Source organism: Microcystis sp. M_OC_Ca_00000000_C217Col, from assembly GCF_007095585.1.
GTDB classification, from domain to species: Bacteria; Cyanobacteriota; Cyanobacteriia; order Cyanobacteriales; family Microcystaceae; genus Microcystis; species Microcystis panniformis.
Genome location: NZ_SFBV01000122.1, coordinates 1 through 45,462 on the forward strand (window position 1 = coordinate 1; position 45,462 = coordinate 45,462).

At 43.6% G+C, this 45,462-nt stretch carries 42 protein-coding genes, 1 tRNA gene, 1 rRNA gene and 2 pseudogenes; 28 read left to right on the plus strand and 18 right to left on the minus strand.

The features are described 5' to 3' along the window. Positions 1-57: 57 nt before the first annotated feature. Positions 58-175 (plus strand): 5S ribosomal RNA (gene rrf / locus EWV66_RS07260). Between the two features lie 50 nt (positions 176-225). On the opposite strand, the gene EWV66_RS07265 is transcribed toward rrf, so the two are convergent. After that, complete coding sequence (locus EWV66_RS07265) at positions 226-516, minus strand: DUF2288 domain-containing protein (RefSeq protein WP_052277653.1); 291 nt, start codon at positions 514-516, stop codon at positions 226-228. Positions 517-651: 135 nt separating this feature from the next. Between EWV66_RS07265 and EWV66_RS07270 the strand changes: the two genes are divergently transcribed. From EWV66_RS07270 to EWV66_RS07295, 6 genes are all read left to right on the plus strand, one after another. Next, positions 652-1,224 carry a TetR/AcrR family transcriptional regulator gene (locus EWV66_RS07270; RefSeq protein WP_052277652.1) on the plus strand — a complete coding sequence of 191 codons (573 nt, stop codon included), beginning with the start codon at positions 652-654 and terminating at the stop codon, positions 1,222-1,224. A 30-nt stretch (positions 1,225-1,254) separates the two neighbouring features. Then, the gene (locus EWV66_RS07275; protein WP_287107107.1) at positions 1,255-2,538 is read left to right on the plus strand and encodes an HlyD family efflux transporter periplasmic adaptor subunit; all 1,284 of its coding nucleotides are present in this window, start codon (positions 1,255-1,257) and stop codon (positions 2,536-2,538) included. 124 nt (positions 2,539-2,662) lie between these two features. Continuing rightward, positions 2,663-3,835, plus strand: a complete 1,173-nt coding sequence (gene devC / locus EWV66_RS07280; protein WP_052278532.1) for an ABC transporter permease DevC — start codon at positions 2,663-2,665, stop codon at positions 3,833-3,835. 18 nt (positions 3,836-3,853) lie between these two features. Continuing rightward, complete coding sequence (locus EWV66_RS07285) at positions 3,854-4,573, plus strand: DevA family ABC transporter ATP-binding protein (RefSeq protein ID WP_052277650.1); 720 nt, start codon at positions 3,854-3,856, stop codon at positions 4,571-4,573. Between the two features lie 61 nt (positions 4,574-4,634). After that, positions 4,635-4,726: transfer RNA gene (locus tag EWV66_RS07290), tRNA-Ser, on the plus strand. Positions 4,727-4,745: 19 nt separating this feature from the next. After that, positions 4,746-5,552 carry a radical SAM protein gene (locus tag EWV66_RS07295; protein WP_287107108.1) on the plus strand — a complete coding sequence of 269 codons (807 nt, stop codon included), beginning with the start codon at positions 4,746-4,748 and terminating at the stop codon, positions 5,550-5,552. Here EWV66_RS07295 and mrdA read toward each other — a convergent pair. Then, positions 5,549-7,423 carry a penicillin-binding protein 2 gene (mrdA, locus tag EWV66_RS07300; RefSeq protein WP_052277649.1) on the minus strand — a complete coding sequence of 625 codons (1,875 nt, stop codon included), beginning with the start codon at positions 7,421-7,423 and terminating at the stop codon, positions 5,549-5,551. The two genes, EWV66_RS07295 and mrdA, sit on opposite strands and share 4 nt — an antisense overlap. 581 nt (positions 7,424-8,004) lie before the next feature. Then, positions 8,005-9,114, minus strand: a complete 1,110-nt coding sequence (locus EWV66_RS07305) for an S-(hydroxymethyl)glutathione dehydrogenase/class III alcohol dehydrogenase (RefSeq protein WP_287107109.1) — start codon at positions 9,112-9,114, stop codon at positions 8,005-8,007. Positions 9,115-9,197: 83 nt separating this feature from the next. Here EWV66_RS07305 and EWV66_RS07310 point away from each other — a divergent pair. The 5 genes and pseudogenes from EWV66_RS07310 to EWV66_RS07330 all read left to right on the plus strand — a co-directional run. Beyond that, a pseudogene (locus EWV66_RS07310) lies at positions 9,198-10,643 on the plus strand (CHAT domain-containing protein); the annotation flags it as partial. Between the two features lie 194 nt (positions 10,644-10,837). Next, positions 10,838-11,194: a hypothetical protein gene (locus EWV66_RS07315; protein ID WP_016517162.1), complete on the plus strand. Its 357-nt coding sequence runs from the start codon at positions 10,838-10,840 to the stop codon at positions 11,192-11,194. Positions 11,195-11,270: 76 nt separating this feature from the next. Next, positions 11,271-11,819 (plus strand): hypothetical protein, encoded by a 549-nt coding sequence (locus EWV66_RS07320; protein ID WP_147069308.1) that lies wholly within the window; start codon positions 11,271-11,273, stop codon positions 11,817-11,819. A gap of 7 nt (positions 11,820-11,826) precedes the next feature. Further along, positions 11,827-12,072 (plus strand): annotated as a pseudogene (locus tag EWV66_RS07325) (hypothetical protein); the annotation flags it as partial. A gap of 387 nt (positions 12,073-12,459) precedes the next feature. Next, complete coding sequence (locus EWV66_RS07330; protein ID WP_002736855.1) at positions 12,460-12,693, plus strand: DUF2283 domain-containing protein; 234 nt, start codon at positions 12,460-12,462, stop codon at positions 12,691-12,693. Positions 12,694-12,818: 125 nt separating this feature from the next. On the opposite strand, the gene EWV66_RS07335 is transcribed toward EWV66_RS07330, so the two are convergent. The 3 genes from EWV66_RS07335 to EWV66_RS07345 all read right to left on the minus strand — a co-directional run bounded on the left by EWV66_RS07335 (position 12,819) and on the right by EWV66_RS07345 (position 14,146). Further along, positions 12,819-13,259, minus strand: a complete 441-nt coding sequence (locus EWV66_RS07335) for a toll/interleukin-1 receptor domain-containing protein (RefSeq protein ID WP_287115928.1) — start codon at positions 13,257-13,259, stop codon at positions 12,819-12,821. Positions 13,260-13,288: 29 nt separating this feature from the next. Beyond that, entirely contained in the window at positions 13,289-13,732 is a 444-nt protein-coding gene (locus EWV66_RS07340) for a toll/interleukin-1 receptor domain-containing protein (protein ID WP_002735722.1), read from the minus strand. Between the two features lie 105 nt (positions 13,733-13,837). Then, a complete protein-coding gene (locus EWV66_RS07345) occupies positions 13,838-14,146 on the minus strand; it encodes a hypothetical protein (protein ID WP_287107110.1) in 309 nt (102 codons plus the stop codon). A gap of 312 nt (positions 14,147-14,458) precedes the next feature. Here EWV66_RS07345 and EWV66_RS07350 point away from each other — a divergent pair, with 312 nt between their 5' ends. The 5 genes from EWV66_RS07350 (at position 14,459) to EWV66_RS07370 (ending at position 21,298) form a co-directional block, all read left to right on the plus strand. Beyond that, a complete protein-coding gene (locus EWV66_RS07350) occupies positions 14,459-14,956 on the plus strand; it encodes a DUF29 domain-containing protein (protein ID WP_159293251.1) in 498 nt (165 codons plus the stop codon). 443 nt (positions 14,957-15,399) lie between these two features. Further along, positions 15,400-16,020, plus strand: coding sequence for a type I restriction endonuclease (locus EWV66_RS07355; protein WP_287107111.1), 621 nt, complete (start codon positions 15,400-15,402; stop codon positions 16,018-16,020). A 229-nt stretch (positions 16,021-16,249) separates the two neighbouring features. After that, positions 16,250-17,404 carry a SpoIID/LytB domain-containing protein gene (locus EWV66_RS07360; RefSeq protein ID WP_072924596.1) on the plus strand — a complete coding sequence of 385 codons (1,155 nt, stop codon included), beginning with the start codon at positions 16,250-16,252 and terminating at the stop codon, positions 17,402-17,404. Between the two features lie 129 nt (positions 17,405-17,533). Beyond that, on the plus strand, positions 17,534-21,097 hold the full coding sequence (gene metH / locus EWV66_RS07365; RefSeq protein WP_072924599.1) for a methionine synthase: 3,564 nt from the start codon (positions 17,534-17,536) through the stop codon (positions 21,095-21,097). Between the two features lie 24 nt (positions 21,098-21,121). Further along, positions 21,122-21,298, plus strand: a complete 177-nt coding sequence (locus EWV66_RS07370; protein WP_287107112.1) for a hypothetical protein — start codon at positions 21,122-21,124, stop codon at positions 21,296-21,298. Here the strand turns inward: EWV66_RS07370 and EWV66_RS07375 are convergent. Next, on the minus strand, positions 21,295-21,981 hold the full coding sequence (locus EWV66_RS07375) for a hypothetical protein (protein WP_052277640.1): 687 nt from the start codon (positions 21,979-21,981) through the stop codon (positions 21,295-21,297). The genes EWV66_RS07370 and EWV66_RS07375 overlap by 4 nt on opposite strands. Positions 21,982-22,047: 66 nt before the next feature. Between EWV66_RS07375 and hisD the strand changes: the two genes are divergently transcribed. Beyond that, positions 22,048-23,352 carry a histidinol dehydrogenase gene (gene hisD / locus EWV66_RS07380; RefSeq protein WP_052277639.1) on the plus strand — a complete coding sequence of 435 codons (1,305 nt, stop codon included), beginning with the start codon at positions 22,048-22,050 and terminating at the stop codon, positions 23,350-23,352. Positions 23,353-23,445: 93 nt separating this feature from the next. Beyond that, positions 23,446-23,781, plus strand: coding sequence for an excalibur calcium-binding domain-containing protein (locus EWV66_RS07385; protein WP_052277638.1), 336 nt, complete (start codon positions 23,446-23,448; stop codon positions 23,779-23,781). 51 nt (positions 23,782-23,832) lie between these two features. Here EWV66_RS07385 and EWV66_RS07390 read toward each other — a convergent pair whose 3' ends face one another. Continuing rightward, complete coding sequence (locus tag EWV66_RS07390) at positions 23,833-24,906, minus strand: Gfo/Idh/MocA family protein (protein ID WP_052277637.1); 1,074 nt, start codon at positions 24,904-24,906, stop codon at positions 23,833-23,835. A 217-nt stretch (positions 24,907-25,123) separates the two neighbouring features. On the opposite strand from EWV66_RS07390, the gene EWV66_RS07395 reads away from it, so the two are divergent. Together EWV66_RS07395 and EWV66_RS07400 are read left to right on the plus strand one after the other, a co-directional pair. Then, a complete protein-coding gene (locus EWV66_RS07395; RefSeq protein WP_002787567.1) occupies positions 25,124-25,696 on the plus strand; it encodes a shikimate kinase in 573 nt (190 codons plus the stop codon). Beyond that, positions 25,696-26,016, plus strand: a complete 321-nt coding sequence (locus tag EWV66_RS07400; protein ID WP_052277636.1) for a cupin domain-containing protein — start codon at positions 25,696-25,698, stop codon at positions 26,014-26,016. Before EWV66_RS07395 ends, EWV66_RS07400 begins: the two co-directional genes overlap by 1 nt. Positions 26,017-26,138: 122 nt before the next feature. On the opposite strand, the gene hemW is transcribed toward EWV66_RS07400, so the two are convergent. Continuing rightward, the gene (hemW, locus tag EWV66_RS07405) at positions 26,139-27,311 is read right to left on the minus strand and encodes a radical SAM family heme chaperone HemW (protein WP_043999491.1); all 1,173 of its coding nucleotides are present in this window, start codon (positions 27,309-27,311) and stop codon (positions 26,139-26,141) included. Positions 27,312-27,784: 473 nt separating this feature from the next. On the opposite strand from hemW, the gene EWV66_RS07410 reads away from it, so the two are divergent. Beyond that, the gene (locus EWV66_RS07410) at positions 27,785-28,864 is read left to right on the plus strand and encodes a PIN/TRAM domain-containing protein (protein ID WP_287107113.1); all 1,080 of its coding nucleotides are present in this window, start codon (positions 27,785-27,787) and stop codon (positions 28,862-28,864) included. 118 nt (positions 28,865-28,982) lie between these two features. Here the strand turns inward: EWV66_RS07410 and EWV66_RS07415 are convergent, their stop codons facing one another. Next, positions 28,983-29,261 (minus strand): hypothetical protein, encoded by a 279-nt coding sequence (locus EWV66_RS07415; RefSeq protein WP_043995783.1) that lies wholly within the window; start codon positions 29,259-29,261, stop codon positions 28,983-28,985. Between the two features lie 241 nt (positions 29,262-29,502). Here EWV66_RS07415 and trmFO point away from each other — a divergent pair, with 241 nt between their 5' ends. Next, positions 29,503-30,840 carry an FADH(2)-oxidizing methylenetetrahydrofolate--tRNA-(uracil(54)-C(5))-methyltransferase TrmFO gene (gene trmFO, locus EWV66_RS07420; RefSeq protein ID WP_287107114.1) on the plus strand — a complete coding sequence of 446 codons (1,338 nt, stop codon included), beginning with the start codon at positions 29,503-29,505 and terminating at the stop codon, positions 30,838-30,840. Positions 30,841-30,900: 60 nt separating this feature from the next. Beyond that, positions 30,901-31,398, plus strand: a complete 498-nt coding sequence (locus EWV66_RS07425) for a 2TM domain-containing protein (RefSeq protein WP_287107115.1) — start codon at positions 30,901-30,903, stop codon at positions 31,396-31,398. 214 nt (positions 31,399-31,612) lie between these two features. On the opposite strand, the gene mutS is transcribed toward EWV66_RS07425, so the two are convergent. The 7 genes from mutS to EWV66_RS07460 all read right to left on the minus strand — a co-directional run bounded on the left by mutS (position 31,613) and on the right by EWV66_RS07460 (position 41,568). After that, on the minus strand, positions 31,613-34,261 hold the full coding sequence (gene mutS / locus EWV66_RS07430; RefSeq protein ID WP_287115929.1) for a DNA mismatch repair protein MutS: 2,649 nt from the start codon (positions 34,259-34,261) through the stop codon (positions 31,613-31,615). Between the two features lie 241 nt (positions 34,262-34,502). Then, positions 34,503-35,012: an allophycocyanin subunit beta gene (gene apcB, locus EWV66_RS07435; RefSeq protein ID WP_052278528.1), complete on the minus strand. Its 510-nt coding sequence runs from the start codon at positions 35,010-35,012 to the stop codon at positions 34,503-34,505. A 182-nt stretch (positions 35,013-35,194) separates the two neighbouring features. Then, a complete protein-coding gene (proB, locus tag EWV66_RS07440; RefSeq protein ID WP_052277633.1) occupies positions 35,195-36,334 on the minus strand; it encodes a glutamate 5-kinase in 1,140 nt (379 codons plus the stop codon). Between the two features lie 27 nt (positions 36,335-36,361). Next, positions 36,362-38,326, minus strand: a complete 1,965-nt coding sequence (gene recJ, locus EWV66_RS07445) for a single-stranded-DNA-specific exonuclease RecJ (RefSeq protein ID WP_287107116.1) — start codon at positions 38,324-38,326, stop codon at positions 36,362-36,364. Positions 38,327-38,384: 58 nt separating this feature from the next. Next, a complete protein-coding gene (locus tag EWV66_RS07450; protein WP_052277632.1) occupies positions 38,385-39,026 on the minus strand; it encodes an LppP/LprE family lipoprotein in 642 nt (213 codons plus the stop codon). Next, complete coding sequence (locus EWV66_RS07455; protein WP_052277631.1) at positions 39,023-39,484, minus strand: hypothetical protein; 462 nt, start codon at positions 39,482-39,484, stop codon at positions 39,023-39,025. Before EWV66_RS07455 ends, EWV66_RS07450 begins: the two co-directional genes overlap by 4 nt. Before the next feature lie 74 nt (positions 39,485-39,558). Further along, positions 39,559-41,568, minus strand: coding sequence for a GAF domain-containing hybrid sensor histidine kinase/response regulator (locus tag EWV66_RS07460; RefSeq protein WP_052277630.1), 2,010 nt, complete (start codon positions 41,566-41,568; stop codon positions 39,559-39,561). A 178-nt stretch (positions 41,569-41,746) separates the two neighbouring features. Between EWV66_RS07460 and psb32 the strand changes: the two genes are divergently transcribed. The 4 genes from psb32 (at position 41,747) to EWV66_RS07480 (ending at position 44,845) form a co-directional block, all read left to right on the plus strand. After that, positions 41,747-42,430, plus strand: coding sequence for a photosystem II repair protein Psb32 (gene psb32 / locus EWV66_RS07465; protein ID WP_002787547.1), 684 nt, complete (start codon positions 41,747-41,749; stop codon positions 42,428-42,430). Between the two features lie 232 nt (positions 42,431-42,662). Continuing rightward, positions 42,663-43,262, plus strand: a complete 600-nt coding sequence (locus tag EWV66_RS07470; RefSeq protein ID WP_052277628.1) for a hypothetical protein — start codon at positions 42,663-42,665, stop codon at positions 43,260-43,262. Positions 43,263-43,483: 221 nt separating this feature from the next. Continuing rightward, positions 43,484-44,302, plus strand: coding sequence for a transglutaminase-like domain-containing protein (locus EWV66_RS07475; RefSeq protein ID WP_052277627.1), 819 nt, complete (start codon positions 43,484-43,486; stop codon positions 44,300-44,302). 213 nt (positions 44,303-44,515) lie between these two features. Beyond that, positions 44,516-44,845, plus strand: coding sequence for a DUF4926 domain-containing protein (locus EWV66_RS07480; RefSeq protein WP_002787544.1), 330 nt, complete (start codon positions 44,516-44,518; stop codon positions 44,843-44,845). A 318-nt stretch (positions 44,846-45,163) separates the two neighbouring features. Here EWV66_RS07480 and EWV66_RS07485 read toward each other — a convergent pair whose 3' ends face one another. Continuing rightward, entirely contained in the window at positions 45,164-45,358 is a 195-nt protein-coding gene (locus EWV66_RS07485) for a hypothetical protein (protein ID WP_052277626.1), read from the minus strand. Positions 45,359-45,462 lie beyond the last annotated feature (104 nt).

Below are 45,462 nucleotides of genomic sequence, written 5' to 3' on the forward strand. Positions count from 1 at the left end.
TGATTCTTCTTTCAACACTTTTTCCCTAGCTTTTGCAGTCTTGAGGGTTCTACCCTTCCTGGTGTCTTTAACGTGATGGCACCACTCCGATTCCATCCCGAACTCGGTTGTGAAACTTCGCCGTGGCCAAGATACTTGTCGGGTTGCCGACCGGGACAATAGCTCGATGCCAGGATTATTCTTTCCTACCCCTCAATCCGACAAGATTGGGGGGTTTGGTTTTATCTAAGCTATGGCCTGAATTAACACAAAAGGTTGCACGATTAGTGTATTAAAAAGGTTATCGGGATGGGAATTCCAATCGCTTAATTGCTCTTGTGTCGGTTTTTCTAGTAGTTTTTCCCCGATCCAATTCTGCACTTGAGCAACCCGATCACCAGCGATCGCTTCTGCCACTTCGATTAAATTGAGGGAATCCGAAACCACGATCAGCGCATCCCTTTGAGCATGGGGGATCAAGTCACTCCACTCCACTTCGGCTAATTCCTCTAATAACTGCTCGTGAATATTACCCATACTGTCAATCCTTGCGAAAAAGCTCGCTCAATAACGAATTAGCTCCTCTTTCTAGCATACAGGCAAAGGGACAGCCGATTTCCCCATTCATAGTAATGTTAAGCTAAAATATAACGAACGTTCGATATTAAACTTATGCCTAAGATAGTGGATGTAGAACAATACCGAAAAGAACTCCTCTTAAAAAGTGCCGAACTCTTTGCCGAGAAAGGCTACGCTGACATGACGACGAGAGAATTAGCGCAAGGATTGGGAGTGTCCACGGGAACGCTGTACCACTACTTTCCCAGTAAAGCGGCACTTTTCGAGCAATTAGTCGAGGAGATGTGCCGAGAGGATGTTTTATTAGCTAAAGTCGAGATCGATCGAGGAAAAACCCTGATAGAAAAGCTAAAAATTCTCGGAAAATTTATGACTAATCGCGAGGATTCCTGTATCAAACAATTATTCTTATGGATTGATTATTCTCAATACCAAGGACGAGAAGAACTGAGTCGTAGTCAACTTTTTGAGCGCGTTGATCGCCGCTATCATAAGGCAGTAATCGAGATTTTAGGTATTAGCGATCCGAGTGTAGCTTGGTTAGTTGTCAGCGTTATTAATGGACTGATATTAGAGCGCCTGTGGTGCAATGAACAGATTGTGATCGATGAACAAATGGAATTATTAGGTAAAATTCTTACTACTTATTTGCAGAAAAACTGTTAATCCCCAAAAATCACTTATTAACTAAAAAATATGAAAGGTAAAACTTTTGTGAAACCAAATCAAAAGTTAATGATCGGGTTAATATTATTAGGCACAGGATTATTAGGAATAACCACCTTTTATAGTCTTTCCCAATTCGCCAGCAAACCCGAAACCAAAACCCCTGTAATTCCGTCACCCGCACCGCAAAAAATCACCGCTTTAGGCAGAATTGAACCGAGGACAGAAATTATCAGCATATCTGCCCCGATGTTGCTTGATTCCGATCGAGTCATGCAATTATTAGTGGATGAAGGCGATAGCGTCAAAAAGGGACAAATAATCGCCATTCTCGAAAGTCAGGAAAGATTAGAGGATAACCTGCGACAGGCACAAGAACAGGTGAAAGTAGCCGCAGCCAAACTAGAACAGGTGAAAGCTGGGGCAAAAGTCGGAGAAATCGATGCTAATGCCGCTAACGTGCGGAAAATCCAGGCACAATGGGTAGGGGATCAAGCAACCCAACGGACAACTATCCAAAGATTAACAGCGCAATTAGAAGGGGATAGGGCTGCCCAAAAAGCGACAATTGCTAAATTAGAAGCAGAATATCGCAATGCCAAAGCTGAATTCGATCGCTACGAAAAACTCTATCAAGAAGGGGCAATTTCCGCCTCTAGTTTTGATAGTAAAAGACTGAATTTAGAAACCAGTAATCAACAATTAACAGAAGCAAAAGTTACCCTAGAGAGAATTGAAAGCACCGGTAAACAACAGATACAAGAAGCCAAGACTACCCTAGCCCGGATTGAATCCACCGGTCAACAGCAGATCAAAGAGGCCAGATCCACTTTAAATCAAGTCTCAGAAGTGCGGGGAGTCGATGTGCAGGCAGCCGAAGCGGAGGTAAATGCTGCCCTAGTTGCCGTTAAAAAAGCCCAAACCGAGTTAAATCAGGCTTATATTCGATCGCCAATTACCGGCAAAGTGATTAAAGTCAATACCCGTATCGGGGAACAAATCAGCGATCAAGGAATTGTTGACCTCGCTGAAACCGATCGCATGGAGGTAATTGCCGAAATCTATCAAAGCGATATCGGGAAAATTCGCAAGGGACAAACTGCCACGATTACTGGATCGGCGTTTAAGGGCGAAGTTAGCGGAAAAGTGCGCTTAATTGCTTTAAAAGTTGACCAACAAAATATCTTCAGCAATCAACCGGGAGAAAACTTTGATCGCAAAGTTATCTCTGTCCGCATTGCCTTAGATCGCAAAAACAGTCAAAAAGTGGCAGGTTTAACCAATTCCCAAGTAACTGTAACTATCAATGAGTAGGTTTTACGGGAAGTGGGGAAGTGGGGAAGTGGGGAAGTGGGGAATTTCAACTAAAACCCCAACACCCCAACACCCCAACACCCCAACACCCCAAAACCCCAAAACCCCAAAACCCCAACACCCAATGAAACTAACCCATCTATTCAAAAAAACGCCCCTATCTTGGTTACAGGTGACGCGAGAGAAAACCCGTTTGATTGTGGCTATTGCCGGGATTGCTTTTGCTGACTTCCTAATTTTCACACAGTTGGGGTTTCGGGATGCCTTATTTGATGCTTCCGTTAAACCCCATTATGTCCTCAATGCGGATTTAGTCCTGATTAATCCCCAATTCGATACCCTCTTTGCCGTGAAAAGTTTTTCACGCGATCGCTTGTACCAAGCTCAAAGAGTCGAGGGCATTCAATCTTTAGCCTCAGTTTATATTGCTTCGGCCCAGTGGCGCAATCCCGAAACTGCCCTAGAAAGAACTACTTTAGTCTTTGGTTTTGATCCCAGTCAACGGGTTTTTACCCTCCCGGAAGTTAATCAAAAATCCAGTGATCTGAAGATGTTAAATCGCGTCTTGTACGATCAGGCAGGAAGACCAGAATTCGGTCCAATTGCCGATTTACTCCAGAAAAACCCCGATTTGACAGTTCAGTTAAATAAAAAAGAGGTACAGGTAGCGGGAATTTTTACCCTTGGTGCCTCCTTTGCTGCCGATAGTAACGTCATTAGCAGTGATTCTACCTTTTTAAGGCTCTTTCCCGAACGTCAACCCCACGAAATCGATATAGGACTGGTGAAACTGCAACCAGGGGCAAATATCGAAGCAGTTAAGGGCAATTTACAGGCACTTTTCCCTAAAAATGAAGTAATAGTCCTTACTTTAGAAGAATTTGCTGAAAGGGAAAAAACCTATTGGGCTAATAGTACAGCCATTGGTTTTATCTTTGGTTTAGGTACAGTAGTGGGTTTTATCGTCGGTATCGTCATTGTCTATCAAATTCTCTATTCCGATGTCACCGATCACTTACCCGAATACGCTACCCTAAAAGCTATGGGTTACGGTGATTGGTATTTAGTCGGGGTTTTGATGCAAGAAGCCTTATTACTAGCGGTTTTGGGGTATATACCCGGGTTTATCGTCTCTCTCGGTGTTTATAATCTCGCTTCCTCCGCTACACTTTTACCCATAGTGATGACTACCGCTAGGGCGATCGAAGTTTTAATCCTGACAATTATTATGTGTATTGCCTCTGGAATTGTCGCCATGGGCAAATTAAGGACAGCAGATCCAGCCGATATTTTTTAAACTATCAAGGGTGAAATAATGCGGATTTTTCAAAAAGAGCGAGAATTAGTCTATTTTAGCCCTAATGAACCCGTAATTGCCATTAAAGGCTTAAATCACTATTTTGGCACGGGGGAATTAAGAAAACAGGTTTTATACGATATCGATCTGGAAATTAAAGCGGGGGAAGTAGTAATTATGACCGGTCCTTCGGGATCGGGGAAAACTACTTTATTAAGTTTAATGGGAGGTTTGCGATCGACACAAGCGGGCAGTTTAAAAATTCTCGGCCAAGAAATGTTAGGAATTGGTAAGGGCAAAATGCTGAAAATTCGCCGACAAATTGGCTATATTTTTCAAGCACATAATTTACTAAAATTCCTCACAGCGAAACAAAACGTTAGGATGTCTTTGGAACTGCACGAGGAGTTTTTAGAACAAGATCTCGATCAAAAAGCGGCGGCAATTCTGGAGTCAGTCGGTTTAGGCAACCGCGTTGATTACTATCCCCATGATCTATCAGGGGGACAAAAACAACGGGTTGCGATCGCTCGCGCCCTCGTCAGTCATCCCAAATTAGTCCTCGCTGATGAACCGACCGCGGCCTTAGATAAACAATCCGGGCGCGATGTGGTGGAAATCATGCAGAAATTGGCCAAAGAACAAGGTTGCACGATTTTACTTGTCACCCACGATAACCGGATTCTCGACATCGCCGATCGCATTGTCAATATGGAGGATGGTCGTTTAGGGGATTAACTGCCCAAAAATTACTTGCCAAAAATCGGCCTTTCATGTTAGACTAAAATAATGTCATCTTGGAGAGGTGGCAGAGTGGTCGAATGCGGCAGATTGCTAATCTGTTGTACGAATCGTAAGACCGTACCGAGGGTTCGAATCCCTCCCTCTCCGTATTTTTTGGGTAGGTTCGATGACTGCTCCCCAGGATTATTTCTGCTCCGTATATGGTCCGGTTGCCTCTTGGCGTTTCGGCAGTTCCTTGGGTATCGATCCGATTGGTTTAGTTTCCACCTGTTCCTTTAACTGTGCCTACTGTCAGTTAGGAGAAATTGAGCAAAAAACCGAGCATCGAAGAATTTTTATCACTAGCGAACAAATTAGCAGGGATTTAAGCACTTTTGCCCCTTGGGACGTGGATATAGTCACTCTCAGTGGTAGCGGGGAACCCACCCTCGCCCTCAATTTAGGGGAAATACTGGCCACCGTCAAGGAAATGACCAGGCGGCCGGTGGCAGTCTTAACCAATAGTACCCTCTTGGGAGATGCCCGAGTGCGTCAAGACTTGAGCAAAGCTGATATCGTCGCCGCTAAAATCGATGCTGTTTCCGAGTCCCAATGGCGACGGGTTAACCGTCCAGTCCCCGGCCTGGATTGGCAGAGTTGTTGGTCGGGATTAAGACAATTTCGCCAAGAATGGTCGGGAAAACTAGCAATTCAAACCATGGTGCTGTCCTCTTGGTCGCCCCAAGAGCAAGACCAGTATATCGATTTGATGCAACAGCTACAACCGGATGAAATTCAGCTTAACACCCCGACCCGTCCCCGGGCCAGACAAAGACAATTAGAAACCCGCGGTAATAATCCCCTCACCGCTGCCGACGGAATGCAAATTCTCAAACCCGTAAACGCTGAAATATTGGCAATTTGGGCGCAAAAAATGGCCACGGCCACGGGAATTACCGTACGCTGTGTGCCACTTACCGCCACAGGTCTCTAAGGCTTCGGCCGGGGTTTTTCTTCTTTCGGCTTCACATTAAAATAAGCCTCCATTACCTGACGTACCATAGGTGCGGCCACTTTACCACCACCACCGCCGGAATGTTCCGCAAAGGCGACCACAACAATTTCGGGCTTGTCGAAGGGGGCGAAAGCTCCAAACCAAGCGTGGGACTTGCCCGGAGGTGCTTCTGCCGTGCCGCTTTTGCCCGCTACAGGCGGTAAAGCGGGGTCCGATAGGGACCGCCCCGTTCCTTCCGCTACCACGGCTCTCAGGGACTTTCTCAGGGTGTCTAGGGTGCTAGGTTTCATGTTCAAAGACTTGCGCCATTCCTTAACATTGCGGGCATCCTGTAAAAGGTGGGGTTTCACCAAAAAACCCCCGTTAGCGGGGACGGCAAACATCACAGCTACCTGTAGGGGAGTCGCGAGGGTAAATCCTTGACCGATCGACATATTAATCGTATCGCCTACGGACCAATCCCAGTTTTTAAAATTACGCAGTTTCCAATCGCGATCGGCAATTAACCCCGGAGTTTCTTCCGCTAATTCTATCCCGGTTTTCTGACCGAAACCGTAGCGCCGGGCTATGGCAATTAAAGTCGGTCCCCCCACCCCGCGACCTATTTGACCGTGAAAAGTGTTACTACTCATGGCCATGGCCCGGACAAAACCCATCGGACCAAAACCAGCGCGATTCCATTCCCCGAAAGCTGTCCCCCCCACATAGAGGGCAGCAAAGGTATTTAAGACCGTATTGGGGGGAAATTTACCCGATTCCATGCCAGCAGTGGCAGTGACGACTTTAAAGGTAGAAGCGGGGGGGAATCCTTGGAGAGCGCGGTTAACAAACGGGTTGCCCTCCGCTTGTAGTTTTTTCCAAGTGGCGGTGGTAATTGGGGCCGAGAAAACATTAGGATCAAAACTAGGATAACTGACCATGGCCCGCACAGAACCATCCCGGGGATCGATCGCCACGATCGCACCTTTGCGTTTTCCTAAAGCGGCCTCGGCGGCTTTTTGGAGTTTTAAATCTAGTGTCAGGGTGACATCTTGCCCCGGTTTAGCAATTTTTTGGCCGAGAATTTGGATTACTTGTCCCGATCCGTTGACCTCTAACTGCATTCCCCCCCATTCTCCCCGCAATTTTGACTCGTAGGCGGCTTCTACACCCATTTTACCGACGACATCTCCCAATCGGTAGCCCTGGGGTCTTTTGGCTTGATATTCCTCTGGGGTTAGTTCCCCAGTATAACCGAGAATATGCGCCCCGATTTTACCATTGGGATAGTAGCGCACTGATTCCACGTCCACTTCAATGCCGGTTAATTCGTCTTTGTATTCCTCTAGGGCGATAATTTGGGACGGAGTTAAACCCCTAGCAATCCGGATCAGGGTGGAGGGGTTTTCGTCCGCTTCGTTAATGCGTTTTTCTAGGTCGCTTCTGGGAATGCCTAAAATACTGGCTAAACGGTCAAGATTGAGTTTTTGGGCGGGATTACGCTGGGATTTGGGCCAAATATAGGCCGCATGGGTTAAGCGGGCCGTGGCCAAAACTTTGCCATTGCGATCGAATAAGTTGCCCCGGACCGGAGGTTTAGGAAGAATGCGAATCCGGTTATTTTCTGCCCTTTCTCGGTTAATTTGTCCTTGCTGCAGTTGTAAATAGGCCAAGCGCGAGCCGACTCCTCCTAGCAGGACAAGGCTAATTAATCCCATAATTAGCCATGACTGACGCTGACGACCGACTAGACGCTCCTTATCTTTGATTTTATTCTGTAATTTATTCGGCGCTGGCCGCGTCGGCGAGGTGAGCGTTTTTTTCCGTTTCAGTTTGACTTTGGTTTTTGAGAGGAGTCCGCTATTACGCATTTGCTTAAAGTTAAAAATTTAAAAGTTATTAGTCATCAGTTAGGGACTTGCGTGGGAATAATATCCCAGCCAGAAAATCGCTCTGTAGAAGAATTAGACCAGCCAGATGGCACATTATCAAAGCGCAAGTCCCTAACATCTCGAAGGCTCTCGCCCTACTTAGGGTGATCAGCAAACCTGATCGATCGGAGGGCGCAAGCTTTGCGCCCCTACAGTAACGGATTTTGTCCACAATGTAGGGGCGAACTGCGTTCGCCCAAAAGGTACATTATCAAAGCGCAAGTCCCGTATCAGATTTGAGTTCTAAGTGAGTAGTTTTAAATAGCACTTTCCTGATGTCTTTTCACTGTTTACTGTTCACTGAAAAAGACGCAATACTAGGTGATTTAGCTCCTCTCTTGACTAAAGTTCAGGGTATCCACAATATATCTTAACAAAATAAGTGTAAATACTGGGAGTGGAAGGAACCACTCCAGACACAGAGGACACAAAGATTGATCGCTTCTATAGTAAGTTAAAGAGAGCCAGAAAACTGGCGCACACATACAGTTAAGAGTTTGTCAAGTATTTCTTAACTATGCTCAAAAGGTAATCACACTGCGGATAGAATCCCCTTGGCGCATCAGGTCAAAGGCCTCGTTAATCCTTGCCAGAGGTAGAACGTGGGTGATTAAATCATCAATGTTAATCTTGCCCTCCATGTACCAATCGACTATTTTTGGTACATCTGTACGACCTCTCGCTCCACCAAAAGCCGTACCTTTCCAGACCCGTCCGGTGACTAATTGAAAAGGACGGGTACTAATTTCTTGGCCGGCCCCAGCTACACCGATAATAGTGGCAACACCCCAACCCTTATGGCAACATTCCAAAGCTTGACGCATAATCTGGACATTGCCGATACACTCAAAACTATAATCGGCCCCACCCTTAGTTAAATCCACCAGATAGGTCACTAAATCCCCCTCAATTTCTTGGGGATTAACAAAATGAGTCATCCCGAATTTGGTCGCTAAAGCTTGTTTCTGGGGATTGATATCGACCCCGACAATCATATCGGCCCCCACCAAACGGGCCCCTTGAATAACATTTAAACCGATACCTCCCAGACCAAAAACCACCACTTTTGCCCCCGGTTCCACTTTAGCGGTATTAATCACCGCACCGATACCTGTAGTGACTCCGCAGCCGATATAACAGACTTTTTCAAAGGGAGCATCGGGGCGAATCTTGGCTAGGGAAATCTCCGGCAGTACGGTATAGTTAGCAAAAGTCGAGGTTCCCATGTAGTGATAAAGAGGCTGACCATCGAGGGAAAAACGACTGGTTCCATCCGGCATTACTCCCCGACCTTGGGTAAGACGAATTGCTTGACAGAGATTGGTTTTAAAGCTGAGACAGTATTCGCACTGACGACATTCGGGAATGTATAGGGGAATCACAGGATCACCCACTTTTAAGCTAGTGACACCTTTTCCCACTTCTACCACGATTCCGGCCCCTTCATGGCCTAAAATTGAGGGAAATAAGCCTTCAGGATCGGCCCCAGAGAGAGTATAGGCATCGGTGTGACAAACTCCCGTGGCTTTGATTTCTACTAACACTTCCCCCGCTTGCGGTGGTGCTAATTGTACCGTTTCAATAGTTAGGGGTTTTCCCGCTTCTAGGGCAACTGCCGCTCGAACATCCATAGGCTCAAAGCAATAGGTTTTTTCCAGTATAATACCGTTAAACTGCTGAAGAGTTGTAATAGAACAATTCTAAACTTATCTCTATGTTAGTCCTCACCATCCGCGAAGAAGGAATTAACGATGGTGGCTTTACTGCTACTCTCAATTTTGATAGCGGTAACAGCTACCCAATTACGGTTACTGACCCCTTTACTAACCAAGAAGAAAAAGACCTAGAATGGTACTTTGAGGAATGGTTAGTATTTCCCACCCTAGACACGGATAAGGCGCAAAAAGCCGCCAACAGTGTCCAAAACTATGGCGAAAACCTATTTAAACAGGTTTTCCAGAGTAATTTAAATGCTTATGGGGAATATCGAGACTTACGAAAGCAGTTAAGTCAACTGCAAATTATCATCGAAAGTCAGTCGCCAGAATTTCAAGCTTTACATTGGGAAGCGCTGAAAGATCCTGATTTACCGCGTCCCTTTTCTATAGATTGTATCATCTCCCGTCAGCGTCGAGGGGCTACAGTTGTCCCGGTGCAAATGGCCACTTATCCTACTATCAATCTTCTGGTGGTGATTGCGCGTCCTAATGAGGAATCTGATGTTAACTATCGCACGATTTCCCGTCCTTTGGTAGAACTGGTAAATAGTAGTGAAATACCGGTAAAAATTGATATATTGCGTCCCGGAACTTATGAATCACTAACCAGACATCTGGATGAGAAGGGAGAAGGATACTATCATGTTATTCATTTCGATGTTCATGGCGGATTAATGGAATATGAACAGTACCAAAGACAGGTTCACGGGGATTCTTGGCGCTATCAAAGGGGATGGGGACTGGAGGATTTAGCAGAATATGAGGGAGTAAAAGCTTTTCTGTTTCTGGAAGGAGAAGAAAAAGGTCAAGCGACTCCGGTAGAAGCGACGGAATTAGCGAATTTACTCACCGGGAAAAATATCCCTATTTGTATTCTCAATGCTTGTCAGTCAGCAAAGCAAATTTCCCAGGAATCAGAAGACTATCGGGAAACCAGTTTAGGAAGTCGTTTGATGACTGCGGGAATGCAAGCATTGGTGGCGATGGGATATTCGGTGACGGTTTCTGCAGCTAAGTTGATGATGAAACCAATTTATCAGCAATTATTGAACGGAAAAGACCTAACGGAAGCGATGCGAAAGGGACGGTTAGAGTTATTCAATAATAAGCAACGCCGCGCCTATTATAATACGATAATAGATTTAGAAGATTGGTTATTACCGGTGATTTATTGTCGCGGTAAAATTAATCTCAATTTGCGTCCATTTACTCCAGAAGAGGAGGAAAAATACTGGGAACATATCGGCAATCAATATGTCTTTCCTTTACCAGAATACGGCTTTGTCGGCAGGGATTTAGAAATTCTCAAGATGGAAAAGGCGCTGCTGAAACATAATATCCTTTTACTCAAAGGAATGGGAGGGACAGGAAAAACTACTTTACTCAATTATCTACGAGAATGGTGGCAGAAAACCAACTGGGCGACCCGTATTTTCTATTTTGTATTGGCACGCAGTTGGTAGTGATCGCCTGATTGGTAGCATCTAAACTCTAGTCACCTTATCCTCAAAGCCCCTTGACAAAAGAGTCACAGCCTTAAGTTGTCACGAATGGCCTTGAGGTGTTAAAATAAGAATTACTGTCACTAAACAGTTCTTTAGTACAAAAGAACCTAGCGAGAATGAGAGGGATCATTATGTCTTCTGAAGACAAAAGGAAATTATTGTTAGAAAAAGTGTCCTGCGAGGCTCAGTCAAGACTCGCATATTATGACTTGCTTAAGCAGGGAGAGGTTTTTCGCCAACACCTAGAGTCTTTGTCTGACAATGAATCTGTCAAGATTGAGGAGATAGATAAGCATTTCTTGAAAGGCTTTTTGTCTTATTCTAGTCGCTTATATACTACAGGCGAAATTAGTAAATCTGCTTATATATCTCTGGTTACTCAAGCTGCCGAATCTTATGCTGAGAGGCTGGTGGAGTCAAAATTGGCAAAAGCCTTGAAGAAATATGAGCTTTATCTTGAAAAAGCTAGTCTTCGTTGGTTTTTGTAAGAAAAACTAGATATCCTAACCCACAATATTCTTGGTTGATTAGAAGTAACATTTTGTTGAGCAATTGATTAAAAGTATGGTATCTGAGCAATCACAAGAAGAACAGGAAATTAACTCCACATCTGAAAATGAAGAGGGTAAAGGAAATGTATCTTCTCCTGTAGGAGATGAACAGCAAGGGAAAAGCTCAAATATGCAAAACCAGAAACAAGATGATGATGACGATGATGATTTGTTATCTCCATCTATAGAAGATATATTGCCCCCGGAAGTTCTTGAAGAATTGCCACCCAAGGAAAAGAAGCAAATTGTGACTGGTCTATCATTTATGGCAATGCAGGGGGGTTCTCGGCAGAGTTCTCCTCTGGTAAAACAACTCAAGTCTGAACACATTACTCAAATCATTGAGAACTCAGAAAAAGAAAATCAGAGAGAGTTTGAGAAAAGCAAAATTAGCGAGAACACCAAGAGATGGGGCATGGGAGCAATTTTAGCTCTTGTGGCTGTTGTATTTGTTTATGCGGGTGTCACTAAAGATAGAGATTTGTCTGAAAAGGTTGTTCTAGCAGGTATTTCTGCTCTTGGAGGGTTTGGAGCAGGTTACGCCGTTGCCAAAGAAAAGTAGCTTACTAAAAGGAGTTGGGGAATTGAGCCAAGCCAAAAGTTATTACCTGCAAGCCTTACAAATTTTTGCAGAATTTAACGATGGTTACAGCGTACAAACCTTTTCTTTGCCTAGTCTTGTTGCTCTTTATCAGCAAACGCAAGATGAGGAGATTGTTGTCGGTATTGCTTCTGTTTTGGGGATTGGGGTTGAGGAGGTGCGGGGTTTGCTGGATGGAGGGTTAGAATGGGTTTTGGGCGCAGGGATTGTTTGAGCGCAATCATTGTTTGGGCGCAAGCATTGCGCCCCTACGGGGGAAATATTGGTTTGTCTTGGGATCTCGAAGTGTTCGGCGATGAAGCTGTTGAGTAATTCCTTTGAGGCTTGAGGTTAGTATAATTATGACAACCGCCAAGGCTGTTAGGATATTTACAATCTCCGAAACCCTCTCAGGTTGTACTTTTGATTTCTGACTTGCGCGTAGCGCTATAACAGGAGGACAAATCGAATGGCGGCTCTCTTGGATTTGGTGGGTAAAATGTATTCTAAGATACATTCCTCCTAGCGAGGGAGTGGAACGAACCACAAAGACACAAAGGACACAAAGATCGATCGATCATATAGTAAGTTAAACTTATCACACAGAACCTAGAAGAGCCGAATGGCAGCAAACCTAATTATTAAATATGACCCCACTGGAGACATTCTCTATATTAACAAATGCGCTCCCTATACCGAACAAGAATCCGAAGAATTAGGAGATGATATTATCGTGAGAGTCAACCCAAAAACCGAAGAAATAGAAAACCTAGAAATCCTTTTTTTCTCCCAAAGACTACAAGAAAACAACGAACTCCAACTTCCCCTCATCGCCAATCTCCGCTTGGCAGTTTAGTGTAATCAGATTGAGTAAATCATTAAAACAACTTAGCTTATGTCTGCAAATATTCGTCAACAACTCCATCAACATATCGATTAATTACCAGATCACATATTGGTTTGTTACGCTACAAACTACCACTAGATATAGATATAACCCAAGCCAAAGACACGAAGCAAATCTCGGCATCCTTCTTCAAAATTATCATTAAAATTAATAATTTGGAAGCTAGGTAAGACCCAAGAAAGTTTTGTATATTCACAAGGTTGATAGAGAATTGGCAAAATTTTATCTTCAAAACGCTGATCTTGTAAAGTAAAAATTAGTTCTCGCTTTACCCACATAGAATCGACCGCATCAGGAGAGAGAACGATAATAAACCAATCACATCGCCTCAAAGCTTTCCCAATTTCATCATGCCATTGCTGTGCGCCTAAAATATTAGTTTCACTATACCAAACGGGAACTCCATGACGGCGTAATTCATTGGCCAAATGAGAGACAAACTCTCGATTTTTGCTAGAATGGGAAAGAAAAGCTTCTTGGGGAATCATCTCATACCTATAGTTAAAATTAGACAAAGCATAGCTTGGGATGAGACAAGCCAAATCTAAAAGTGGTGTATCTCATGAGTCAGTCCGTCGGAGCTTGTCGTATTTTTAAGTGCCTGTGTAATTTCTTTCAATTCTTGATTGTCTTGTTCAAGATTAGGGACGAAAATCATTGGAAATTTTTTGAGAATCCAAGGAATATGTTCTAGGTTTGAATTATCTGAGGAAGAGACAATAACAGGAATGATACGACCTTGATACTTTTCTTCTCCAATTGCATAACTAATATCAGAAACAACATTAAAAGGCTTCAGTGATTCTGGTGTTAATAAGACTATCATTGCTTCAGATTCTTGTAAGGCTTTACCTATGTTATTAGCCCAGTTTTCCCCGGGTAACATTTCAGCAGCATCCCAAACTTGAAAGCCATCTTCTTTGAGAGAATCAGCAACTCTCTTAGCTAACTTAGCCTCAGTAAAGGCATGACTAATAAAAACTTTCATATTCTTTCTAGCTTCCTCGATATTTAAATTAATTCAACTGATTTATTCATAATCTGCTGACAATTTACTAAGAGTATAGCGTTTTTAGTCGCTAGAGAAACTCATTTACTCCTCGACTTCATCAGGAATAGATTCAGCTAACTTAAGCATAGCGCCTAAATCGACTGTTTCTTCAGCGAAATCTCCCGTGCGGGCTTCTGCGAGTCCCCGTTTGAGCGACTCGCGGACCCTAGGATTCTGAAAAGCCCATAGTTCTCCCCCCAGAATCGCAACCATGGGAACCAGGAGGAGTTCCCCGCTTGTATTCATCAGTATCCGATAGTGACGGTTGCTACATTGAGTCCCAAGGCTAATCCGTCCCCAAGCATCAGCCTGAATATCTTCTTTAATGAGCGAAAAATTCTGATACTCCATCACGTCTCCTCCTCTCTTCATATACTTATTCTAGATAAGTTACCCAATTTGGGCAATAGGGTTATGTCCATTTAGCTTCTCACTATCTAAAGAAAACAGGTTAAACTTGTTCGGGCTGGAGCCTTAACAACAAACCCAGTTTGTAGTTGCACTCTCTTCGCTAAATTCTCTCCCCTTTCCTTGTAGGATAGGGTTCAGGGGAGAGGTCAATAATTAAGAATCCAATGCGATCGCAATATCTGGTAATGATCAAGTATAATAATAAATATGAAGACCAAATTATTCATCTACCGTTAACTTAATCAAAGCCAAATGAACTTATTAAAACAATCGGACATTCAAGAAAATCCCACAACACTTTACGAACAAGATATTCAGTTGTGGATTGAGCAAACTATTCATCAATTACAGAATCGACAGTTTGAACAACTGGATATAGAAAACTTAATTGAGGAGTTAAAAGATTTGGGTAAGTCAGAGAAACGCGCCTTAGAGAGCAACTTAATGGTCTTGTTGATTCACTTACTCAAATTAAAGATACAGCATGATGCTCCTGAGACAATGAAAGCAAGTTGGTATAATTCAGTAGATGAGCATCGCCAGCGCGTTCAAGATGATTTACTTAAGACTCCCTCTCTTAAATCTTATCTCTTAATCTCCATCACACAAGCCTATTCCAGCGCTCGTAAAGTCGCCATCAAACAGGGTAAACGCGCTCAATTTGGTATTCGTATTCCCCAAGAAAGTGAGTATCCCCTCGCTTGTCCTTTCACACCTGAACAGATTCTAAATGAGGACTTTTACGGGTAAAAACGAAAGTAAACATTATCGATAATAAAACCATGAAACCAGAATATGACCTTGCCAACATGAAAAATCGCCCGAATGACCTAACCCCCCTTCCCTGGGAAATAAGGGGGGAATAAAGTTTTTAACACCTAACTACTTATATCTCAATAAATCTCTTGGATAAATCATAGCAAAGTGAACCTTTCATGTACTCTAAATTAAGGAGAAGACGATGGCTAATCTGGATGATGTAGGAAGAGCGAAAGCAGCTGATAAAAACCTGAACGATGCTAACCGAAGCGATGTGCAGGTAAACAAAACAAGACCATATCCTTAACTGTTCTCTCTGATTTAGAGCAGTTAACCCTGTCAGTAACGGATATTTTGCTTGGTTAAAAATTTAGGTAAATTCAATTAAAAATAGCAAATTACCATTAACATAAATCTTAATTAAGGAGGTAAATATGGTTCAAATTTTACAAGCAAAAGAAGTCACCCTCAGAGATTTAATTAGTCATTTTCAACTAGAGTTTATAGAAGATGAGCATTTTTTTGGGGAATGGCAGCAAGACTTAGAAGCAATCTCTGACCAAGAAAAAGAATTGTTAGATAAAATCAAAACAGGTTATTTTAACTTATTGAATTATCCTCCCTTTTTGGAAACTTCGGTGAGGATGACGGTTTTAGATCCATTATTATTTATTGGTAACTTTTATCTATTTCCTTTTCATATTAAAGCAGAAGATTCCGTTGAAATTATTACAGAAGATCAAGATTTAATAATTAAGGGAAGGTTAGATACTTTAATTCTAAAAGAGCAATTATGGGTAATGATTATTGAATCAAAACGGGTTATTTATTCCGTTGAAGCAGGTTTACCGCAATTATTAGCTTATTTAATGGTCAATCCTCATCCCAACCGTCCTAATTATGGAATGTTGACCAATGGTTCCGAGTTTTTATTTGTTAAATTATTATGGGACGGTAAACCTTTATACGGAACCTCTCGTTTATTTGCCATGAGAAATCCGGGGGATTTATATGAAGTTCTCAAAATCCTTAAACATCTCTGTCAACTAATTTGAGTATCAAGATAATCAGTACCTAATTTTACGACTGTTGATAACTCCAGCAGAATCGTTACTCTCCTATTTCCCTCTGTTGTATAATTGGCTCTGCAAGGAACAAATCAGTAAGCATAAATAAAAATTATCAGGATTTTTTCGGCTTTTCTTGACTATTTCAGCCTGATTTGTCCTAACAAGCTCAAGAATACGAGATTTTTTCTCTAGAATTGCCCGGCCTGAGAGGGGAATGATAAAGTTAGATAAGAAAATTAAAGATGGTGTGATTAAAGTGAAATTTGCTGCTAGTACCTATTTTTCCCTGCTGCGTCATTGTGCCGTTCCTTTGTTGTCGATCGCCACTTTTACGCCAATTCTCTTAACTTATTTAGCCAAGGAAAAACCAGAAACCCCGCAAGCGCAGGCAAATCTAGAGACTGCTGCCTCCCCTGCTCCTATTATCCCATCTCCGATCGCCCCCTTAACCGCGCCATCACCGAAACTATCCCCCTCTCCCCAATCTTCTGCGATTCCAAAATCAGCACCCTCTCCTCAGTCTTCCCTCTCCGCACCGAAAAAATTAGCACCCTTTCCTCAGTCTTCTCCTAATACTTCCCCCGCTGCCGCGGCCAAACCGGTAACTAGACAACCTTTAGCGGTTCCCGCTAATTATACGCCGCCGGTCCTAGAAATTCGCGTAGCGATTAAAAGGGATGTGGCCAGTGTTTTGATTGGAGTTAACGGGCCGGCGGTGATCACCGACCGTCAAGGTCGTGGTTTAAAAACGATTGCCACTAACGAGGGTTTACCGGTGATTGCCAGTGCCAATGGCTTAAAAATGGGCGATTTATCGCTGCCAGAGGTGATTTTTGTGCAGCCCACCAGTGCCGATGGTTTAGTTTATGTGGATGATGGTTGGTATCGGGGCAAAGTGCTGCTTGTTGCCCAAGGCGATCGCTTGTTAGTGGTCAATCATGTTAATTTAGAGGCCTATCTCTATAGTGTAGTGGGTAGTGAAATGCACTCCACTGCGCCAATGCACGCTTTAAAGGCACAGGCGATCGCCGCTCGTTCCTACGCCCTAGTACACATGATCCGCCCCGCTAATGCTTGGTTTCATCTGGGCAATACCCAACGCTGGCAGGTATATAAAGGCATTCGCTCGGAGTATCAATCGACTCACCAGGCGGTTAATGCCACTGCTGGGCAGATTCTCAGCTATAAAGGGGGTGTAGTCGAGTCTCTTTATGCCGCCACGGATGAAATTGTCGCTTGGGCCCACGGTGGTCGCGGTATGAGTCAAACTGGAGCTTATAAATTAGCGGAAAAAGGCCTAGATTATCAACAAATTCTCGGTAATTATTATCCCGGAGTTGGTTTAGCTCGTCTAGTTCTACAAAATTAGATTGATTGGCTTTCTCGACTGAAAACTCAAATCTGATCACTGATAACTGATCACTGAAATGCCGAATGGCAGATTTCTAGTAACCGTATTACAATAAACTTTCAAAATGCTATAGCAGTAAATCTCTCTATGAATAGCCCCTTTCTTGACTACCTCAACGGTCCCAAGCATCCCGTCCTCGTCTTTGATGGAGCGATGGGAACTTCCCTACAAAGCCAAAATCTGACGGCCGAGGACTTTGGTGGGGCAGAATACGAAGGGTGTAACGAGTATCTTGTCCATACGAAACCTAGCGCCGTAGCCAAAGTCCACGAAGCCTTTTTAGCAGTGGGTGCGGATGTGATTGAAACCGACACCTTCGGGGGAACCTCGATAGTTTTAGCCGAGTACGATTTAGCCGATCAAGCCTATTATCTCAACAAAAGTGCCGCCGAACTGGCCAAAGCTTGCGCTAATAAATACTCTACTCCCGAAAAACCCCGTTTTGTGGCGGGTTCCATGGGGCCGGGGACAAAACTGCCCACTTTGGGTCATATTGACTTTGATAGGCTCAAAAATGCCTATGTGGAACAGGTAGAGGGTCTGTATGATGGCGGAGCAGATTTATTATTAGTAGAAACCTGTCAGGATGTCCTGCAAATTAAAGCGGCTTTAAATGCTATTGAAGAAGTATTTCAGAAAAAAGGTCAACGATTGCCCCTAATGGTTTCGGTGACGATGGAAACCATGGGAACGATGTTAGTAGGAACGGAAATTAACGCCGTTGTCTCTATTTTACAACCCTATAAAATTGATATTTTGGGACTTAACTGCGCCACTGGTCCCGATTTAATGAAACCCCATATTAAATATCTCTCGGAAAATTCCCCTTTTATTGTTTCTTGTATTCCTAATGCTGGTTTACCGGAAAATGTCGGCGGTCAAGCGCATTATCGCCTCACTCCCGTAGAATTAAAAATGGCTTTAATGCACTTTATCGAAGATTTGGGAGTACAAATTATTGGCGGTTGTTGTGGTACTCGTCCCGACCATATTCAAGCTTTAGCGGAACTAAGTCAGGGTTTAACTCCGAAATCTCGTCATTATCATTATGAACCCTCCGCCGCCTCTATTTATAGTACCCAACCCTATATTCAAGATAATTCTTTCCTCATTGTCGGGGAAAAATTAAACGCCAGTGGTTCTAAAAAATGTCGGGAACTGCTCAATGCTGAAGACTGGGATAGTTTAGTATCGATGGCGAAAGCGCAGGTAAAAGAAGGGGCGCATATTCTCGATGTCAACGTCGATTATGTGGGCCGGGATGGGGTGCGCGATATGCACCAATTAGCCTCTCGTTTAGTTAATAATGTCACCCTACCTTTAATGTTAGATTCCACCGAATGGGAAAAAATGGAAGCGGGGTTAAAAGTAGCGGGGGGTAAATGTATCCTCAACTCTACTAACTACGAAGACGGGGAACCGCGTTTTTATCAAGTCTTGGATTTAGCGAAAAAATACGGCGCAGGGGTAGTAATTGGAACCATTGATGAAGAAGGAATGGGACGCACTGCCGAGAAAAAATTCCAGATAGCTAAACGGGCCTATTATGGGGCGATAGAATACGGAATTCCTCCCTACGAAATCTTTTTTGATCCTCTAGCTTTACCGATTTCTACTGGTATCGAAGAAGACCGAGAAAATGGCAAGGCTACTATCGAAGCAATGCGCCGAATTCGCCAAGAACTGCCCGAATGTCACATTCTTTTAGGTGTGTCTAATATCTCTTTTGGGTTGAATCCGGCAGCGCGTCAGGTATTAAATTCCGTCTTCCTCCACGAAGCGATGCAGGTGGGAATGGATGGGGCAATTGTCAGCGCTAATAAGATTCTTCCTTTGGCAAAAATTGAACCAGAATATCAGCAAATTTGTCGGGATTTAATCTATGATAATCGTCGTTTTGATGGCGATATATGTGTTTATGATCCCCTGACCAAATTAACCGAATTATTTGCGGGAAAAACCACTAAAAAAGACCCCTCTAGTAATGCTAATTTACCCGTGGAGGAACGCTTAAAACAGCATATTATTGATGGGGAAAGATTGGGACTGGAAGACGCTTTGAATCAAGCTTTACAGGACTATCCACCCCTAGATATTATTAATATTTTCCTCTTGGATGGGATGAAGGTAGTGGGTGAGTTATTTGGTTCAGGACAAATGCAGTTACCTTTTGTTCTCCAATCTGCCCAAACTATGAAAGCAGCTGTTGCTTTTTTAGAACCATTTATGGAGAAAAAAGAGGGGGATAATAATGCCAAAGGGACTTTTATTATCGCAACGGTTAAAGGGGATGTTCACGATATTGGTAAAAATTTAGTTGATATTATCTTGACAAATAACGGCTATAAGGTGATTAATTTGGGCATTAAACAACCCGTAGAAAATATCATCGAAGCCTACAAAGAACATAAAGCCGATTGTATCGCTATGAGCGGTTTATTGGTGAAATCGACGGCTTTTATGAAGGAAAATCTGGAGGTTTTTAACGAAAAAGGAATCACCGTTCCTGTTATCCTTGGCGGGGCAGCTTTAACTCCCAAATTTGTCCATGATGACTGTCAAAAAACCTACAAGGGACAGGTTATCTATGGTAAAGATGCCTTCTCTGACCTGCATTTTATGGATAAATTAATGCCCGCTAAAGCTGGGGGTCAATGGGATGATAGTAAAGGCTTTTTAGCGGAGTTTGCCGAGGCAGAAAAAAGCCCGGTTGTTGCCGAAGAATTAAAGGTTAATCCCGATACTATTTTTACCGATGGCAGCGTGGACAAAGAATTAGTTATTGATACCCGTCGGTCCGAAGCGGTGGCAGTTGATATTCCCCGACCAACACCGCCCTTCTGGGGTACTAAAATATTAACAGCAGCAGAAATTCCCATCGAGGAGGTTTTCTGGTATTTAGACCTACAAGCTTTATTTGTCGGTCAATGGCAATTTCGCAAACCACAAAGCCAATCCAAGCAAGAATACGACCAGTTTTTACAGGAAAAAGTTCATCCAATTCTAACAGCATGGAAAGAGAAAATTGTCAAGGAAAATTTACTAAACCCCACATTAATTTATGGTTATTTTCCCTGTCAGTCGTCCGGTAATTCCCTCTTAATTTACGATCCCGAATCGATACAAGCGGGCGAAAAACCCGAAAATCTGCAACCGAGTGCCATTTTTGAGTTTCCTCGCCAGAAATCTGGTCGTCGTCTCTGTATTGCTGACTTTTTCGCCCCGCAGGAATCCGGGATTATCGACGTTTTCCCGATGCAAGCGGTGACAGTGGGGGAAATCGCCACGGAATACGCTAAATCTCTCTTTGATGCCAACGAATATACCGAATACCTCTATTATCACGGCATGGCTGTGCAAACCGCCGAAGCCATGGCCGAATGGACCCACACCCGCATCCGTCGCGAGTTAGGTTTCGCAGAGTTCGATCCCGATAATATCCGCGATATACTGCAACAGCGTTACCGGGGTTCTCGCTATAGTTTCGGCTATCCCGCTTGTCCCAATATTCAGGACCAATACAAGCAACTAGATCTGTTAGGATGCGATCGCATTGGGATGTCTATGGACGAAAGCGAACAATTGTACCCAGAACAATCCACCACCGCCATTATCACCTATCACCCCACCGCTAAATACTTTAGTACCTAATCAGTTATCAGTTATCAGTTATCAGTGAGCAGTTATCAGTTATCAGTTATCAGTGAGCAGTTATCAGTTATCAGGTGTGAGTTTTTATCGGTAAAACCCCACACCCTACACCCCACACCCCACACCCTACACCCCACACCCTACACCCTACACCCCACACCCTACCCCCACGAAAAACTTTTTGCCGCAAACCCTAATTAGGGCAGCCATTCCAGTAAAATTCCCAGGGAGCTATCTTTACGGGTGCGGGAATTTTGGGCTTGAATATCGGCGGCTAAACGTAAATTAGAGGTAATCGCATAACCAACCGAAAGAGTAGTTAATCCCACCTCGTTAGCACCACCGGGAGAGATAAAACTCTGACTGACGGTGATATCTGCCGCTCCTGTGCGAGAAAGGGCTAATTTGAGCTTTAATCCTAAGTTAAGCCCATCGGTGCTGTAATTTCCCGTTTGAATGTAACGATAGCCCACCATGGGAGCCAGATTGACATAATCACCCAAAGGGAGGAGATAGTATTGTAAATTTGCTCCTATTGCCGTCCTTTTGCCGTTAAAAGCCGTCTGATAATCGCCGCTTAGGGTTAAACTGGTTTGACCGAAAAACACATCTTCTACCCCCAAAATCACGCCACTGGAATTATCGGTAGAAGGAAACTCTGCATATCCTAAACGGATACGAGTGCGAAAACTAGGATCGCGGCGAATATCTTCGGCGATATCGGGTATTTTTTCTAACCAACGCTCTAAAACAGGGCTTTCTTGCCGAATTTTCGGGTCTAGGTCTAACTCCGTTTCTGCCCACACCGGACCAATCGCCCCCCATAATAAACCAAGAGCGATCGCATTTACAGAACAGCAAGAGAGCTTAAACATGATCTGCATTATAATCAAAAAAGATCAGATTCCCCGTTAATTCTTGAGAGGAAGGGGGCAGTAGGAGCAGCCATAGTGGTCAGAATATTAAAACTTTCGCAATTAAGTGGCGCGGAACGGGCAAAACTTCAGAAAAGAGCCGAGTTAGATATTGATAACGCCCTCAAAGTCGCTCAAACGGTGATAGAAACCATCCGCGAGCGGGGGGATGCTGGCGTTGTGGACTATGTGCGGCGTTTTGACTACGAGGGTGCGACGGTAGAAAATATCAAAGTCAGCGAGGCAGAATTTGAGCAGGCTTTTCAGTTAATTGAACCGGAAGTAAAAACTGCCATTGAACAGGCTTTCCGGAATATTCAAGAGGTACACCGTCGCCAAATGCCGGAAGAAATGCAACTGGCAGAAATTGAAACCGGTGTCTTTGCCGGCGAAAAAATCTCTCCTATCCCCAATGTGGGTTTATACGTTCCCCGGGGCCGCGGTGCTTTTCCCTCGATGATGTTAATGTTAGCCATCCCGGCAATGGTGGCAGGAGTGGAAAGAGTTGTCGTTTGCACTCCCCCCGATAAACAGGGCAACGTGGAACCCGTTTCTCTGGTGGCGGCGCAGATGGCTGGAGTCAGAGAAATTTATAAATTAGGGGGCGTACAAGCGATCGCCGCTTTAGCTTTGGGAACAAAAAATATCAAAAGGGTTGACAAAATTACCGGTCCGTGCAGCGTCTATGGGGCGGCGGCCAAACGGTTACTGTTCGGCACTGTGGATGTGGGTTTGCCGGCCGGTCCAAGTGAGTCGATAGTTTTGGCCGATGAGTCCACCGATGCCCGTTTAGCGGCCTTGGATTTATTAATTGAAGCGGAACACGGGGCGGATTCGGCGGCTTTATTAGTCACCCACTGTGAACAGGTGGCGATCGCTGCTAGTGAATATGCACAGGAATACCTGCAAAAACTCCCGGATTGGCGACGGGAATTCTGTGAGGCGGGTTTAGCCGCCTATGGGGGCATAATTTTAACCGATAGTCTGCAGCAATCCCTCGATTTTGTCAATGAGTACGCCCCGGAACATCTAGAGGTTTTAGTTAGTAATCCTTTTGCCATTCTGGGCAAGATTAAAAATGCTGGGGAAATTCTCCTGGGCAATCATACTCCTTCCTCTATGGCTACCTACGCCATCGGGGTAAATGCTGTGCTGCCGACGGGAAGTTTTGCCCGTTCCTATTCGGCGGTTTCGGTGTATGATTTTCTCAAGCGCTCTACTTTGGCTTATGTCACCTCCGAAGGCTTTGAAAAGTTAAAAGAAACCACGAAAACTTTAGCCGAGTACGAGGGTTTTCCCGCCCATAAATTAGCAATTCAACACAGGGAAATTTTACTCTAAATACAGGGAATAGGAAACAGGGAACAACTCTAATTTATTATCCTGTCTCCTATCTGGTAATATGATAAGAGCAGAGAATCAGGCAAGCATTTTATGAAAAAAGTAATTGTTATTTTAATTCTGGCTTTTCTGAGCGAACAAATATCAATAAAATCACCAATTTCTGGCAATCAAACCCTCAATAATTTAGCCGTAGCTAACAACAATAATCGTCCCACTCCCCAGAAAAAACCTAGTCCTTCTCCACAGTTTCGGTGCGATGGTAGAACTCACTGTTCCCAGATGACCTCCTGTCCAGAAGCGACTTTTTTCTTGAGAAATTGCCCCAATGTCAAAATGAATGGAGACGGTGATGGAGTTCCCTGTGAAAGTCAATGGTGTGGAAAAAAATCCTCAGAAAAATGTTTAAAAAGTTCTCCAGATAACTAATTTTGTTTCCTCACCCCAATTCTCTCATTTAAAGAATCGGGGTGAAAACAATTAAGAAGCAGTAATCACGGGAGAATTAAGATATTGATAATTCCAGTCCGATTGTTGCCAAACGCGACCATCAAGGGCAATTTGTTCGATTAAACTAGCTAATCGTAAAGCTTTTAAAGCTTGTTCCCCACCGACAGAAGGTTGGTCCCCACCGCGCACACAATGAACAAAATGTTCTAATTCCGCGTGTAGGGGTTCAATATTGCTGGTATAAACTTTTTCAATTAAACCATCTTGACGGTAGAGAACTTGACCGTAATCGGTGCTATAGTTAGCGGTGGTTTGCCGGTGAATGAGGATTTCATTGTTGAGAAAATCCGCTTCCGTGAGAGAATTTTTGCAGTGGGCCGCTAAACGGCGAATCTTGCGATGAGTCACCTTACTAGCGGTTAAATTAGCCACTACTCCATTACTAAAACCAAGGGTTGCAGTGACATAATCGAGATAACCGGAATCAGTGGCAGCGCGACTACCACTAGCGGTTAATTTCACCACGGGAGCGGAGACTAATTCTAAAATTAAATCTATATCGTGGATCATTAAATCTAACACCACCGACACATCATTAGCGCGTTGGGAATAGGGACTCATGCGATGGGATTCAATCGCTAAAATTTCCTCGGTTTTCAAGACCTTCGATAACTCTTGGAAAGCGGGATTAAAACGCTCGATATGACCCACTTGCAGAATACAATCATGATCGGCTGCCGCATTGACTAAAGATTCCGCTTCACTAATACTAGCGGCGATCGGTTTCTCGATCAAGGTATGTACTCCCCCTTGCAGACAGTCCATCCCGACTCGATGGTGTAACCGCGTGGGGACAGCGATACAAACCGCATCTACCCTAGGTAAGAGATCTAAATAATTTTCAAAAAAACGGACTCGGTATTTACTGGCAGTTTCCAGTCCCTTTTCGACGTTGACATCGGCCACCCCGACGAATTCCACGTCTTTTAATAAACTCAGGATGCGACTATGGTGTTGTCCCATGTTACCGACCCCGATAACCCCGACTTTAATCGGTTTGAGTTGATTTCTGTTACCCGGAAAGTTTGCTGGTTGATTGGACATGAATTTTAGACTCCTGTGTTCACACTCCTCACACCACTTGATTAGATTAATCAAGCTGATTTCGTCCATTAACTACCAAGATGGTATCATGGTTATCCAGCATTCTGACACGATGTCGGTGTCAATGGGAGTTCTGAGAAGATTTTCTGATTCCATCTGCGGGTTTTTACTCCTAAATGCTTATCAAAAAATCATCCCTGAGTAGCGAGGACTACATATGGACAATTCAACGGATTTTAACTCCTTACGGGGATTAAGTGTTTTTTTGCTAGGAATGATGGGATCTGGCAAATCCACCCTGGGAGAGTTGCTTTCCCGACGGTTACAATATCGTTTTTTTGATACAGATATATTAATAGAAAGGGTCGCGGGAAAGAAAATCAGGGAAATTTTTGCCGACGAGGGAGAAGCGACTTTTCGGGAGTTAGAAACCCAAGTTTTAGCCGAATTATCCTCTCTGACTAAAACTGTGATTGCCACCGGGGGAGGGATGGTTTTAAAACCGATAAATTGGAGTTATCTTCGTCACGGTTTAATGATTTGGTTAGATGTTCCCCTAGAAGTTTTGGTTAAACGTTTAAAACAAGATACCTCTCGTCCCCTGCTTGAGTCCACTGATTTAGAAAGTAAACTAGAATTATTATTAGAACAAAGACGAGGACTTTATGCAGAAGCAGATCTTCGGATTGTTGTTTCTGACCTAGATACACCTGCTGATATCGTTGAGAAAATTTTAACAGCAATACCGACGGTGATTAAAGATTTTCATCCAGAAAGGAATAATAACTAATGACAGCAGCTTCAATTTTTGATTTACCTGAACTAATTCCTGACCGAGAAATTCTGGAAATTTTAGCTCAAAGTCAAGCTATTCGTCTGGAAAGAATTATTTCCACCGGTCAAACCACTCCCATCGGTCAATGGTACGATCAATCTGACTTTGAATGGGTGATTTTATTACAGGGATTCGCTGAGATTAGTTATGAGGATGGCAGCCAAGTTAATCTGCAAGCGGGGGATTATCTCCTGATTCCTCCTCACCAAAAACATCGCATCGAATTTACTAGCAATAATCCTCCTTGTATTTGGTTAGCTATCTATTATCGCTAGTAAGTAGGTAGGTGTTAAAAGTTGTCAGAAACACCCCTTATCAAGGGGGGATTAAGGGGGGATCGAAGCTAAAATCTATTTTTAATTTAATTATAACCAGCTACTTAAAATATAGTTTCTGACTATTGCCAGCGATCAAATAAATCGGTTAAAACGATATTAGAAAACAAAAAACCTTCGGGGTCGCTTAATCTTACCCTGCTATCCCCCTCAATTATTACTAAATTACGCTGTTTATGCGGCTCTAAGACCTCTAAAATTGCTTTTTTGATTTCCGAGCCAAAATTAGCTTCAATTGCGGGCAAACTCACACCTTCTGCTAACCTTAACCCTAGCATCAAGGTTTCGAGAAGATCATCAATCAAGCTATTTTTCTCCACCTCAATCTGACAGCCTTCTTTTACCCAAGCGAAATAGTCGCGACTTTTGCGCGGACGGGTAAAACGTTGTTGATGAAGATAACTAGCAGCCCCCATACCAAAACCGTAATAGGGACGATTTTCCCAGTAAACTCGATTATGTCGGCATTGATAACCCGGTTTGGCATAGTTAGAAATCTCGTAATGTTGATAACCGGCTAAAGCTAGTTTTTCACCGGCTAAAACATACATTTTTGCCGTGGTTTCATCATCGGGTAAGGGTTTTTTCCCCGGTTGATACTGTTTACCGAAAGGAGTAACCGCCTCTAAGACCAAATCGTAACAGGAAAGATGGGCCGGTTGCAGTTTGATCGCTTTTTCTAGGGAATTTTCCCAATCTGTCAGGGTTTGTTGTGGCAATCCTGAAATCAAATCCAAACTATAGTTAACTATTCCCAATCCCTGAATTAATTCCACTGCCTGATAGATATCCTTAACAGTATGCGATCGACCGGAAACCTGTAATAATGGTTCTTGAAAAGCCTGTACTCCTAAACTAACCCGATTGACTCCTGCGCTAAGATAACCCTGTAATTGTTCTAAACTAAAGGTAGCCGGATCAATCTCCATAGAAATCTCTATATCGGCCGCAAAATCAAACTTTTTGGCTAAAGTATCCAGAATTGCCCCTAATAATTCCACCGGTAACAGGGAAGGAGTCCCCCCCCCAAAAAAAATTGTTTCTAGGGGTTTCCCCGTCCCCTGACTAAGGCTAATTTCTTCTTGTAATATTTCCACATACTCCACCACAGGGGGAAAAGTCGCCGGATTGGTGCGATTACCAAGGACAAAAATCGGGAAATCACAGTAAAAACAGCGCCGACGACAGAAGGGAATATGAATATAAACCGAGGTTACGGGGTCAAAATAGGACATTAAAGCAGTTATCAGTGAACAGTAATCAGTAATCAGTGAACTCATACTAAATCCGTTGAGTAACGCACAGAAAACGGGTTTCTCCGAGAAACCCGTTTTCTACTCATGCAAAAGGCAAAACGGAGAATAAATAATCAGTTTTTAATAACTGGATTTAATATCCTACAGCCTTTCTCGTCAAGGTGAAGCACAGACTAACCCTTGCTAATCAAGTATTTTAGATGCAAGAACGAACCTCATCTATCTGAGAAACGCTGTAACTCGCATCTGATGACTGATAACTGATTCAAGGCTGACGGCTATAATTTCGTTGATCTTCGTTAAGATGTATTATGGCTGGGGAGAACATCTCCTAGAATGGAGGCAACTTTCCCGACACAAATTAGGAGAAACCCACAGATATAATATAAAAGCATCCATACTCATTATTTTTCTACCATCATTCCCCCCCTATCCTCTCTGGTATTATCCCCATGCTTGATGCTGTCATAATTTTACTATTCGTCTTCGCTGTTGCCAGTATTGGTTATAGTGGTGTTGACTTGCTGCCGGTTACTGTCCAGTCGCAAATCAGCAATATTGAAGCTTTACGCTGGTTATCGGCGGGTTTTGCCTCAATTATTGGTTTGGCTATTGGTTTAGTTGCCCAAACTACCTATCGTCGTCTAGAAACCCAAGTACGACAAACTCCGATCGAAGTTATTTTAACCCGTTCGGTCGGTCTAGTTATCGGTTTGTTGATTGCTAATCTGATCCTAGCTCCGATTTTCTTCCTACCGATTCCGGGAGAATTCTCGTTTATCAAGCCGATAATCGCCATTTTAGGCAGTATTATGTTTTCCTATCTGGGGGTTAGTTTAGCTGATACCCACGGTCGGACTTTTTTGCGTCTGATTAACCCCAATAGTATGGAATCAATTTTAGTGGCAGAAGGAACCCTGCAAGCGGCCGCCACCAAAGTTGTTGACACCAGTTGTATTATCGATGGTCGTATCGAACAATTGTTAGACACGGGATTTATCGAGGGACAGATACTCATCCCCCAATTTATCCTTCAGGAATTGCAACAGTTAGCGGATGGCAGTAACGACCAAAAACGAGTCAGAGGAAGACGAGGATTAGATATCTTAAACCGGATGCAGCAAGAATTTCCTGATCGCATTGTCATTCATCCGGCCGATTATGAGGATATTAGCACCGTAGATGCTAAATTAGTCCATCTTGCCCAAGAAATTAACGCCACCTTGCTCACTAACGATTATAATCTCAGTAAAGTGGCCAATCTGCAAAAAGTCACCATCTTGAATGTCAACGATCTCGCCCAAGCAGTACGCCCGATCTACTTGCCCGGGGATACTTTAGATCTGAAAATTCTCAAAGCAGGAAAGGAACCCACCCAAGGCATCGGTTATCTAGAAGATGGCACGATGGTGGTGGTAGAAGAAGGAAAAGATTATCTAGGGGGAGAATTGCGGGTAGTGGTGACATCTGCACTGCAAACCTCGGCCGGACGGATGATTTTTGCTAAACCCCAAAATTCCCTGATTGCTTAAAGGGAATAAAACCCAAAAAAGCCTCAAATACAACGCCAGAGGGGATTGTATTTGAGGAATTTCATTTTTTAAGGGAAGTTAAGTCACCAATCGAACTATCTAGCCAATTGATACCTAATTAAGCTGGTTTATTGATTACAGCCATGGACTGACGAGCAAAACCGAAATAACTATCCCAGAATTGTTTCTGACTATCGAGGGCAACTTTGGTGGCGGTTTCTTGGGCGGTTAGGTAGGATTTCACCCATTCTTGTTGATATTCGAGGGATTTAACCAAAGTTTCCGGAAACTCAAACACTGGTGTAGTCGTGGGAACACCATTACCCCAAGCGGACAGAAGCAGTTTCTGCCATTCGGCTAGGTATTTTTGGTATTCTTCAAGATAATTGGTGTTCATAGAAGTCAAACCGCTAACTAACCCATCTGGAAGGAGATGGTGAGAAAGTGGGGCGGTGTTGCCACCTTCTCGAAAGCAAAAACCGTGACGAGATAAAATATAATATTCTATCCCTTCCTTGATTATAACCTGAGTTTGTGATCAGCCCCAATCTTTATGCGATCGCCCTAGACCAGCCTATTTTTTTGGTGACTGGGAACTAACGCTAAAATAGTCCTACTCTAGCCATTTTCTCCCAACTATGATCGATCGCCCTATTCATGTAATTGGTGGAGGATTAGCGGGGACTGAGGCGGCGTGGCAGATAGCCCAAGCAGGTATTCCCGTGATCCTGCACGAAATGCGCCCAATTCGCTCTAGTCCCGCCCACCATAGCCAATTTTTAGCCGAATTAGTCTGTAGTAACTCCTTTGGCGCCATGGCGGTGGATCGCGCTACTGGGTTACTCCATGAAGAATTACGACGCTTAAATTCTCTAGTTATTGCCCAGGCCGATCAGCATAGTGTCCCCGCAGGAGGGGCTTTAGCGGTCGATCGAGGGGTCTTTAGTCGAAATTTGACGGAAATCTTGGCCAACCACCCTCTAGTCACCTTAAAACGTCAGGAGATCACGGAAATTCCCCGGGATGGTATCGTCGTTTTAACCACTGGACCGTTAACCAGTGCTGCTTTAGCCGCAGATCTGCAAAATTTCACCGGCCTGGACTATCTGAGTTTTTTTGATGCCGCTAGTCCGATTATTCTAGGGGAATCTATTGATCAATCGATCGCTTTTCTGGCCTCCCGTTACGATAAAGGTGAGGCCGCCTATCTCAATTGTCCTATGGATCGGGAACAATACCTGCACTTCTGGCAAGAACTAAAACAGGCAGAACAGGCAGAATTAAAGGATTTTGAGCGAGAAAATGCCAAATTTTTCGAGGCTTGTCTGCCAATCGAAGAATTAGCCAGTCGGGGAGAAGACACCATGCGTTTTGGTCCCCTGAAACCGGTGGGATTAGCGGATCCTAGATATCCGGATCAACGTCCCTACGCGGTTATACAGTTGCGAATGGAAGATAAAGCGGGGCAATTGTGGAATATGGTGGGATTTCAAACTAATTTAAAATGGGGTGAACAAACACGAGTTTTCCGTCTGATTCCGGGGTTAGAAAAGGCCGAATTTGTCCGCATGGGAGTGATGCACAAAAACACCTTTATCAATTCTCCCCAGTTATTATCCTCCAGTCTCCAGTTTAAATCGCGACCGACGCTATTAGCGGCAGGACAGTTAATCGGCACGGAAGGCTATACGGCTGCGGCTGCTGGGGGATGGTTAGCGGGAACTAATGCCGCTCGTTTAGCTTTAGGATTAGAAACGGTGACATTGCCAACCACAACGATGATCGGGTCATTATTTGAGTTTATCAGCAGTGCCGAACCGAAACATTTTCAACCGATGCCGCCAAATTTTGGCATTTTGCCGAATTTTACCAGAAAAATCCGCAATAAACGGGAACGTTACGGTCAATATGCCGATCGCTCTTTGCAGGATTTAGAAGCATGGATGAATCAGTTAAAAACTCCCTGTCTCGTCTAACTGTCAATCGCTAATCGATCGCCCATAATAGAGAAGGAACCTATTTCTTTCTCTATCGCTATGCCAAACTCTGATTTTTTCCCTCCCCAATCCTACAGTCAAGAGGATGTGCAGGAAATTCTCTATTTGGCTATCTCCCGTCAAGGGGATAAGGGAGAAATTACCCGTCAACAGTTGTTAGAAATTGCCGACGATTTAGCTATTGAAGTTAAAGACTTAGAAGCGGCGGAAAAGGACTGGCAAGAGTCAAAAATGCTCAGTTATAAACGGCAAGAATTCGATCGCTTTCGTCGCGAGGAGCTAAAACATAAAACCGTTCGCTATCTGATTATTAATAGTTTTTTTCTGACGATTAATTTAATTAGTGCGGGAACAATTTCTTGGGCAGTTTATATCTTTTTGCTGATGGGTTTACCTCTTTCTCTCTCGGCTTGGAAAACTTTTCAAAATCAAGGAATTGCCTACGAAGAAGCATTTAAACGCTGGAAAATTAAGGAGGAAATGAAAGAGTCTTTTAGCAATCTTTGGACACAAATTAAAAAGTTTTTACAGTTTTAATACTGTTGCCAAATTAAGCCTTTTTTGTTTTTGTGAACCACAGAGACACAAAGGACACAAAGTTGAGCTTTCCACGACTACTTAGGGTCTGCTGAAAAAGTACGGGCGAAGCATTCGGATAGAAAATCTACGGTTTCACCGATAGGTTATTGCCCGAATGCTTCGCCCCTACAGGACGCGGGCCGATGAAGACGCAAGGTTTATTCAGCAAACCCTACTTACTGTCATCAAAAATGTCTAACTGCTGCAGAGAGGGGGGATGATCCGACTTAACCGGTTTAATTTTCTTAATTCCCTGACGCAAACCGATCGCAATTTTACTATGTTTTTCGATTTGACCCATCACCTGCATGGCACGATCGATCACAGAAGCTGGTAAACCGGCTAATCTCCCCGCTTCGATACCATAGGATTTATCCGCACCTCCCGGTCGTACTTGGTGCAAAAATACTATCTCATGGGGTAATTCTTTGACTGTTACCTGATAATTAGCTACATTCTCTAAGATTGAGGCTAATTCATTCAGTTCGTGGTAGTGAGTGGCGAAAATCGTCCGCGATTGCAGTACCGTGGCTAAATACTCCGCCACAGCCCAAGCTATGGATAAACCGTCAAAAGTGGCTGTACCCCGGCCAATTTCGTCTAATAATACTAATGATCTGTCTGTGGCGTGATTGAGAATATTGGCAGTTTCGTTCATTTCCACCATAAAGGTGGATTGGCCAGTAGCGAGGTCATCCACAGCCCCCACCCGGGTGAAAATGCGATCGCAGATGGAGATTTTGGCCGACTTTGCTGGGACAAAACTGCCGGTTTGGGCTAACAATTGAATTAATCCCACCTGTCGCAGATAACAACTTTTGCCACTAGCATTGGGACCAGTGAGAATAATCAAGTCAGGGTATTCTAAACCCTCCTGATTGCCCAAATTAATCGAATTCGGCACAAAAAAGCCAGCCCCAAGGGATTGTTCCACCACGGGATGACGACCATCTTTAATATCGATAAGACGACCATCCGCGATTTCTGGGCGACAATATCCCTGATAAACGGCGATTTCTGCCAATGCTGCCAACACATCCAAAGCGGCGACTTTTGTGGCCACTTCCCGGATTTCTGGGGAAAATTCGGCTACTTGACGGCGTAAATCGCTAAAAATCTCGTATTCTAATTTATTTAATTCATCTACTGCCGTCAGAATTATATTTTCTTTCTCCTTTAACTCGGTGGTGATATAACGTTCCTCATTGACTAAAGTTTGCTTACGCACATAATCTTTTGGGGCGAAATCGGCTTTACTGCGGGGTAAACTAATATAATAACCGAAAGTTTTGTTATAATTAACCTTAAGATTGCTAATCCCCGTTCTTTCTTTCTCTGTCGTCTCCAGATTCTTAAACCAATCGATTACTTCCTGATAGTCGCGCCGGAGGGCATCCAATTGGGCATCAATTCCCTCGCGAATCACCCCCCCTTCCTTCAGATGCAGCGGAGGAGATTCCACCAGATGCGCGATCACCTGCTGGCCTAATTTTTCCAAATCGGCGGGAATTTGCTGTAAAGCTTTCAAATAGGGCGAATTTCCCGAAGCAACCAAAGCCGCTAAATCGGCTAATTTGACTAAAGATGCCGCTAGGGAAAGTAAATCGCGGGCGTTAGCCGTTCCTGCGCCAACACGACCGCTTAAACGTTCTATATCGTAGATTTCCCTTAATTTTTGCCGAATATCTTGGCGCAGGGCGGGATTATCCTTTAACTCTTGGATAGTATCTTGACGGGCGCGAATACCGCGAGAATCTAAGAGCGGTTGCAGTAACCAACGACGTAAGGCGCGACTACCCATGGCCGTACAAGTACGATCGATCGCCCATAATAGAGAACCATAGAAGCTACCATCGCGCACCGTTTGGGTAATTTCAAGGTTACGACGGGTTTGCCCATCTAAAATCAAAAATTCGGAGATAGAGTAGGTTTTTAAAGGTTGTAGGGGGACTTGATTGGCTTTTTGGGTATCTTCAATGTATTCTAATAGGCCTCCGGCGGCGCGAATAGCAAGGGGTAAATGTTCGCAGCCCATCCCCTCTAGGGAACGCATTTTATAGGTGATTAGGAGACGATTTTTCGCTTCTGTGAGAGTAAAGATAGTTTGGGGACGGAGAGAATAACAAAAACTATCGGGTAAACAGGGGGGGAGATGGTCGGATTTTTCCCCGGGGCGCAAAATACGGTTTAAATCGGGGGCATTGATGGGAAAAAGGATTTCTGAGGGCTGTAAACGGCTTAATTCTAGGCTTAAAGCCGTTAAATCGCTGGCTTGGGTGGTGTAGAATTCTCCGGTGGAGATATCTGCATAGGCTAATCCCCAATTTTCTCCGGTGATCACCACTGCAGCCAGAAAATTATTCTTTTTTGCGTTTAACATTCCCTCATCGGTGAGGGTTCCGGGGGTGAGCAGTTTGGTGATAGCGCGTTCTACTAGCCGTTTTTCGGCGGCTGCTTCCGTCGAATCCTCTACTTGGTCACAAATCGCCACCGCATAGCCTTTTTCCACCAATAAACGACTATAGCGCTCTAGGGCGTGGTGGGGAACCCCGGTCATGGCGACTCTCCCAATCCCTTTACCTCCTTCCTTGCTGGTGAGAACTAATTCTAATTCTCTGGAGATAATCACCGCATCCTGAAAGAAACACTCGAAAAAATCGCCCACACGATAGAGTAAAAGAGCATTGGGATAGGTTTCTTTTACCTCCACATAATGCTGATACATGGGGGTGAGTTTACTGCGATCGAGTCCGCGATAATCACGATGGGACTCCTTATTGGTAGCGGGTGGTTCTGGGGGAAAATCCGAGGGGAGAGTCATGGGTCAAAGAAAGCTGGACAATGTTTTAATGAACTGTTCCCCACCCCTTGGCTGAGTGGGAAGTTTCTGACGCTTCTTCGTCGATGGCGGTTGCCTCAGACTTCCGCACTGGGAGAACCGCTCAATGGTTCCCCTTGCTGCACCTTCCCCACTCCCCTAGGCTGAGAGTGGGTACTGATGCGGGTTAGTTCCATCAAAAATTGAACGGACAAAACCGATAAGCGATAACTGACAACTGAATTTAGATAGACACTTCGCTTAATTCGCGAGTGAGATGATCAAAGGGTTCAGCGATCAAAGAGGTGTCGGCAATACCCGCCTCACTAGCCATGGTTTGAATCATTTCGCTCATGATTTGGATACCGCGCACCGTCGGACCGATGGGAACCCCGAGGGAATTATAGGTTTCCCGCAGTCCTTGCAGTACCCGTTCATCTAGAACATTAGTATCGGCAGCCACCAGCGCATAACTGGCATAGCGGAGATAGTAATCCATATCCCGCAGACAGGCAGAATAACGACGGGTGGTGTAGGCATTACCCCCGGCGCGGATCAATTCGGGAACTTCTTCAAATAGACGAATCGCCGCCCCACGCACGAGCGCCGCCGAATTAGCGTTAATGAGGGCGGCGGCAGCTAGACGGGCAGTTCCCGAGGCAAAATATTGTTTAAGATTATCGATCGCATCTCGATCGAGATAACGTCCGGTGACATCGTATTTTCTAATCAGGCTAGTTACCGCGTCTCGCATTATTAAGTTTCTCCCAACAGCAATAAAGACATTTTTGAGTTTCGCTTTATTTATAATCTCACAGGGTTGAACTTCGGGGGACATCCCTAGTCTAACTCTCTTGCTTGTCTAACAATTTGTTGTTTTTTTGAGACATTTCTTTACATTTAAGGCATTGGCTGGACCGGCGCTGGGTGGCGGAATTATCCCTTATTAGTCGAGGTGGTGGACGAGGCACTCAAAATGACGAGATTATCCCGATGAATGATGGTTTCTGCGGCTATATAACCTAATAAACTGGCAATACGCTCGGAATGTTGACCTTTCACTCGATCGATCTCCTCACTACTATAATTAACAATTCCCCGGGCCAATTCCCGGCCTTCTTGATCGCACAATTGCACCGATTCGGAGGCGCTAAATTCCCCTGCCACTTTGGTAATCCCGGCCGCAAGGAGAGATTTTCCCCCCTGACAAATGGCTTGAATCGCCCCAGCATCGAGATAGATTTTACCCATAGGCAGTAGTCCGTAGGCGATCCAGCGTTTGCGGGCGTTATCACTGCGTTTTTGGGCCTCAAAACGGGTTCCGATCGCCTCTCCTGCCATAATTTTTAAGATATTACCGGGCTGCCGTCCCCTAGTAATCGCCATTTCTACCCCGGCGCTGGTGGCAATCCGGGCCGCTGCCAATTTCGTCGCCATACCCCCGGTCCCCCACTGACTGCCACTACTACCGGCATCGATCGATAGTTGCGCTAATTCCGCAGGAGTAACCCGGGCAATAGCCGCCGCTTCGGGAAATAGCCGCGGATCGGCACTGTAGAGGCGATCCACATCGGTGAGGATAAATAACCAGTCAGCCTCGATTAAACTGGCTACAAGGGCTGATAAAGTGTCATTATCGCCGAATTTTAACTCATCGATCGCCACCGTGTCATTTTCGTTGACAATGGCAATTACCCCTAATTCAAACAAAGCCTGAAAGGTATTATAGGCGTTGACATAACAGGTGCGTTCCATCAATTCGGGACGGGTCAGCAAAATTTGGGCGATCGGTTGACCAAGACTGGTAAAGAGGTCATCATAGATCCGCATCAGACGACCTTGACCGACGGCGGCGATCGCTTGTTTGAGGGCGATTTTTTTCGGTCTTTCCTGTATTCCCAGACGACGGCAGCCCACCCCCACGGCCCCAGATGATACTAATACCACCCGATGACCGGCGGCACGCAACCGGGTGAGGACTTCCACTAAAGCGGCGATCGTGGATAGGGATAATTGGCCGGTTTCATTATCGGTCAAACTGGAAGTACCGATTTTGATCACTATGGTTTGGTTCATCGTCAAGGTGCTTTTGGGGAGGTGTTGCTAGATAGCCAAAGCTTTGATGGCAACTTTAATTAAAGTATAAAAACGGGGTTCAGTCACGTTGACTTCTCTAGCTTGTTGCCGATTTTTGCCTAATAAACCAATGCGCTGCCCTTTCTGCACGACTAAAATATCGCCCTGTTCATTTTTGATGCGAATCTCGTTTAAATCACCCCAAAAACTACATTGATACATTTTATCGGCGTGCATAAAAATTGCTTTTTTAATATTATTATTTTCTTGGGGTAATCGCACTCCCACTAATTCAATCTCTATGGTTGTATTACCATTCCAAGTATTTTCTTTGAGTTTATAGGCAATATCTAAACGAGTTGGTAAAGGACAATATTCGCCCCAACGCCATGCTAGGGCTTTAATTCTGGTATCATCCCTTTGAGCCAGCAATAATTTTAAATGATTTTTTCCGATAGTTTTCTGTTCCACTACTCGCACGTTAGGAGTCCAAAAAACTGGTAATTCATTGCCAATTCCCCAGGGTTGTAAACTATCAATTTGTTGAAAAAGTTGCAGGGTGATTTGTTTAAAATCAATGATAGTATCAATTTTAATTAAAGGTTTTAATTGTTCTATTTGTAAAATTTTGTGAGAAAATTGACTTAATCTTTGTTTAAATGCTAGTAAATTAGCTGTGGGTAAACTAAAACCCCCCGCCATTTTATGACCGCCAAATTTTCCTAGTAAATCTTGGCAAAATTGCAGAGCTTCAAAAACGTGAAATTCTTCAATTCCTCTGGCAGATCCGCGAATTTTACCCGCATCTTCTTCCTCGTAAGTACCGATAAAAACTGGCACTCCGTAGCGTTCCACTAAACGGGAAGCTACAATACCAATTACCCCATGATGCCAATCTTTTTCGACTAAGACTAAAACTCGATCTTTTTGCCAAAGAATCGGCGTTTCTTCCACTAATTTAATCGCTTCTTCTTCAATTTTTTCGCACAATTCTTGACGAGTACGATTAATTTGTTCGCACTGCATCGCTCTTTCTAAGGCAATTCCTGCCTCATCGGTGGTTAATAATTCAATAACTATCTGGGGATCACCAATTCTGCCAATGGCATTAATTCTCGGCCCCAATTTAAAGCCAATATCATCCGGTTGTAATTGCTTTTGTTCCTCGCTAATTCCCGCTATTTGCATCAGGGATTGAATCCCGACTAATTGGGATTTGGGTAATTTTCTTAAACCCCGTTTTAACCAGCGACGATTTACCCCAATTAATGGAGCTAAATCTGCTATAGTGCCTAGGGTAAATAATGCTAATAATGACTCGGTTAATCCCTGTAATTTACCCATTTTTTGGGCAGTTGTCACCGCTAAAATATAGGCGACTCCCACCCCCGCTAATCCCTGATAGGGAGAGTTAGGGGTTAATAATTTCGGGTTGAGAATAGCGGAGGCATTTGGTAAAATTGGCGGCAGATCGTGATGATCGGTGATAATAACTTTTAATCCTAATTCTATCGCTAGGGCGATCGGTTCGTGAGCGGAAATGCCATTATCAACGGTGAGAATCAATCCGACTCCCGATTCGGCAAATTCTTCGACAATGCGCTGATTAATTCCGTATCCCTCTTTCATGCGACTGGGTATGGCATGATTTACCCTAGCGCCGAGATGTCTCAAGGCTCTTAGCAGTAAAGATGTACTGGTCATGCCATCGGCATCGTAGTCCCCACAGATAGCAATTTTATCGCCGGAGGCGATCGCTTTTACTAATAAATTGACACTTTTTTCTAAGTCGGGAAATTCTCCCAGGGGAGAGGGTAGGATATCCGCTTCAGGATCTATATAAGTTTTAGCTAATTCGGGGGTATCAATACCGCGATTAATTAAGATAGTTGCTAATAAGGATGATAATCCCATTTCCCGCGCTAACCCCTCAATTTTTTCGGGATTAGTTGCGGCAATATACCAGCGTTGGATGGGATATTTATAGGGCATTTTTTGTTAAGTAAAAAGGTAGGGTGCGTTAGCACAGCGTAACGCACCAAAAACAGGTTTAAAAGCGGATTTGGATGGCCCCAGCAGCAGGTTGAAAGGGGAGATTACTATTATTAATTCTCAGGGGGGAAGCGGGTACTACCTGCACATTGGGGGTGGTGGGTTGACTTTCATTGGTACTCAGTAAAGTCAATTGATTAATACTAGGATTAATCGCAAATTGTTGGGTGATAACTCCCGACGGACAACAGGAAGGATCCCGGGGGAGAAATCTTCTCATGTTGACGGTGATCGTACCATCTTTAGCACTAAGATTATCGACAACTACTCGATCGGCTAACAGGACAGTATCAGTGTTAGTGGCAGTACCGTTATTATCGATCACTAGGGCTAAATAATGTAATTGCTGTTGATCTCTGGTAATCACTCTTAATACGACAATACCATCAGTCCTTTGATCATTATTATAGTCCCCCATCAAAGCTTCTCGACTGACTTGTACTCCTAAAATTTGTCCCTCGTTAGATTGAAAAATACCATCGCTGACAATTACGGAACCCCGATTGGGAATGTTATAGACGGTATTTCTTAAATTATCCACGCTCAGGGGTGTAGATTGGGCAAGTAAGGGCAGAGAATTGTTTAATAGTAAACTGATACCCAGGAGGATAGATTGAGGCAAAACTGCTAATTTAATCATGGTTGTAATGGATTGGGTATATTTTCTTGAGTATCGAATAACTGCACGTTATTAATGGTACAAACCATCCCCTGTTGTTCCGCTAATTTATCTCGCCATTGGCTTAATTGTTGTTGACCATTACTACCATTTAACCAGTAAACTGTCAAGAGGCCGAGGGTTTGTTCTGGTTCACAGGAAAAGCCGAGAGTTTTATCGGGTATGTCGGTATTTCCCTCACGACATTGCCAACCTTGTTTTTCAATTAATTCTTTCCAACCTTTCTCTTCTTTAGCAGCCACGGCAATGCGTTGATCCCCTCGATTACAAACCCAATTTTTCTGCTGGGTGGGATCATTCGGTAGATCACCAAGATTGGGGGAATTTTGCTTGATTGGGGGCAGCGAGGGGACTTGAGCATGAACGGAAAAAATCGGTAGTATTAAGAAAGTACCGATGAGCATTTTTAACAGTTTCATCCTTTAAAATTGCCATATTTAGGGATTTATGCCTTTAGAATATCACGTTTTTGAGATATAGATAAAATACTCTCTTAAGATATGTTTAAATCTTTAATTATGGTTTCGATCGCATCAAAGGAAAATTCTCCGGCTAACTGTTGTAAACCTTGGGCAAGGGTAGCATAATCGGGGGGAATTTCTGCGGTTAGGGCGATAATTTTTTCATCATCACATTCTCGCGCCGCTTGTTGCAATTGTCCAATCCAGACGGGACTGATTAATTTTAATAGGGATTGCAGGGAATCGAGGAAAACTGGCGAATAATTGGGCTGATTTGGCTCGTTATCGGCATAAATATATTTTAATCCTAAATATTCGCCCATTTTTTGCCAAATAACTTCTTCTCGGAAAGGTTTACGCACGAAATCATCACAACCAGCGGCAATAACCAAGGCGCGATCCTCTTCAAAAGCACTGGCAGTTAGGGCAATTATTACCGTTTTTCCGCGATTATCAGCCTCTAACCGCCGAATTTCCCTAGTTGCTTCGTAACCGTCTTTAACTGGCATTCTCATGTCCATCCAGATAAGATGAGGTTGCCATGCTTGCCAAATTGCGATCGCTTCTTGACCATTAGCCGCCTCTTGCACGGACAATCCTAGGGTAGTCAGGAGTTTCAGCAACAGTAAACGGCTTTCCGGTCGATCATCGACGACTAATATGCGATATTTAGGCTGATTTTCCGCTAAAGCGATAACTTTTGCCCTATTGGTTTCGGTTTTAATCTCATTTTCCCCCACTAAACCCACCTGAATATCAAAACTAAAAATACTTCCTTGACCCAGAATACTACTAACTCCGATCGCACCCCCCATCAACTCAACAAATTTTTTACTGATAGGTAAACCCAATCCTGTCCCCTGTTGGGATTTTCGTCCCGTTTCCGTTTGGTTAAAGGGTTGAAATAGCTTATAAATCTCCTCTGGAGCGATTCCTAGTCCTGTATCTTCAATTTCCCAGAGCAATCGCTGATAATCTTCTCTTTTCTCCCCTAATTTTACCCGGAGAGTCACCCCTCCCGACTCGGTAAACTTCAATCCGTTACTCAAGAGATTGATGAACACCTGTCGCAATTTACTTTCATCAGTACATATATATTGGGGCAGATCGGAGCTGCGATCAAAAATTAAGCTTAAAGCTTTTGCCTGCGCTTGTGGACGGAGCATTTCGGCAATATTATCTAAAAGAGCGTATAAATCGAAATTACTAGGGTTAAAAACCGTTCTTCCTGCTTCTATCTTCGACATTTCTAGAATATCGTTGATTAACTCTAATAAATGTTCCCCGCTACGATTGACAATTTCCAAATATTGGCGATATTCACTGCTGATGCTGCTATCCCGGGATATTAAGCGAGTAAAACCCAAGATAGCATTAAGCGGAGTGCGTAATTCATGGCTCATGTTAGCTAGAAACTCACTTTTAGCTTTATTTGCCTTAACTGCCGCTTCCTTAGCTTCTTTTAATTCTTTTTCCGCTTCATATCTACTTTGTGCGATCGCAATTAATTCTCCCAGCAAACGCACAAAGGTGACATCTTCCTTTGTCCATTGCTTTTCTGCACTTGCATCCAATCCCAGATAACCCACCGTTACCCCATAACTATCCCACATGGGAACGATTAAGAGACAGGGAGTAGGACTATGAGCGAGAATAGTTCTTTCAGGGATAGCAGTAGCGGGTAAATCGTCTAAAGAGTTCAGTTTAACTGGAATACCGTTTAATAATTGTTCCGAAAACCAAGGAAAGGTTTCCGTCGAGAGATTTTGTGATTGTTCCCGAATCGGGATAACTTGCGGATAGTCGGGGTGACAGTATTCATAAACCATACTCCACTGCTGACGACAGGTGGAATATTGAATAATGTAACAGTGAGCGCTCTGGGTAAATTGACAGAGCAGTTCTAGGGTATGATCGATCGCCAAGTGGATATCTTGAGAAATTAGTAATCTTGTCACCCGTGAGAGCAAATTATCGCGATGGGCCTGCATTTCTAGGGCTTTTTCCCGTTTTTTAGACTCTAGTTCCTCAAAATCACTCATAATCAGTTATCAGTTATCAGTTATCAGTTATCAGTTATCAGTTATCAGTTATCAGTTATCAGTTATCAGTTATCAGTTTCACTGAAAAAAGCTTCCCATCTGCTGTCTTCTGTCTCCCGACTCAAAAAACAGTAAACTTTTCCCCTATCATGTTCTATAGGAATTTTACCGAATCAATATGCTCAAATTATTAGCTTCTCTCCTTCTCTCCTGCTGTGTAGCCTTGGCTGTTTCCCTGTCACCGGCTGCTGCCATGGGAGTCTATGACCTCCCCATTTTAAGCTCTGGAGCGCCCACTTATGTAGTCGATCCTGTTTCGGCCATTAGTGCCGCTAACGAGGGAAAATTAAATAAAGACCTGAAAAATCTCGCCGAAAAAACTGGCCAAGAAGTGAGAATGGTGGTAGTCCGACGCTTGGATTACGGTCAAAAAATTGACAATTTAGCCGATGATATCCTGAGAGAATGGTATCCTAATCCTGAAGATCGGACTAATCAAACTATCATCGTCCTTGATACTTTAACCAATAAAACTGCGATTCGGGTTGCCGAGGAAGCAAAACCCCTATTAACCGATGCTATTGCTGATAGTATCCTCTCGGAAACTATGGCAGTTCCCCTCAAAGATGGGGGAAAATATAATCAAGCTTTACTCGATGCTAGTCGTCGTCTAACGGCGGTACTTTCTGGAGAAGCGGATCCCGGACCCCCAGAAGTAGCGACAATTAATATCGAAAGTACCTTTACTACCGCAGAAGAAACTGACGATAAAAATGCCACGATTTGGGTGATAGTTTTACTGGTTTTAGCCACAGTAATTCCCATGGTCACCTATTTTTGGTACGCTGGTTTTGGTCGCTAAATTAAATTAATGTTCTGGGACTGATACAGCTAAAATATTCCCACAGATAGTTCAATCTTCAGCCTGAATGAGCAAGATGAAGTAACTTCTAAGTGGGTGGTTGGAATTAAATATAAGATGAACGTAGGTTGGGTTGAAGCATGAAACCCAACGCCCTACAAATAATTGTGCCTACCTACTTAGTAGATTTTAGTTGTATCAGTTCACCCCATTTGCTTAACCTTAATAACTAATGTCTAGACTGGTGAATCAATTACAATCCTATTATCGAGAGGAGGAAGGAACTTACTTAATTGAAATTAAACTTAATCAGTTACAGCAAGTCTTTAATTCTCTCGATCCTTCGCCATTTTTAGATAGAGATTTAGACGATAATGCCGAAAATTATATTATTAACTCTGTGGATGAATTTCCCCTAAATACCCCCCTTAAATTAGTCTTTTATCTTCCCAGTACAGAACAAAACACCGCCCGACATCTGTTACCCTCAGCTTTACATAATTATTTTGACTATCGCCAACAGGGAGAACAAAGAAAATTACGCACAATTTGGCGACAGGGACGCATATCTTTGATAATTGGTCTCTCCTTTCTTTTTGTTTGTTTGAGTCTCAGCGAATTAATTGGTCGTTTTGGCAGCGATACATTTATTCACTTCTTAGAAGAAGGACTATTAATTAGTGGTTGGGTGGCTCTCTGGCGACCTTTAGAAATTTTTCTTTACGAATGGTGGCCCGTCAGTCATCAACAAAAGATTTTTGCTAAACTGGCCTACATCCCCATTGAAATTCGTCTATTAGAGGAACCATCCACCCCGGACTCTTTTCGATAGCTCTAATCCTGCCGATGGCTTGTGTTCAAAGTTACAAAGCTTTTATTTGAAGCAGTTTACAATAAAAAAAATCCGTACAAAGCTTATCGGTTTTCAGCTTGGCTATTACTTTCTCCTCAAACTTTTAACCAAGTAGTCAGGCCTAACTTTTTTCAGTCTGGCGATTATTGGCGTTTCATCTCTACCAATCCTGACAAAATTTCATCTAGATAGGAGGACTAATGTTAATCCATGTTGGTTATGAATTTGGCTTTGATACACCCTTACCCGTGGTCATGTTGTTAAAACTTTATCTACACCCCTCAATTTTAGATCAAGTGAGACAATCGGAAAACTTGCGGGTGGAACCGGCAACAAAAATAGAAGAATTTTTAGATAGCTTCGGTAATCGAACCAGTCGTCTAATTTTACCCGCCGGACAGATTCGCATTCACAATGAAGCAGTTATCGAGAATGAATGGAAACCGGATATAGTTAATGGGAATGCCCAAGAAATTCCTCTAGCAGAGTTACCAACCCAAGTTTTTCCCTACCTAATGAGTAGCCGTTATTGTGAAGTGGATTTGCTTTCGGAAATTGCCTGGGAACTTTTCGGACAAACTCCCCCCGGTTGGGCAAGGGTACAAGCGGTTTGTGATTGGGTTCATAGTCACATTCGTTTTGGTTACGAATACGCGCGGGTGACGAAAACCGCCTATGATGTCTATCGGGAAAGAACGGGGGTTTGTCGCGATTTTAATCACCTAGCTTTGACTTTTTGCCGTTGCCTAAATATTCCCGCTCGTTATGCCTCCGGCTATCTCGGAGATATCGGTATTTCTCCCCAACCTCTACCGATGGATTTTAGTGCTTGGTTTGAAGTCTATTTAGACCATCAATGGTACACTTTTGATGCTCGTCATAACACCCCCAGAATCGGGCGAATTTTAATGACTCGCGGCTTAGATGCCGTTGATGCTGCCCTAACAACTTCTTTTGGTCAAGTAAATTTAACAAAATTTAAAGTATGGACGATCGATGTTTCCCACCTTTATGCTTAATCAGAGTAAGTAGTCGTGCAAAATTAATTTCCTAGTCGAGACAGGAGAGAGGAGACGGGAGACAGGAGAGAGGAGACGGGAGACGGGAGACGGGATACAGCTATTAGGGATCGGATTTGAGTTTTCAGTTCACTGTTTACTGATCACAGCAGAAGTCTGACGGAGTAGTGGCTTAGATGTGTAATTAATTGTGCTTAGTGTAAGAAAAAGACCATGATTAAACCCGAATTATTTGACCTTGTTGAATTATTAGTTGACTTGCCTGAATATAACTTAAGAATGGGAGAACAAGGGACAATCGTTGAAGACTACAATGATGGTTGTTACGAAATTGAATTTAGTAATGATCGAGGGGAAACTATAGCCCTTTGTCCTCTCCCAATACAGCAATTTATTATCCTCTGGAAAGCTAAGAGCAAAACGTGGTTATCTTTAACAGAAAAGCTAACAGCTTTAATTGATAAATTACCCAAGGAAAAGCAAGAAAAAATTTTAGATTTCACTCGCTTTTTACTAGACTTTCCCGTTGACAAGAGGCCATAACCTGTGCTGTCTGCTCTGCCCCCTTACTGGGTACAAAAATTGAGTAAATCTCTAATACACGACTTGGCAAATTTTCCTCAAAAAGGGAATAAGGGTGTAAAATAGAGGAAAAGCGAGAAAGAGTGGGCATAATGCTGCTCTTATCGATAATATTGCCAATAGTGAACCAATTCCTCTCTAAGTATCGAATCTAAGTATCGAAGCCTATTTGAGCGCAAGAAGGGATTTGAGCAGGTGCGTAGCTACATACAGGGGTGTAGATGTACTCTATGCTTGCAATTTTACCAAGTCGCCCCTTCAACCGAATCGCCCGAATCTCTATTTCTCTAAGCCTGTCAGGGTAATGCTTTCAGCTAAAAGTTCATAATGGGCTGTTTCCATCGCTTTATTAAGATATTCTTGGATCATAGCTTTCTTTGATTGATTATTTCGTTTTTTCCCAGTATGACATAGTAATTTATCCCTTTGAGCGATCGCTCCTTCAACCGAATCGCCCGATCCTCTGTTTCTCAAAGCCTTTCAGGGCAATGCTTTCAGCCAATCCTTAAAGAAAGTATTAAGAAAACGGGAAGGGGGGAAAAAAATTATGATGGGAGCATCATTCTTTTACCATAACT

Excerpts from the sequence above, each read along its gene's own strand:
- EWV66_RS07340 (WP_002735722.1), bottom strand. The coding sequence starts at position 13,732 with ATGAAAGTTTTTATTAGTCATGCCTTTACTGAGGCTAAGTTAGCTAAG.
- EWV66_RS07355 (WP_287107111.1), top strand. The coding sequence starts at position 15,400 with ATGGTTCAAATTTTACAAGCAAAAGAAGTCACCCTCAGAGATTTAATT.
- hemW (WP_043999491.1), bottom strand. The coding sequence starts at position 27,311 with ATGTCCTATTTTGACCCCGTAACCTCGGTTTATATTCATATTCCCTTC.
- EWV66_RS07360 (WP_072924596.1), top strand. The coding sequence starts at position 16,250 with ATGATAAAGTTAGATAAGAAAATTAAAGATGGTGTGATTAAAGTGAAA.
- EWV66_RS07315 (WP_016517162.1), top strand. The coding sequence starts at position 10,838 with ATGTCTTCTGAAGACAAAAGGAAATTATTGTTAGAAAAAGTGTCCTGC.
- EWV66_RS07350 (WP_159293251.1), top strand. The coding sequence starts at position 14,459 with ATGAACTTATTAAAACAATCGGACATTCAAGAAAATCCCACAACACTT.
- proB (WP_052277633.1), bottom strand. The coding sequence starts at position 36,334 with ATGAACCAAACCATAGTGATCAAAATCGGTACTTCCAGTTTGACCGAT.
- EWV66_RS07275 (WP_287107107.1), top strand. The coding sequence starts at position 1,255 with ATGAAAGGTAAAACTTTTGTGAAACCAAATCAAAAGTTAATGATCGGG.
- EWV66_RS07450 (WP_052277632.1), bottom strand. The coding sequence starts at position 39,026 with ATGATTAAATTAGCAGTTTTGCCTCAATCTATCCTCCTGGGTATCAGT.
- EWV66_RS07285 (WP_052277650.1), top strand. The coding sequence starts at position 3,854 with ATGCGGATTTTTCAAAAAGAGCGAGAATTAGTCTATTTTAGCCCTAAT.
- EWV66_RS07385 (WP_052277638.1), top strand. The coding sequence starts at position 23,446 with ATGAAAAAAGTAATTGTTATTTTAATTCTGGCTTTTCTGAGCGAACAA.
- mrdA (WP_052277649.1), bottom strand. The coding sequence starts at position 7,423 with ATGCGTAATAGCGGACTCCTCTCAAAAACCAAAGTCAAACTGAAACGG.
- EWV66_RS07295 (WP_287107108.1), top strand. The coding sequence starts at position 4,746 with ATGACTGCTCCCCAGGATTATTTCTGCTCCGTATATGGTCCGGTTGCC.
- EWV66_RS07270 (WP_052277652.1), top strand. The coding sequence starts at position 652 with ATGCCTAAGATAGTGGATGTAGAACAATACCGAAAAGAACTCCTCTTA.
- recJ (WP_287107116.1), bottom strand. The coding sequence starts at position 38,326 with ATGCCCTATAAATATCCCATCCAACGCTGGTATATTGCCGCAACTAAT.
- EWV66_RS07400 (WP_052277636.1), top strand. The coding sequence starts at position 25,696 with ATGACAGCAGCTTCAATTTTTGATTTACCTGAACTAATTCCTGACCGA.
- EWV66_RS07475 (WP_052277627.1), top strand. The coding sequence starts at position 43,484 with ATGTTAATCCATGTTGGTTATGAATTTGGCTTTGATACACCCTTACCC.
- psb32 (WP_002787547.1), top strand. The coding sequence starts at position 41,747 with ATGCTCAAATTATTAGCTTCTCTCCTTCTCTCCTGCTGTGTAGCCTTG.
- EWV66_RS07390 (WP_052277637.1), bottom strand. The coding sequence starts at position 24,906 with ATGTCCAATCAACCAGCAAACTTTCCGGGTAACAGAAATCAACTCAAA.
- EWV66_RS07320 (WP_147069308.1), top strand. The coding sequence starts at position 11,271 with ATGGTATCTGAGCAATCACAAGAAGAACAGGAAATTAACTCCACATCT.
- trmFO (WP_287107114.1), top strand. The coding sequence starts at position 29,503 with ATGATCGATCGCCCTATTCATGTAATTGGTGGAGGATTAGCGGGGACT.
- metH (WP_072924599.1), top strand. The coding sequence starts at position 17,534 with ATGAATAGCCCCTTTCTTGACTACCTCAACGGTCCCAAGCATCCCGTC.
- EWV66_RS07375 (WP_052277640.1), bottom strand. The coding sequence starts at position 21,981 with ATGCAGATCATGTTTAAGCTCTCTTGCTGTTCTGTAAATGCGATCGCT.
- apcB (WP_052278528.1), bottom strand. The coding sequence starts at position 35,012 with ATGCGAGACGCGGTAACTAGCCTGATTAGAAAATACGATGTCACCGGA.
- EWV66_RS07460 (WP_052277630.1), bottom strand. The coding sequence starts at position 41,568 with ATGAGTGATTTTGAGGAACTAGAGTCTAAAAAACGGGAAAAAGCCCTA.
- devC (WP_052278532.1), top strand. The coding sequence starts at position 2,663 with ATGAAACTAACCCATCTATTCAAAAAAACGCCCCTATCTTGGTTACAG.
- EWV66_RS07305 (WP_287107109.1), bottom strand. The coding sequence starts at position 9,114 with ATGGATGTTCGAGCGGCAGTTGCCCTAGAAGCGGGAAAACCCCTAACT.
- EWV66_RS07480 (WP_002787544.1), top strand. The coding sequence starts at position 44,516 with ATGATTAAACCCGAATTATTTGACCTTGTTGAATTATTAGTTGACTTG.
- EWV66_RS07395 (WP_002787567.1), top strand. The coding sequence starts at position 25,124 with ATGGACAATTCAACGGATTTTAACTCCTTACGGGGATTAAGTGTTTTT.
- EWV66_RS07330 (WP_002736855.1), top strand. The coding sequence starts at position 12,460 with ATGGCAGCAAACCTAATTATTAAATATGACCCCACTGGAGACATTCTC.
- EWV66_RS07455 (WP_052277631.1), bottom strand. The coding sequence starts at position 39,484 with ATGAAACTGTTAAAAATGCTCATCGGTACTTTCTTAATACTACCGATT.
- mutS (WP_287115929.1), bottom strand. The coding sequence starts at position 34,261 with ATGACTCTCCCCTCGGATTTTCCCCCAGAACCACCCGCTACCAATAAG.
- EWV66_RS07425 (WP_287107115.1), top strand. The coding sequence starts at position 30,901 with ATGCCAAACTCTGATTTTTTCCCTCCCCAATCCTACAGTCAAGAGGAT.
- EWV66_RS07265 (WP_052277653.1), bottom strand. The coding sequence starts at position 516 with ATGGGTAATATTCACGAGCAGTTATTAGAGGAATTAGCCGAAGTGGAG.
- EWV66_RS07470 (WP_052277628.1), top strand. The coding sequence starts at position 42,663 with ATGTCTAGACTGGTGAATCAATTACAATCCTATTATCGAGAGGAGGAA.
- EWV66_RS07410 (WP_287107113.1), top strand. The coding sequence starts at position 27,785 with ATGCTTGATGCTGTCATAATTTTACTATTCGTCTTCGCTGTTGCCAGT.
- EWV66_RS07345 (WP_287107110.1), bottom strand. The coding sequence starts at position 14,146 with ATGGAGTATCAGAATTTTTCGCTCATTAAAGAAGATATTCAGGCTGAT.
- EWV66_RS07415 (WP_043995783.1), bottom strand. The coding sequence starts at position 29,261 with ATGAACACCAATTATCTTGAAGAATACCAAAAATACCTAGCCGAATGG.